Genomic DNA, 56,487 nt, shown 5'->3' with positions numbered 1-56,487 from the left:
CAGCTTCGGCGCCACCTTGGGTGTGTACCGTATCGAGCAGCCCAACAGCGTCACCTACCGCGTACCCGGGGCGCAGCAGGACACCTTCAGCATGGACGGCGAACAGGTCAACAAAGGGGTGGAGCTGAATGTGTTCGGTGAACCGGTGGACGGCCTGCGCCTGCTGACCGGCGCGGTGTTCATGCACACCGAACAGAAGAATACCGCTTATGGCAGCAACGACGGCAACCGCGCTGCCGGTGTACCGCGCTTCCAGTTCAACCTGGGTGCCGACTGGGACGTGCCTGGCCTGGAGGGGGCTGCGCTGAGCGCCCGGTTGCTGCGCACGGGGGGCCAGTATGTAAACGCGGCTAACAGCCTGAGCATTCCGGCCTGGACCCGGGTAGACCTGGGCGGGCGTTATCGCTTCAAGGTCGATGACAAGCAGGTGACATTGCGCGCCAATGTGGAGAATGTGGCGAACAAGGCGTACTGGGCTTCAGCGTCGACATCGAACAATTACCTGACCCAAGGCACACCGCGGGTATTGCGCTTGTCGGCCAGTGTTGATTTCTGAGTCTGGAGGCTAGCAGCTGTTATAGCCTGTGCCGGCCCTTTCGCGGGTAAACCCGCTCCTACAGGTACAGCGCCAGCCTCAAGGTTGGTGCAATCCCTGTAGGAGCGGGTTTACCCGCAAAGAGGCCGGCACAGGCACAATTGTTTTCTTTGCCACCGCCGCTCAAGTACAGTCTGCCCATGGACAAGTACGCCCCACGCCAGTGGCTCCCCCACGAAAAACCCAGCCTGCCAGGCTCCCCCTCCACGCCCTTGCATTCGCCAGCCAGGCGCCTGGCCTACGGCGTGGTCGGCCTGCTGGTCGCAATCACCGGTGGCCTTGGCAATGCGTTGGTCACCGCCAACCTGGTGTTCCTGCAAGGCGCCTTGGGCGCGACCACGGCAGAAATGGCCTGGCTGCCTGCCGCCTACGTCATGACCAACGTGTCCATCAACCTGCTGCTGGTGAAGTTTCGCCAACAATTCGGCCTGCGTGCCTTCACCGAGGTGTTCCTGGTGCTGTACGCCCTGGTCACCTTCGCCCACCTGCTGGTCAACGACCTCAACTCGGCCATCGCGGTACGCGCGGCCCACGGCATGGTCGGTGCCGCGCTCAGCTCGCTGGGGCTGTATTACATGATCCAGGCGTTCCCGGCGCAATGGCGGCTCAAGGCAATGGTGCTGGGCCTGGGCGCCTCGCAGCTGGCGCTGCCGCTGGCACGCATCTTTTCCGAAGACCTGCTGCAAATCGCCGAATGGCGTGGCCTGTACCTGTTCGAGCTGGGCCTGGCGCTGGCCGCGCTGGGTTGCGTGTTGATGCTCAAGTTGCCACCCGGTGACCGCTTCAAGACCTTCGAGCCCCTGGACTTCCTCACCTTCACCCTGATCGCCAGTGGCACAGCCCTGCTTTGCGCCGTGCTGTCGCTGGGGCGCATCGACTGGTGGCTGGAGGCGCCGTGGATCGGCGTGGCGCTGGCGGCCTCGATCGGCCTGCTCTTCAGCGGCCTGGCCATCGAGCACAACCGGCAGAACCCGTTGTTGATGACCCATTGGCTGGGCAGCGGTGCAGTCATTCGCCTGGCGCTGTGCGTGGTGTTGATCCGCATGGTCACGTCCGAACAGTCCACGGGCGCAGTCGGCTTTTTGCAGGCGCTGAACATGGGCAGCGAGCAAATGCGCACGCTGTACTGGATCATGCTGCTGGGTGCCGTGGCAGGCCTGGCCAGCAGCGCCCTCACCATCAACCCCAACCACCTGGTGATTCCGCTGTTCGTCTCGTTGCTGGCCATGGCTGCCGGCGCCTTCATGGACAGCAGCTCCAGCAACCTCACGCGCCCGGCACAAATGTACTTCAGCCAGTTTCTGCTGGCCTTTGGCAGCACGTTCTTTCTCGGCCCGTCGATGGCCTTGGGCATCAGCCATGTGCGCGCCAACCCACGCAACCTGGTGAGCTTTTCGGTACTGTTCGGCATCTGCAACAACCTCGGCGGCCTGATTGGCGCTGCGCTGCTGGGCACCTTCCAGACCTGGCGGGAAAAATTCCATTCCAGCCACCTCATGGACCGCCTCAGCTACCTCGAACCCTTGGTCAATGCGCGTGTGCAGAGTGGCGGCAGCGGTTACGGCGGCATCATCGCCGACCCGGCCCTGCGTAGCGAAGCCGGCATGCGCCTGCTGGCCAGCGCCGCCACCCGCGAGGCGAACATCATGGCCTACAACGACGTGTTCGTGCTGATTGGCAGTATCGCTATCCTGACAATGGTCTGGATCTGCATCCGTAGTACCTGGCTCTGGTACGCAAAACGCCAGGCCACCCTCACCGACTCCACCCCCGGCGCGCCCAACCGATGACCGACGACACCCGCACCACGACCACCACCGCCATCGCCGAAACCCCGGAAGGTGCCACACCACCCAGCGAGCCGACCAGCCCGGTACGTTCGCGGCGGGTACGCATCCTCTCGTCAATCAGTTTCGCCTGCGTGGCCCTGGCCGGCATCCTGCTGGTGCTGTATGCCTGGCGCCTGCCACCGTTCGGCAGCGCCATCGAAAGTACCGAAAATGCGCTGGTACGCGGCCAGGTGACCATCATCGGCCCACAACTGAGTGGCTACATTGTCGACGTGCCGGTGCACGACTTCCAGTTCGTCAAGGCCGGTGACCTCTTGGTGCAACTGGACGACCGCATCTACAAACAGCGCCTGGCCCAGGCCATCGCCCAACTCCAGCAACAACAGGCAGCCCTGGCCAACAACCTGCAGCAGCGCAACAGTGCCGAAGCCACCATCGCCCAGCGCCAGGCGGCCATCGGCGATGCGATGGCCCAGGCGATCAAGGCCAAAGCCGACCTGAGCCGCAACCAGGCGCTGGTCAACGACGGCTCGGTGTCGCGGCGCGACCTGGACCTGGCCCGTGCCAGCGAAGCGGCAGCGGTCGCCAGCCTGGCCCAGGCCAAGGCAGCGCTGGAAATCGCCCGCCAGGACCGTGAAACGGTGGTGGTCAACCGGGCCGCGCTGGAAGCATCGGTGGAGAATGCCAAGGCGGCCGTGGAACTGGCGCGCATCGACCTCGACAATACCCGCGTCACCGCCCCGCGCGACGGCCAGCTGGGGCAGATCGGCACACGCCTGGGGGCTTATGTGAATTCTGGCGCGCAGTTGATGGCGCTGGTACCCGACACCTTGTGGGTCATCGCCAACATGAAGGAAACCCAGATGGCCAATGTACGCATCGGCCAGCCGGTGACGTTCACCGTGGATGCCCTGAACCACCTGAAGTTGCAAGGGCATGTACAGCAGATATCGCCAGCCACCGGCTCGGAGTTCGCCCTGCTGCAGGCGGACAATGCCACCGGCAACTTCGTCAAGATTGCCCAGCGAATTCCGGTGCGCATTACTGTGGATGCCGGCCAGGACGACGCCAGGCGACTGCGCCCTGGCATGTCGGTGGTCGTCAGTATCGATACCCGAGGTGAGCCATAGCGATGCCGTCTTGCCACGATTGCGCCGCTCTAACCCGTGGGTTCTAATCTTCAGCCATCGGTTTTATCTTCGCCATTCAAGGAAGTTTCACCATGTACAGGAAGATCATGCCGCTGGCGCTGCTGGCAACCCTGACAGGTTGCTCCGACAGCAGTGACACCCCCGAGGCCGGTTTCAGGAAAGCCGCCCAGGCCTACCTCGACACCCAGTATCCACACTGCTTCGTCATCAGCTCATTCCCCACCAAGACCCAGGACTTCGACCTGCACGGCACCAACAAGGCGCTGCATGCCTTGGCCAAGGTGGGCGTGGTCAGTGAGAAGGAAATCTCGCGCACCGAAGTGCCTGCCCGTCTGTGGCAACCGGCACGTACGGACATCTACTATGCCTACGCGCTTACCGACGAAGGCCGCAAGTATTACAAGGCGGACCACGGCCTGTGCTTTGGCAAGGCGCAGGTAACAGCGATCGAACAGTTCAGCGCGCCAAGCGACGCGGGGGGACAGAAGACATCCAATGTGACCTATGCCTACACGATTACCGGGCTACCGGCATGGGCCAGTGATGAACAGGTCAAGGCCAGCATTGCCGAACTGGGCAAGGCAGTGGCCAGTCATGATGCGCCGCTCAAAGATACCCGGGCCATGGTGCTGACCCATCAAGGATGGCAACTGCGGGACAGGTAGTGGCTTACCGGGTTTGCCCTGCAGCACTGGCTTGTCTGCCACAGACACATTCATGTCGCCCACAGACTGCGGCGTCTCGTCGCATACCAATGCCCCTTGGGCAAAACTGCGCAAGCCCGTAGAATCGCGCCTCCTTTTCGCCCGTCGCCTTGAACGGTGGCAACCGGCAGCAATGACAGAGTCCGTGCCTGAACACATGAACGCACATGTGAAATAGGCTCAACCCTCCCCGCACGGCCCATTTCCCAAAGGGCCCAGCGGTTGAGTCTTGCCCAGGTCGCATCCGTGTAGCCACTCGCCCCTTGCCGGGTCGGGCCGGTGTGCGCGTCCGAGAAGGCGCTCATTCCGCTCATCCAACTAGAGGTACGTATGTCTCCGCGTTTGCTGGCCATGGCGCTGGCGCCCCTGCTCGGGTTGTTCATCATTGCCCTGGGCAACGGCTTCATGTCTTCCCTGACCACCCTGCGCCTGGGCGCTGCCGGTGAATCAGCCACCACCATCGGTATTGTCTCGTCGACCTACTTCATCGGCCTGACCCTGGGTGCAATCTTCAACGACCGGCTGATCTTGCGCATCGGCCATATCCGCGCCTACACCAGCTTCGCTTCGCTGATCGCCGCGACCATCCTGCTGCAAGGGTTGTTCTACGACGTCACCTGGTGGTCTGTGCTGCGCCTGATCAACGGCTGGGCAGCGGTCGGCGTGTTCCTGGTGATCGAAAGCTGGCTGCTGCTGGCCGGCGACGCCAAGATCCGCGGCCGCCTGCTTGCGCTGTACATGATCGCCTTCTACGGCGCCGGGGTAATCGCCCAGGCCGGCCTTGGCGAAATCACCCAGCTGGGTGACACCGCCCCCTTCATGCTGGCTGGCGTGCTGGCTTCACTGTCGGTGCTGCCCATCGTGATCTTGCCGCGGGTATCGCCCCTGCTGGACCAGGTCGAACCGCTCAAACCCCGCCAGCTGCTGGGTGTGGCACCGTCGGGCCTGGTGGGCTGCTTCGGTTCGGGCGTGGCCATTGCCGGGATCTATTCCCTGCTGCCGCTGTACCTGCAACGCATCGGCCTGGAGGTGGGCGAGGTCGGTAACATGATGGCTTGGGTGATCCTCGGCGCCATGCTGCTGCAATACCCGGTCGGGCGCTGGTCCGACCGCAAGGACCGCCAGGATGTGCTGATTGCCCTGGCCGCGCTGTGTGTGGTGCTGTCACTGGTCACGGTGTTCCTGCCGTCGGACTCGTTCCTGCTGCCAGCCATGCTGTTCCTGCTGGGGGGCGGCGTGTTCACGCTGTACCCGGTGGCGGTCAGCCATGCCGCCGACCGGGCACCGTCCGATGCGCTGGTACCGATGATTCAGGGCCTGCTGCTGATCAACTCACTGGGCTCTGCCATGGCGCCGGTCGCCATGTCGCCGATGATGACCGAATTTGGCGAGGCTGGCCTGTTCTGGGCCTTTGCCGTGGTCAACCTGGGCATGGTGTGCTTCTTCATGTGGCGCCGTGGCAAACGCCCGGCGGCGGAGCACCCGGCGCCGTTTACGGCTTCGACCACGTTCTCGCCAACCGGCGCCGAACTGCGCGTGACCGAAGACCTGATGCACGCCGCGCAGGAGCATCCGCCGCTGGAGCCGGTAGAAAACCCGGCGCCAGCACAGCGTTCAGAATCTCATTGATCCCAGGGGCCGCTTTGCGGCCCCATTTGTTTGGCCTGGGCTACACTGCGCCGCAAAGCCCGCCAAGGATTCGCCATGAACCTCAAACTCTGGCTGCTCGCCGCCCTGCTGCCCTGCACGGCCCTGGCCAACAGCAGCAATCAAGGCGCACTGTCGATCAGTTCCTCATCATTTACCGATGGCGGCGTGATCGCCCTGCAGCAGGTCGGCCCGGACCCGGCCTGCGGCGCCGGTGAAGAGCGCACTCCGCAACTGAGCTGGGACAACCTGCCCACCGGTACCCGGTCGCTGGCACTCATCATGTTCGACCCGGACGGCGGCAAGGGAATCGGTGTGGTGCACTGGGTGGCCTACAACATCGACCCGGAACAGGACGGGCTCAAGGAAGGCACGGCCGGTGTCAGCGGGCAGTACCTGACCGTAGGGCGCAACTCGCGGGGCACCCTGAGCTATCGTGGCCCTTGCCCACCCGCCGGTGACAACCCGCATCACTATGCATTGACCCTGATCGCCACCGACCTGCCCTTGGGTACCTTGCCTGAGGGCCTGGACCGCAGCGGCCTTTTGCAGTTGCTGCAAGGCCACGCGCTGGGCGCGCAGAGCCTGGTCGGGCGTTATGGCCATTGAACCAAACAGTACAAAAACAAATGATCAACCCAATAGCATTTATCCATTGAATGGCCCGGCCAAACTGAAGTAAGCTCGGGCTCATTCACTGGAGAGCAACATGCCGAAACACACCCGCAACCACGCCAACCACACCGGTCGCACCCTGCGCCCTGTGCTGGCCGTTGCCGGCTGCGTGGCACCTGCCAGCTATTACTTTGGGTATTGGTTTAGCCACTAGGCGCCGATACCCACACGGCGCCCACCTTCGAGGGGCCGCCGAACATGAGAATACTCAAACCCCCGGTCGGCTCCCCGACCGGGGGTTTTGCTTTTCAGGCCTTTGAACAACACCGATTCACATTGAGGACAGATTCATGAACTACGCCACTTATTACTACGCAAACACCTATGCCTGGCGATTTAGCCAATCCCGTTCGGGCCAGCCTGCCGCCTCCGACCGGTCTTCCACAGGTGGCAATGCAGCAGCCAATACGAATTCAACGATCTGTCGAACACCTCGATAGGGCCGACCACGCGGGCCAGAACCCGCCGTCCGCCCAGGGAAAAACGCCATGCAAGCTTCCAGCCTCGCCCTGCCCCTGACCCAGCCGCAAGCGGCCAACACCACCGTCAGCAAGCGCCTGCCCAGCCCGCACCTGCTCAAGCAGCAAATGCCGCTGTCCAGCGAACTCACTCAGCAAGTCCATGCCCACCGCCAGGCCATCCGCGACATCCTCGAAGGCCGCGATCCGCGCCTGTTGGTGATCGTCGGCCCCTGCTCGATCCACGACCCTCGCTCAGCCCTGGAATACGCCGACCGCCTGGCCGCTCTCAGCCGTGAAGTCAGCGACAAGCTGCTGCTGGTGATGCGCGCCTACGTCGAAAAACCGCGCACTACCGTGGGCTGGAAAGGCCTCGCCTACGACCCGCACCTTGATGGCAGTGACGACATGCACTCGGGCATCGCGTTGTCCCGTGGGTTGATGCTGAGCATGATCGAACGCGGCCTGCCGATCGCCACCGAGCTGCTGCAACCGATGGCCGCCGGCTACTTCGACGACCTGCTGGCCTGGGCCGCGATTGGCGCACGCACCACCGAATCGCAGATTCACCGGGAAATGGTCAGTGGCCTGGAGCTGCCAGTCGGCTTCAAGAACGGCACCGACGGCGGCATCGCCATCGCCAGCGACGCCATGCGCAGCGCCGCCCACCCGCACCGCCACTTCGGCATGGATGCGCAGGGCCACCCAGCCATCATCGAAACCCTGGGCAACCCGGACACGCACCTGGTACTGCGCGGTGGCCACAAGGGGCCGAACTACGATGCCAACAGCATCGCCATGGCCCGTCAGGCACTGGCCAAGGTTGGATTGCACGCAAGCATCATGGTCGATTGCAGCCACGCCAACAGCGGCAAGGACCCGGCGCGTCAGCCAGCGGTGTTCAACGATGTGCTGGCGCAGCGCCTGGCCGGCGATCGCTCGATCATCGGCGTGATGATCGAGGGGCACCTGTTCGATGGCTGTCAGGCGCTGGGCAAGGGCGCACTGAAATACGGCGTGTCGATCACCGACGGCTGCCTGGGCTGGGCCTCGACCGAAACCCTGTTGCGCGAAGCGGCACAAAAACTGTAAGGCGAAGCTTGCAAGCCTGGCGAGACATACCCCAAGCAAGTGCGCTAGGCTTGCCTTTTTACCCCAAGGAGCAGTACCCATGGCCCGTGCAACCGCCCGCCACATCTTGGTCGCCACCGAAGATAAGTGCAACGAACTCAAAGCCCAGATCGAAGTAGGCGCCGACTTCGCTGAAATCGCCAAAGCCAACTCCACCTGCCCGTCCAGCCGCCAGGGCGGTGACCTGGGCTCGTTCGGCCCAGGCCAGATGGTCAAGGAATTCGACACCGTGGTGTTCAGCGCCCCGGTCAACACCGTGCAAGGCCCGGTGAAAACCCAGTTCGGCTACCACCTGCTGGAAGTGACCAGCCGCCAGGACTAAGTCCTCGCAGCCGATGAAAGTCCGTGTGGGAGCGGGCTTGTCCGCGAATAGGCCAGACCAGACAACCTCGTTGCCTGGGCCGACGCATTCGCGGGCACGCCCGCTCCCACAGGGTTTGTGGGGCCTGTTCTTGCTTTGTCTGGCTTTCAATGCCCAAGCCGCGCCCGCCCACGCACTCACCGTCTACGGTGAAGCTCCCCGCTACAACGCCAGCTTCCAGCACTTCGACTACGTCAACCCCAACGCCCCCAAGGGCGGCATCCTGCGCCGCTCGGCCATCGAGATCGGCCAGTTCGACCACATCCTGCCGTACATCGACAAAGGCATTGGCGTCAGTGAAGTCGATGGCCTGTTGTATGCACCACTGGCCGTGCGTTCGTTCGATGAACCCTATACCGTCTATGGCCTGATCGCCCACAGCATGGAGCGCGGCCCCGACGATGCCTGGCTACGTTTCAATATCGACCCGCGTGCCACCTTCGCCGATGGCAAACCGGTGCGCGCCGAAGACGTACGTTTTACCTTCGAGCTGTTGATGAACAAAGGCAGCCTCAAGTACCGCACCCAGTTCGCCGACGTCACTGGCGTGACCGTGGAGAACCCGCACAGCGTGCGCTTCGACTTCAAGCCCGGGCACGGCCGCACCCTGGCCCTGGACCTCGCCAGCCTGCCGGTACTGCCCGAACACGACTGGCAGCAACGCGACTTCGCCAACGGTGCCGGCTTTGACAAGCCAGTCGGCAGCGGCCCGTACCGCATCGGGCGCATCGACAACGGCCGCAGCATCACCTTCGAACGCGACCCCACCTGGTGGGCGCGCGACCTGCCCGCCAGCCGTGGCCGCTACAATTTCGACAAGCTGCGCATCGAGTACTTCGGCGATACCGAGGTGGCCCGGCAGGTGCTCAAAGGCGGGGGTTACGACTACAACCGCGAGTTCTCCGCCACCGCTTACACCCTGGGCTACAACGGCGTGCAACTGGAGGATGGTCGCCTGCAACGCGCCCACCTAGGCCCGGCCAAGCCGCAAGTGGCCCAAGGCTTCGTGTTCAACCTCGACCAGCCGCAGTTCAAGGACCGCCGGGTGCGCCAGGCGCTCGGCATGTTGTGGGACTACGAGTGGAGCAACCGGCAGATGATGCGCAATATGTACATCCGCCAACAAAGCGTGTTCTCCAACACCCCGCTGGCGGCCCGCAAGCTGCCGGATGCCGGCGAGCTGAAGCTGCTTGAGCCGTTGCGTGGCAACGTACCGGAAGAAGTGTTCACCACGGTGTTCAGCGCCCCGGTCACCGACGGGTCCGGAATCATCCGCAAACAACAGTTGCAGGCCCTGGCCCTGCTTGAACAAGCCGGTTGGCACCCCGAAGGCGACCGCCTGGTGAACAGCGACGGCACACCGCTGGCCTTCACCTTCCTCAACGGCCAGTCGGGCATGGAGCGCCTGCTGCTGCCGTGGAAGCGCAACCTGGCCCAGATCGGCGTCACCCTGAACATCCGCAATGTCGACGCTGCCCAGTACGTCAACCGGCTGATGGCGCGCGACTACGACATGATCGTCACCGGCTACCCGGTTACCCTGTCGCCGGGTGCCGAGCTGTACAACTACTTTGGTTCGGCAGCCGCCCACGACCCCGGCTCGAACAACCTGATGGTGCTGCAAGACCCGGCCGTGGACCGCCTGATCGACGGCCTGGTGCGCGCCGACACCCAGGCCGACATGCTGCAGCACGCCCGCGCCCTGGACCGGGTGCTGCAATGGAACTACTACTGGATCCCCAACTACTACCCGCCAGGTAGCTCCACCGCCTGGTGGAACCGCTTTGGCCTGCCCAAGGTCCAGGCGGCCTATGACGAAGGCCTGGACACCTGGTGGGAAATCAGCCCCACCCCGCTGACCAACGCGCAAATGGCTGAACGCCAGAAGGCCTTGCCATGACCACCTACATCCTGCGCCGTTTGTTGTTGATCATCCCGACCCTGCTGGCGATCCTGCTGGTCAACTTCGCCATCGTCCAGGCTGCGCCGGGTGGCCCGGTAGAACAGGCCGTGGCGCGCCTGCAAGGGCTTGGCGGCGGCGCACCCGGCGCACGGGCCGAAGTGGTGCACGGTGAGTCCCGCGCCACACGAGGCCTGGACCCGAAACTGATCGAGGCGATCAAGCGCCAGTACGGTTTCGACAAGTCCGCCCCCGAGCGCCTGTGGCTGATGCTGGGCCAGTATGCCCGGCTGGACTTCGGCAACAGTTTCTTCCGCGGCGCCAAGGTCACGGACCTGATCCTGGACAAGTTACCGGTGACCCTGTCGCTGGGTTTCTGGGCCACGCTGATCACCTACCTGGTGTCGATCCCGCTGGGCATTCGCAAGGCGGTGCGCCACGGCAGCCGCTTCGATGCCTGGAGCAGCGCGCTGATCGTGGTCGGCTATGCCCTGCCCTCGTTCCTGTTCGCCCTGCTGCTGATCGTGCTGTTCGCCGGTGGTACCTCGCTCAACTGGTTTCCGGTGCGCGGCCTGGTTTCGGACAACTTCGACGAACTCAGCCTGCTGGGCAAGGTTGCCGACTACTTCTGGCACCTGGTGCTGCCAGTCGGCGCCTTGGTGATTGGCGGTTTCGCGACCCTCACGTTGCTGACCAAAAACGCCTTCCTCGACGAGATTTCCCGCCAATACGTGGTCACCGCCCGGGCCAAAGGCCTGAGTGAACGCCGGGTGCTGTATGGCCATGTACTGCGCAATGCCATGCTGCTGGTGGTAGCGGGCTTGCCGCAGGCACTGATAACGGTGTTCTTCGCCGGTTCCTTGCTGATCGAAGTGATCTTCTCGCTCGATGGCCTGGGCCGCATGAGCTATGACGCAGCGGTATCGCGGGATTACCCGGTCGTGTTTGGCACGCTGTTCATCTTCACCCTGGCGGGCCTGTTGATCCGCCTGATCGGGGACCTGTCGTACACGTTGCTCGACCCTCGCATCGACTTCGATACGAGGGCGCACTGATGCTTTCCCCCGTCTCGCGCCGTCGCCTGCAACGCTTTCGCCGCAACCGCCTGGGCTGGGTCTCGCTGTGGCTGTTCGCCGGCCTGTTGCTGTTGAGCATGGGCGCAGAGCTGGTGGCCAACGATAAACCACTGCTGCTGGGCTACAAGGGCGAGCTGTACATGCCGGCACTCAAACGCTACACCGAGCAGCAGTTTGGTGGCCAGTTGCCGTTCCAGCCCGATTACCGCAGTGCGTATGTGCGCCAACTGATCGCGGAACAAGGCGGCTGGATGCTGTTTGCGCCCATCCCGTTCAGCGCCGACACCCCCAACTACGACCTGCAAGTACCCACCCCCAGCCCGCCAAGTGCAAGCAACTGGCTGGGCACCGACGATCAAGGGCGCGATGTGCTGGCGCGGGTACTGTACGGCACGCGAGTATCGCTGCTGTTCGCTTTTGCCCTGACCGTCGTCAGCGTGCTCATTGGCGTGATAGCCGGCGCGTTGCAGGGCTACCACGGCGGTTGGGTCGACCTGCTCGGCCAGCGCCTGCTGGAAGTATGGTCAGGCTTGCCGGTGCTGTACCTGCTGATCATCCTCAGCGGCTTTGTCGAACCGGATTTCTGGTGGTTGCTGGGGATCATGGCGCTGTTTTCCTGGCTGACGCTGGTCGATGTGGTACGGGCCGAGTTTCTGCGTGGGCGAAACCTGGAGTATGTAAAGGCAGCCCGGGCGCTGGGCCTGCCGGACAGCCAGGTGATGCTGCGACATATTTTGCCCAATGCCATGAATGCCACGCTGACCTACGTGCCATTCATGCTGACCGGGGCGATCACTACCCTGACTGCACTGGATTTCCTCGGGTTTGGCATGCCGGCCGGGAGTGCTTCGCTGGGTGAGTTGGTGACCCAGGGCAAGCAACACCTGGAGGCGCCATGGCTGGGCTTTACCGCGTTTTTCGCGCTGGCGGTGATCTTGTCGTTGCTGGTGTTTATCGGGGACGCCTTGCGCGAAGCATTCGACCCCAGAGGTTAGGTTTACAGGCCCGGCCTTCACATGATTCGGAATTTGCCCCATGCACGACAATGACAGCCTCAAGAACTACCCCCAGGTACGGCAACTGGCAATTCACTCGCTGTTCGAGATCATCGAGCAGTCCAGCGAAGGCACGGTCATCGTTGACCGCAATGCACGTATCGTCTGGATGAACGAACGCTACGCCCGGCGCTTTGGCCTGGCCGATGCCGCCAGTGCCATCGGCCAGCCGTGCGAGGCGGTGATCCCGGGCAGCCTGATGCGCGACGTGGTGAGCAATGGCCGGCCAATCCTGCTGGACATGCTCGACACCCCGAACGAGCCCCTGGTGGTGATGCGCCTGCCGATCCACGACGACCAGGGCGCACTGATCGGTGCCATCGGCTTTGCCCTGTTCGACGAACTGCGCAGCCTGTCGCCACTGCTAAAACGCTACGCCAGCATGCAGCAGGAACTGGCCTCGACCCGCTCGCAACTGCGCGCCCGCCAAGCCAAGTACAGCTTCGCCCAGTTTGTGGGCAGCAGCGCTGCCACCCTGGAAGCCAAGCGCCGCGCCCGGCGCGGTGCGGGCAGCGATTCGCCGGTGTTGTTGCTGGGCGAAACCGGTACGGGCAAAGAGCTACTGGCCCATGCCATCCATGCGGCGTCGGCGCGGGCGCACAAAGCCTTCGTCAGCATCAACAGTGCAGCGATCCCTGAAACGCTGCTCGAAGCCGAATTTTTCGGCACCGCGCCGGGTGCGTTTACCGGCGCCGACCGCAAGGGCCGCAGTGGCAAGCTGCAGTTGGCCGAAGGCGGAACGCTGTTCCTCGACGAGATCGGCGACATGCCGCTAGCCCTGCAGAGCAAGCTGCTGCGCGTGCTGCAGGAAAAGGAATACGAGCCGGTTGGCTCGAACCAGATGCTGCGCAGCGACGTGCGCATCATTGCCGCCACCTCCATCGACCTGCAGGCAGCCATGGCCCGTGGGGCGTTTCGCGCCGACCTGTATTACCGGCTGAATGTGCTGCCAATCGACGTGCCGCCGCTGCGGGAGCGACTGGAGGATTTGCCAGCGCTGTGCGAGACCATACTGGGTGAACTGGGCAGCCAGTACGAACTGGAGGCTGATGCGCAACAACTGCTGGCGCGGCATGCATGGCCGGGGAACATTCGCGAGCTGCGCAATGTGCTGGAGCGCGCGACATTGCTGGCGGATCAGCCACGGTTGGGGGTGGCGGACTTGCGTGCGGCATTGGGGCCGTTGAGCCCGGTAGCGGCCGGGCCGCTGCGACAGACATACCGGGAGGCCTGCGAGGCATTCGAGCGCAAGCTGATTGGCGAGGCACTCGCAGAATGCGAGGGCAATGTGCCGCAGGCTGCTCAGGCGTTGGGGCTAGGACGGTCGACCCTGTACAAGAAGATGGTTGCACTCGGTCTCTGATTAGAGACTCTAGTTTCCATGTTGAGACTATCGCGAGGGCTTTGCCCTTGTGCCTCGACGGGACGCAACGGGAAACAAAAATCTCGAATTAGAGACAAATATTTCAGAAAAAACAAAAAACACTTATAAATCAATATTTTATATGTTGGCACGATTCCCGCTATCTCCTGCACACCGATAAAAACAAGACTCACCCAGGAGACCCACCCCGATGACCGTGCTCATCGCCCTCGCCGCTCTGGCCCTGCTGATGCTGGCTGCCTATCGCGGTTACAGCGTAATCCTCTTTGCCCCCATCGCCGCCCTCGGCGCCGTCCTGCTCACCGACCCCTCTGCCGTGGCCCCTGCGTTCACCGGGGTGTTCATGGAGAAAATGGTGGGCTTCATCAAACTCTACTTCCCGGTGTTCCTGCTGGGCGCTGTGTTTGGCAAGCTGATCGAACTGTCCGGCTTCTCCCGGTCGATCGTTGCCGCCGCCATCCGCCTGCTCGGCACCCGACAGGCGATGCTGGTCATCGTGCTGGTCTGTGCCCTGCTCACCTATGGCGGTGTTTCGCTGTTCGTGGTGGTGTTCGCGGTGTACCCGTTCGCCGCCGAAATGTTCCGCCAGAGCAACATCCCCAAGCGCCTGATCCCGGCCACCATCGCCTTGGGCGCATTCTCGTTCACCATGGACGCCCTGCCGGGCACCCCACAAATCCAGAACATCATCCCCAGCACCTTCTTCAACACCACCGCCTGGGCGGCGCCATGGCTGGGCCTGATCGGCACGTTGTTCGTGTTCTTTACCGGCATGGCCTACTTGCAGCGCCAACGCAACAAAGCCCAGCGTGCGGGTGAAGGCTATGGCACCGACCTGCGCAACGAGCCGGAAACCGCTGCCGACCTCGCCTTGCCCAACCCCTGGCTGGCCTTGGCACCACTGCTGCTGGTGGGGGTGATGAACCTGCTGTTCACCCACTGGATCCCGCAGTGGTACGGCCCCAGCCACAGCCTGCAACTGCCCGGCATGAGCGCGCCAGTGCAAAGCGACGTGGCCAAGCTCACGGCCATCTGGGCAGTGCAGGCAGCATTGCTGGTGGGCATCCTGATGGTGCTGGTGTGTGCCTTTGGCGCCATCCGCACGCGCCTGGCCGAGGGCACCAAAAGCGCGGTGGGGGGTGCCTTGCTGGCGGCCATGAACACCGCTTCCGAATATGGCTTTGGTGCAGTGATCGCCTCGCTGCCAGGCTTTCTGGTGCTGGCCGATGCCCTGCGTGGCATCCCCAACCCGCTGGTCAACGAAGCCATCACCGTGACCTTGCTGGCCGGCATCACAGGCTCCGCTTCGGGCGGCATGAGCATCGCCCTGGCGGCCATGGGCGACACGTTCATCGCCGCCGCCCATGCCGCCAACATCCCGCTCGAAGTACTGCACCGTGTGGCCGCCATGGCCAGCGGTGGCATGGACACCCTGCCACACAACGGCGCGGTGATCACCTTGCTGGCGGTGACCGGCCTGACCCACCGCGAGGCCTACAAGGACATTTTCGGTATTACCCTGATCAAGACCCTGGCGGTGTTCGTGGTCATCGCCACGTTCTACGCCACCGGCATCGTCTAAGGAGCTATGCATGACCCTCAAAGGCAAGACTGCACTCGTCACCGGTTCCACCAGCGGCATCGGCTTAGGGATTGCCCAGGTGCTGGCCCGCGCGGGCGCCAATATCGTGCTCAACGGCTTTGGCGACCCGGCACCGGCGCTGGCCGAGATCACCCGGCACGGGGTGAAGGCCGTTCACCACCCGGCCGACCTTTCAGACGTGGCCCAGATTGAAGCGTTGTTCGCCCTGGCCGCACGCGAATACGGTGGTGTCGACATCCTGGTCAACAATGCCGGCATCCAGCATGTAGCACCGGTGGAGCAGTTCCCGCAGGAAAGCTGGGACAAGATCATCGCCCTCAACCTGTCGGCCGTGTTCCATGGCACGCGGCTGGCGCTGCCGGGCATGCGCGCGCGCAACTGGGGGCGCATCATCAACATCGCGTCGGTACATGGCCTGGTCGGTTCGACTGGCAAGGCAGCCTATGTGGCGGCCAAACATGGTGTGGTCGGCCTGACCAAGGTGGTCGGGCTGGAAACGGCCACCAGCAATGTCACCTGCAATGCCATCTGCCCAGGCTGGGTGCTGACCCCGCTGGTGCAGAAGCAGATCGACGACCGTGCTGCCAACGGTGGCGATCCGCTGCAGGCACAGCATGATCTGCTGGCCGAGAAGCAACCATCGCTGGCGTTCGTCACCCCCGAACACCTGGGTGAGCTGGTACTATTCTTGTGCAGCGAGGCCGCAAGCCAGGTTCGCGGCGCCGCCTGGAACGTCGATGGTGGCTGGTTGGCCCAATGACGGGCGGCCTGGGCCTGGCAGTGGTCTCGCATTCGATTATTTGCAAGGAGGCCTTATGCGCCCTACCCCGATGACCGCGATTCTGGCCCTGACCCTGGCTGCCGCAGCCCCTGTGATGGCAGCCAGCCTGAAGGACGTCGCCCCCTACCCCGAGGCAGAAAAAGGCTTCACCCGGCAGGTGATTCACCTGCCGGCACAGGCTGATGAGTCGGCCTATAAACTGGAAATCCTCGCCGGCAAGACGCTGCAGGTGGACTGCAATCGCCAACGCCTGGGCGGCAGCCTGGAAGAACGCACCCTGGAAGGCTGGGGCTACAACTACTACCGCCTGGACAAGGTCAGCGGCCCTGCCAGCACGCTGATGGCCTGCCCGGATGGCAAGAAGACCGAGGCCTTCGTGCCGGTGGTCGGTGACGGCTTCCTGCTGCGTTACAACAGCAAGCTGCCGGTGGTGGTGTATGTGCCCAAGGATGTCGAAGTGCGCTACCGCGTGTGGTCGGCATCGCAGGACGTGCAAAAGGCTAAAGTAGAGTAAATCTGAAAGCTTGCGCGGTCACTGTGGGAGCGGGCTTGCCCGCGAACACGGGCGAAGCCCGTGCCATCCACCGCGCAGCCTGCTTCGCGGGCACGCCCGCTCCCACAGGGAATAGCGGATACCTGTCCCACAAAGAACAAGCCCGCAGTTGGCAGTAACGGGAGGAACCGCATGAACGATGTGCTCTGGCGCCCCTCCACGGCGCAGGTCGAGGCCAGCCGGATGGATGCCTTCCGCCGACGGGTCAACCTGCGCTACAACCTGCAACTTACCGACTACCAGGCGCTGCACCGCTGGAGCATCGAACAGCGGCCCGCCTTCTGGCAGACCCTTGCCGACTATTTCCACGTGCGCTGGCACACCCCGGCGAGCCAGGTGCTGAGTGAAGGGCCACAAATGCCCGAAGCGCAGTGGTTCGCCAACGCCACCCTGAACTTCGCCGAACACCTGCTGCGCCGTCGCGACGACCGCCCGGCCGTCGTTTCCATACGCGAGGATGGCCACCGCCAGGCGCTCACCCACGCCCAGCTGGCCGCCCATGTAGCGGGGTTGCAAGCGGCGTTCAAGGCCGCAGGCATCGTCGCAGGCGACCGTGTGGCTGCCGTGATGCCCAATACCTGGCAAACACTGGTGGCCATGCTTGCCTGCACCAGCCTCGGCGCGATCTGGTCGACCTCTTCGCCCGAGTTCGGCGTGCATGGCATCATCGACCGTTTCGGCCAGATTACGCCCAAACTGCTGATCGTCTGTGCCGGCTATCAATACGCTGGAAAAGACATCGATCAGGTGGCCAAGGTCAACCAGGTGTGCGAGCAGCTGCCGGGCCTGGAGCAGCTGATCGTAGTACCTCATACCCGTAGCGGCACTCGCCCCGACGAGTTCCACGCGGCCCGGGTGAGCCTGTGGGATGACGTCTACCAGCCCGGTGGCGAGCCGCGTTTCACCCCGCTGCCGTTTGACCACCCGCTGTGCATCCTCTACTCCAGCGGCACCACCGGCGTGCCCAAGTGCATCGTCCACCGCGCTGGTGGCGTGTTGCTGCAGCACCTCAAGGAACACGGCCTGCACAACGACCTGAAAGCCGATGACGTGTTGTTCTACTACACCACCTGCGGCTGGATGATGTGGAACTGGCTGGCCAGCGGCCTGGCAATAGGCGCCACGCTGGTGCTGTACGACGGCTCGCCGTTCCACCCCGGCCCCGAACGGCTGCTGGACCTGATCGACGCCGAGGGCATCCACGCCTTCGGGACCAGCGCCAAGTACCTGGCAGCGCTGGAGCAGGCGGGCCTTAAGCCTGCAGCCAGCCACAACCTGGCCAGCCTGCGGTTGCTGCTGTCCACCGGCTCGCCGCTGTCACCCCACAGCTATGACTACGTGTACAGCAAGATCAAGGCTGACCTGTGCCTGGCGTCCATGTCCGGCGGTACCGACATTGTCTCGTGCTTCGTGCTGGGCAACCCGACCCTGCCAGTGCGCCGTGGCGAAATCCAGTGCAAGGGCCTGGGCATGGCGGTGGAAGTGTGGAATGAGCACGGCCAGCCGGTGCAGGACGAAAAAGGCGAGCTGGTGTGTACCCGCAACTTTCCCAGCATGCCGTTGGGGTTTTGGCACGACCCGGACGGCAGCCGCTATCACGACGCCTATTTCAGCCAGTACCCGGGGGTTTGGGCCCAAGGCGACTATGCCGAACAGCGCACCCATGGCGGCCTGGTGATTCACGGCCGCTCGGATGCCGTGCTCAACCCGGGCGGCGTGCGCATTGGCACGGCGGAGATCTACCGGCAGGTGGAGAAAGTCGAGCAGGTGCTGGAAAGCGTGGCCATCGGCCAGGACTGGAAAGGCGATGTGCGTGTGGTGCTGTTCGTACGCCTGCAAGACGGCCTGCAGCTCGATGAAACCCTACGCCAGCGCATTCGCCAGGTGATACGCCAATTCACCACCCCCCGCCATGTGCCGGCAGTGATTGCCCAGGTCAGTGACATACCACGTACCATCAGCGGCAAGCTTGTGGAGTTGGCGGTTCGCAATGTGGTGCATGGGTTACCGGTGAAGAACACCGACGCGCTTGCCAACCCGCAAGCGCTGGAGCAGTTTCGAGATCGCGTGGAGTTGCGCGAGCAGGCATAATGCCGCCCTTTTTCCCCGAAGCACAGGTACCCCATGAAAGCCCAAGCCCGCCACATCCTGGTCAAGACCGCTGACGAAGCCGAAAAGCTCAAGCAGCGCATCGCCAACGGCGAGGCTTTCGACGTGCTTGCCAAAAAGTTCTCCATTTGCCCGTCAGGCAAACGCGGTGGCGACCTGGGCGAAATCCGCCCGGGCCAGATGGTCGGCGCCATCGACCAGGTAATCTTCAAAAAGCCGCTGCGCGTGGTGCACGGGCCGATCAAGAGCAAGTTCGGCTACCACCTGGTGCAAACCTTCTACCGCGATTGATGGCAGCGGGCCACCTGATATTTCTGCCAGTTGTCCCGTCACCTTACATTACATACAACACAGGCAGGGCCGAAGCGACGCTTCAGGTAGTGGACCCTTCAATGGACACGGAGACCTGCCTATGCGCTGCCCTCGCCTGCTGCTGCCTGCCGCATTCCCCCTGCTTACCCTGCCTTTGCTGGCTCACGCTGAATCCCTGACCGTTTCACCCGGTGACAATCTGGGTGCCCTCGTGCAGACGAATGCTGCCGACACGTTCACTATCGGTGGCGGCACGGTTCTGTCATTGCAGCAAGGCAATGGCCAAGACACGTACACCATGTCTGGCGGTACGTTGGGCTCGCTGAACCAGGGCGGTGACATGGACACGTTCACCATGACCGGCGGAACTATTACGGGCGCGTTTGAAGATGGTGACATCGCCGACTTCCAGGGCGGCAGCATTGGCCGGATAGATCTCAAGCTTGCTGACAACATTCTCAATATTTCCCAGAATCTCGGGATTGAAACCCTCGTTGTCGGCAATGTCGTCAGTGGGCTTGGCAATGACACGATCACCATGACCGGTGGCACCATCGGCGGTGATATCAGCACCAGTAGTGGCGTAGACAAGGTCACCCTCAGTGGCGGCACGCTCAAAGGCGAAATACGCACTGGCAACGACAATGATGTGTTCACCTGGACTGGCGGTCAGATCGGCAAACGAGTCATCCTGGAGAATGGGAATGACACGGCTACTGTCCGTACCCTCGACCTCGGCAACTCGGCCGTTATCCTGGACGGCGGCACCGGCACGGACACGCTTTCGTTCGAGCAGAGTCAGGTCGGCAAAGGTGCCTTGTACGCCAACTGGGAAAGCATCAACCTCAAACAAGGCAGCCAGCTGACCCTCGACGATACCCTCACCCTGGGAGATCTGGGCGCCGACCAACCACGCGTGATCCCTGCCACGGGCACCGGCACCTTGCAAATTGATGCAAGCAGCTCGCTGATCAGCCGCCAGGGCAGCATCGTCAGTATCCAGAGTGACAGCAAGGCATCGGTGGTTAACGCCGGTACCATCGACCTGAGCAGTGGCAGCGACGCAAAGGGCCGTTTGACCATCCAGGGCGATTACACTGGCAACAACGGCACCTTGCGCCTGAACAGCGTGCTGGCAGGCGACGGTGCCGACTCCGACCGCCTGGTGGTCAGCCGTGGTGCCATCAGCGGTTCTACCCAATTGTTCATCAACAACCTCAATGGCGCGGGTGCAGCGACGGCTCAGAATGGTATTCAGGTCGTCGAAGCCCGTGACGGCGCCACCAGCACCGCCACTGCCTTCGTGCAGACACAGACGCTGTCGGTTGGCGCCTACGACTATCGCCTGTTCAAAGGTGGCGTAACCGCTGGCAGCGAAAACAGCTGGTTCCTGCGTTCAACCGTGGTCGCGCCACCCGCTCCGGCCCCTGTCCCGCAACCAGGCGAGCCGACGCAGCCAACCAAACCTGGCCCTGTCATTGCCCCGGCTGCAACCCCACCTGTTGCGGCACCGGCACCCGGTCAGGTGGATCTGCCGGCCCCGGTGCAAGGTGAAAGCCTGCCGCTGTATCGCCCGGAAGTTCCCGTCTATGCCGCAGCTCCACGTGGCGCTGCGATCATCGCCCGCCAGGCACTGGGCACATTCCACCAGCGCCAGGGCGACCAACTGCTACTCAAAGGTGAAGGCGCCCTGCCCGCCAGCTGGGGCCAGGCCTACGGCGGGGCGCTACGCCAGCAGTGGAGCGGCACGGTCAGCCCGAGCCTGGATGGCGATCTGTACGGTTTCAAGGTTGGGCAGGACTTGTACGCCAAGGTTGGCGACAACGGTTATCGGCAGCATGTTGGCCTCTACGTCAGTCACAGCCGCCTGGAGGCCGACGTCAAGGGTTTCGCCTTGGCCGAGGAGAACCGAAGCGTCGGCGACCTGAGGCTTGATGGCGACAGCGTGGGCACCTACTGGACGCTGGTCGGGCCACAAGGTGCTTATCTGGATACCGTGTTGCAGTACACCCACCTCGATGGCCGCGCCCGTTCGGACCGTGGCGACAAGCTGAACATCGACGGCCATGCCTGGACGGCTTCGCTGGAGTCCGGCTACCCCATCGCCCTGTCCGAGCGCTGGACCCTGGAGCCACAAGCCCAGCTGATTGCACAGAAGGTCTCGCTCGACAGCGCAAGCGACAGTGTTTCGCGCATCAGCCATGACGCACAAGTAGAACTGACCGGCCGGCTGGGCGTACGCCTGGAAGGTGCGTTCACGGGCAGCAGCGGGCGCCTGTTGCGGCCCTACGTACAAGTGAACCTGTGGCACGGTGATGCTGGCCGCGATACCTTGACCTTCGATGATGTCGACAAGATCAAGACCGACTACCGCTATACCTCAGTACAACTGGAGAGCGGCGTGGTGGCGCAGGTCAACCAAGCGTTAAGCCTGCATGGCGGCGTGCAGTACACCGACAACCTGGACAGCCGTCAGCAGGAAGCCAGCGGCGTCAACCTGAGCATGCGCTGGAATTACTGACCTTGCCATAAGACTGATGATTATTCGAATCAACACCTAAGACCCACAACTTAATCCAGGAATAACCAATGAGCTCCAGCCTTTTATACTTCACAGACCAAGCAGGGACGCTGCTTGGAACTGCACATCACTCACATACAATCAACAATGTGTTTTCAGCCTATGGACACAATGCCAATGAAATACTTAACGCGACCGGCTTCAAGGCGGAGCACTATGACCCCTTGGCACGCGGATACTTTCTAGGCAACGGGCATCGACTTTACATGACTGGCGTCATGAAATTCTGCAGGCCCGATATCTCCAGCCCTTTCGGTCTCGGTGGGATTAATTCATATGCATACTGCGCCGGAGACCCTATAAATTACGTTGACCCGACAGGCAAATCGCGAACTCCGCTTTGGCAGCTCAAGAAGAAAACGACCAAATATATCAAATCTAAAAATAGAACCCATATCCCTCCAGAAGCAAACTCTTCAATAACTCAAGAACCAGCCGCCGGGCCAATCGAATTAGCCAACCTGCCAAATGAAATGATTAACAACCTCATAGAGCACCTATCTCAAAAGGACCAACTTTCATTCTCCCAAACATCAAGAAGACACCGTGATTTAGTCCGGGATAAAAATAAAGAATCCATTTCAGAGTTTCAAGCCATGGGCCAGTATAAAAAGTCTAGAGAACTACTCAAACTTAGATCTGCTGATGACAGCGCTCCTTATACAAATTTAATCGACATCGGCATCTCAAAAGCAGAAGCGATTCGAAAAACCACACCCCAGTACCCCGTTCCAGCAACGCGTTTCCAACCTTCCTACGGTAGATAAACGCGTTACTCGCCACTAGCGGCGTGCCGCCAACAAGCCGAGGCCGGCGCAGCCCAGCAGGGAGGCGCTGACCCGGTTGAACAGGCGGCGCGGGCCAGGCTGGCTGAACCAACGCTGCATGTAGGCGCCCAGGCCTGAGTAAATGGCAATGGCCGCCCACTCCAGCAGCAGGAACAACACACCCAGCCACAGGAACTGCTCGCTCACCGGGGTGGCGCTACCGACCGAGACGAACTGTGGCAGGAAGGCGGTGAAGATCAGAATGGCCTTGGGGTTGCCGGCCGCCACCCAGAACTCCTGGCGTGCCAGGCGCCACGTGCCACTTGGGTGGTCACTTGCCACCACGGCTTCGCCCACCGGTGCGCGCCACAGCTGCCAGGCGATGTAGAACAGGTAGGCCGCGCCCACCACCTTGATGGCCAGGAACAGGTATTCGCTGGTGTGCAGCACCACCGCCAGGCCCATGGCCGCCAGGGCAATCATGCCGCTGAAGGCCAGGATACGCCCGCCACCCGCCACGCAGGCGGTGCGCAGGCCGTAGCGGCTGGCGTTATGAAGCGACAGCAGGTTGTTTGGCCCGGGCGCCATGTTCAGGGCGAAGCAGGCGGGGATGAAAAGCAGCAGGCTAGAAAGGTCCATTCTTGTTTTCCTTTGGCAACAGGCGTCTATTTCGGCGGGTGCCGGGCCTTGCGGTCAAGTTACAGCCAGCGTTAAAAACTGTACGGGTGAACGGCAACTGTTACCCTGCTGGCAAAACCGAGGACCTTGTGATGCCCCGCCCCCACACCGCGCTATGGCGCGACCCGGCACTTGCGCATGTGGAAAGTCGCCGCGCCTGCCATAGCCGGGCTTGCTACAAGGCCCACAGCCACCCCACGTTTTCCATCGGCGCGGTGGATGCTGGCCACAGCCATTTCACCGGGGCTGCCGACGGGCAGGAACGCCTGACGCCCGGCACGCTGGTGTTTGTCCCGGCCCACCGCGTACATGCCTGCAACCCCGCACCCGGGCAAGCCTGGAGCTACCAGATGCTGCATGTGGACGCCGACTGGCTGACGCAGTTGCGCCTGGAGTCGGGGCTGAGCGGTGCCGGGGCAGGCGAACCGGCGCGTATCTGCCGGGCACCACAGGTGTATCGGCAATTCTGCGAGTTGAACAGCCTGTTGTTCTCCTGCGCCAGCAACGGTGAGAAGGATGCAGCGCTGATTGCCTTTCTGGGGGACCTGGACTACTCGGCACAGCCGCCGCTATCTGCAGCCCCCGCCCTGGAGGCAAGCGCGCTGAGCGGGTTGGTCGTGCGCATCGAAGGCCAGGACCCGGCGCACTTGAGCCTGGAAGCACTGGCCCATCAGGCCGGGCTTGGGCGCTATCAGCTGATCCGTGCGTTTCGTGCGGCTACCGGGTTTACACCGCATGCCTACCTGCTCAATGCCCGGGTCAATCGCGGGCGCCAGCTGTTGGGTGAAGGGGCGGCGTTGGCGGAGGTGGCCTACCAGCTCGGGTTTGCCGATCAGAGCCACTTCCAGCGGGTGTTCAAGGCCCATGTGGGGGTGACGCCGGGGCAGTACCGAGGGCGCTGAAGGCCCGCCGCCTGGGCTTGCAATATTGTTCAATACGCCTGACAGGCCGGGCAGCAGACTGCGGTTTTCCGCAGAGCAGCCCCACCCATGCAACAGTTCCTGATCATCGCCCTCGCCCACTTCCTCGCGCTGCTATCACCTGGGCCGGACTTCTTCCTGGTGGCACGCACTTCGATCAACAGCGGTTGGCGCATCGCCAGTGGTGCCTGCCTGGGCATCGCCCTGGCCAATGGCGCGTTCATCGCCATGGCGTTCACCGGCCTGTCGGTGCTGCAGGAAGGCAGCCTGCTGTTCACCGCCCTGCAACTGGCGGGGGCCAGCTACCTGCTGTACATCGGCGTGCTGTTTTTACGCCATGCCGGGCAAACCCGCCTGGGCGCAGTCGCGGGCGAGTCGGCGGTACCGGGTTGGTGGCGGGGCTTGGGCATGGGTTTCTTGTCCGGCATCCTCAACCCCAAGAACGCGCTGTTCTATGCCAGCCTGGCCAGCATGGTAGCCAGTGCCAGCGACAGTTGGAAAACAGCGTACGCCTTGTGGATGTTCAGCATCGTGCTGCTCTGGGACTTGCTGGTTGCCGTGGCCATCGGTAACCGGCGGGTTCTGCGGCGTTTCGCCCGCAGCCTGCCGTGGCTGGAGCGAGCCTCGGGCGTCATGCTGGTGGCATTGGCGTTGGCGTTACTGCTGCATCTGGCGCGGGGTTGAGCAGTTTCAGCGTGCGCATGTCCATCAAACTGAAATGGCCGCTGGCCCAACCGCCGGTGTCCAGGTGCCAGACATTGCCCAGCAGCTTGGGCTCCAGCACCGGCGTGTGCCCCACCAACAAGGCGCGCAGGCCTTGCACCGGCTGGGTATTGCCTTCCTTCAGCCGCCGCCGCGACCACTGGCACACTTCCCGCACTTTGGGATCGTCATCCAGTTCCAGCTCCAGCCAACTCCTCAAGGCTGCCCAATCGGCAAACGGGCTGTCGGCATGCAGCAGGCCTACCAGGCCATCTGCGCTTTCCACTTCTATCGCAATCGGCAACTGCTCGAAGCGCTCCACATAGCGAAGTTGCTCGGCCCGCGGCAGGTCGAGGAACCAGCTTCCACCCGCTGCACGGTACATCTCCAGGTCAAGCCGCCCCCCTCGCACGCGGGTGATTGCCAGCGCCTCATGGTTGCCTTGCACCGCGTGAAACCATGGCTGCGCAAGCCATTCCAGAGCGGCCTCGCTGTGCGGCCCACGGTCGACCAGGTCACCCACGCTGAACAGGCGGTCCACGGCCGGGTCGAACCCAACCGCTTCCAGGCACTTCTCCAGCCGCTGGAAGTGGCCATGGATATCGCCCACTGCCAGGTCCCGCCCCCGGATGTTGGCGAGCAACCGCCGAAACCGTCCCATTACAATCTTCCTCTGCTGGTGGCGCCATGGCAGGCGTAAAATGGAAGCACTCCCACTCTACCCCGGAGGTGCATCATGCGTACCGCCCTCGTGTGTGCCGTGCTCATGGCGCTGTCACTGGACAGCATGGCACAAGGTGCCCCGCCCGCGCAGGTCGAGGTGCGTTTCGACCACCCGGAAAAATTCCGCGATGCCAGCCTGGACAGCCACGGTTATGAGCGTGGCGCCGATGACTATGTGATGAAAACCCTCACCCAGTACTTGCAGAAGCTCGGCCAACGCTACCTGCAACCCGGCCAGCAACTGGTCATCGACATCCGCGACATCGACCTGGCCGGGCGCTTCGAGCCTTGGCACAGCCAGGCCTACGATGTGCGCTTCATGCGCGAGATCACCTGGCCGACGATTGACCTGACCTACACCCTCAGCCAGCCGGGCAAACCCGCCCGGCAAGTGGAGGAGCGGGTCAGCGACAAGATGTACCTCAGCCGCCCGGGCCGGGTCGCCAGCAGCAGCGACCGCCTGTATGCCGAGAAGGCCATGCTCAACGACTGGTTCCGCCAACGCTTCGCCGCGCACCCGGCAACCTGAAAAACCCTTCACTGGTACAGGCGTTGGTGCCGGTAGTATGCTCGGCCCTTCAACCTGTACCAGGGAAGGGTTTAGATGAAACTGTGTGCCGTACAACTGGCGTCGCTCAAGGGCGATGTGCCAGGCAACCTCCAACGTCACCTGGCCTGTATCGAGCAAGCAGCTGAGCTGGGTGCCGAGCTGGTGGTTTTCCCCGAACTCTCGCTGACGGGCTATGAGCCTACCCTGGCGCGCCAGGCCGCCCTGCCGGTCAGCTCCGCACGGCTGGACCCGCTGCAAGCCGCCTGTGACCGCTTGGGCATCACCGTTGCGGCTGGCTTGCCACTGCCGACACCCGAAGGTATCCGCATCGGCATGCCGATTCTCAGCCCCATGGCTGCGCGCCAGGCCTATGCCAAACGGCGCCTGCATGAAGACGAGTTGCCTTACTTCACCCCGGGCGATCAGGCATTGCTGCTGCAGGTCGGTGAGCACCGAGTGGCACCGGCGATCTGCTACGAGTCGATGTTCATGGCGCACGCTGCCGCCGCCCGTGAGCACGGCGCCGACCTGTATCTGGTCAGTGTGGCGAAAACCGCCAAGGGCATCCGCGAAGGCTACCTGCATTACCCGGCAGTGGCGCGTGAACTGAGCATGCCGGTGCTGATGGCCAACTGTGTGGGGCCGGCGGACACGTTCATCGGCGCCGGCGGCTCGGCGGCGTGGGACAGCCAGGGCCGCTTGCTGGCGAGCCTGGATGACCACAGTGAAGGGCTGATCCTGCTGGACACTGGCAACACCAGCGCCGTGGCCCTGCCCTTGGACCTACGCCCGGCATGATCTACCTGTTACTGGCGCTGCTGAGCTACGCCTGCACCTACTACCTGGTCGGCCTGCTCATCCAGGGCCAGCTTGCCGATGTGGCCGAAGGCTTACGCCATAGGCCGGACGCGCCTACACCCGGCGAGTACCTGCGCGAGGTCAAGCCCCATGCACGGCGGGCCCACCGGCATTACACCCTGATGGCCGGGTCGGTGTTGGCCATACTGGCCTGCGTGGTCGCCAGCTGGTTCAGCTGACGCGTTACAGGTCCAGTGCCAGGCTTTGCCGGCCCTCCAGCGCCAGCAGGTACTGCTTGGCCGCCAGGCCGCCGGCAAAGCCGGTGAGGCTGCCTGATGCACCGATCACGCGGTGGCACGGTGCAATGATCGAAATCGGGTTGCGGCCGTTGGCGGCGCCTACTGCGCGCACGGCGTTGGGGTTGCCGATCTGCCGGGCGATGTCACTGTAGCTGCGGGTTTCACCGAAGGGTATCGCCAACAACGCGGCCCATACCTGGCGCTGGAACTCGGTGCCGGCAAAATCCAGCGCCAGCTCGAAACGCTGCCGCTTACCCGCAAAGTACTCACCCAGCTGTCGTGCAGTTTCCCGCAGTACCGGGCACTCGTCGTCACGGTACAGGTCGCCGAGGCGAACGCGGTTTTCCCGCTCTTCTTCCCACAATACGGCTGCCAGGCACTCGCCGCGCGCCACCAGGGTCAAGGTGCCGACGGGCGACTGCATGAGGGTGAATGCGCTGGACATAAGCGTTTACCTGCCTGTTTGCGATGGGCGTACTGTACGCATCCACAGCCCCGTGCGCATCCGCTTTCTTGCTCAGGTAATGGCACAACCGGCAATCCGCCGCGCTTCGTTGAGGTTGACCTTGGGGATCAGTTCGGCGGGGATGCGTGAGGTGGCCGACAGGTTGTAGACGTGAAAATGCGCGTTCACCACCTCCCGCGCCATCAGCGTCAGCGACGGCAGGATGCGGCTGTCCCAGTGCTGATCCAGCCCGCATGGCGAACACTGGCCCTGCCCGTTTTCATAGAAGCGCCCCACGGTCTGATCCAGGTCCACCCCTACCAGCAGCACTTCTTCAAAGCCCAGGTGATACGCCAGCTGCAAGGCCACATAGGCCACTGTGCGGGCATCGAAAAAACCATGGGCCAGGTCTTTGCTGAAGGCAATCGAGCGGCTGCGCTTGCTCCACAGCGCGCGGTTGCACACGCAACTGTCACCATGGCCGCGCAAACCGTCCAGCAGGCCCGGTGTGTCGGCTTTGTGCAGGGCATAACACTCGGTACTCGCCGGCACATCGGCACCTTCGTACTGCTCGGGCCAGAGTGCCAGGCGTTCGCTGTCGCGCAAGGCAGTGGCAAACAAGGCCGGCTGCTGCTGGCTGAAGCTTTTGTCGGTGCACACGTAGAAGAAGGGATGGATACCGTGTTTGGCGGTCATGGCGACCGAGCCGTTCATGGCAATGATGGGCAAATGTGCGAACTCGCCCAACGGAAAATGCCTGGCAGAAGCGCCGGAGGCAAGGATCACCACGGGGCCCTGCTGGGTGTTGCGACACGCCTCGAAACTGGAGAACGCCCCGCGTTCAGCGCCTGGCTGCGACGGAAGTGTGTTCATCTTTGGCATCTTTGACCGGACAGTACAAACCACAATACTGATCCGTGTATATGCCGTGGCCGCTTTTACCTAACTTTACCTGGCTGAACATGAGCAAACCGCCGTTCCCTTGCCTGGCGGGGATTTGGGGCGCTTTGCGCCCCTGGAAGTCGCAAGCCAAACCTAGATTTCAGCCTGGCGAATGCGCTTCTTGTCGATCTTGCCGACACTGGTCCTGGGGATCTCGTCCACACAGCGTAGCTGCCGTGGTATCGCCCATTTGTTCAGGTGCCCACTGTCGACATACGGCTGCAGGTGCCTGGCCAATGCTGGCTGGTCCAGTTGCACACCGTCACAACAGACCACCAGGGCCAACGGTTGTTCCCCCCACTGTGGGTCAGGAATACCGATGACCGCCACCGAGGCGACGGACGGGTGCTGGCTGATGAGGTTTTCCAGCGCCACCGAGCTCACCCACTCGCCACCGGTCTTGATGACATCCTTGATCCGGTCACGGATGCGCACCACGCCGGCTGCGTCGATGCAGGCCAGGTCACCGGTGTGCATCCAGCCCCCCAGCCACAGCGCCGCGCCTTGCTCCGGTTCGTGCAGGTAGCCCTGGGTGAGCCACGGCGCGCGCACCACCACTTCGCCCAGGCTTTCGCCATCGTGCGGCACCGCCCTGCCCTCACTGTCGACGATACGCAGGTCCACCAAAGCAATCGGCACGCCGGCATCGATGCGCAGTGGCAGTTGTTGCGCCATGGGTTGTGCCAGCAGGTCAGCACTCAGGTGGCTGATGCTCAGCAGCGGGCAGCTTTCCGACATGCCGTAGCCACAATGCACGCTGATGCCCCGCTCGCTGGCCCGCTGGGCCAGGCCCAAGGTCAGCGCGCTCCCGCCCAGCAGCATCTTCCAGCCGGTCAGGTCGGTGCAGCGCCCTTGCTCGCTGTCGAGCATCATCTGCAGCACCGTGGGCACACAATGGGAGAAGGTCACACCCTCGTCGCGATAAAGGCGCACCAGACGATTGGGCTCGTAGCGCCCGGGGTAGACCTGCTTGATACCCAGCGCGGTGGCCACATAGGGCACGCCCCAGGCATGTACGTGGAACATGGGTGTGATCGGCATGTACACATCGCCCGGTCGCAGCAGCGGTACGTCGCCGCACGCGGCCAAGGTGCCCTGTTCGACCAAGGTGTGCAGCACCAGTTGCCGGTGGCTGAAATAAACGCCCTTGGGGTTGCCGGTGGTACCGCTGGTATAGAACAGCGTGGCCAGCGAATTCTCGTCGAAGTCCGGGAATTCGAACCGGGGCTCGGCAGCCGCCAGCAAGGCTTCATACTCGCCCAGCACAGGCACCACCTGCGCGGCGGGGGCGCCATCGCTGAGGCGGATGAAGCCTTCGACTGCGGGCAGGTCGGCCTGCAGCTGCTGCATCAGCGGCAGGAAGTCGTCATGCACCAGCACCCACCGGTCCTCGGCATGGTTCATGGTGTAGCGCACCTGCTCGGTGGACAGCCGCACATTGACCGTATGCAGCACCGCCCCCAGCATCGGTACGGCAAAGAAACACTCCAGTGCCCGATGGCTGTCCCAGTCGAGCAAGGCCACAGTATCGCCGGGTTTGACCCCGGCAGTGGTGAGCGCATTGGCCAGCCGCTGAATGCGCGCCAGCAACGTCGTGTAGGTGTAGCGCAGCCGGTCGGCGTAGACGATTTCCTGGTTGGGCTGGTAACGCACACCCGACAGCAGCAGGCGCTTGATCAGCAGCGGGTAGGCATACGCCTGCTCGGCCGCAGGCATGATGCGGGTCGAGGTCATGTTCGCGGCCATCACAGTTGCCCGGCCTCGAGCAGGTACAGGCTGTCGCTGCCGGCCCTGACACTGGCACTGAGCGAATGGATGCGCGGCAGCAGGCGTGCAAAGTAGAAGCGCGCGGTACCGAGCTTGCTCACGTGGAACGGCTCCGGTGCCGCTTGGCGCTGGCACACCACGGCCATGCGTGCCCACAGGTAGGCGTAGAAGGTGTAGCCAAACACCTGCAGGTACTCGACCGCCGCCGCGCCAAGCTCGCGCGGGTTGCCTTGGGCACGGTCGAGCAGCCAGGCACTGAGCTCGTCAAGGTTGCGCACGGCAGCGAGCAACGGTGCGCTGAACTCGGCACATGCAGCGGGCAGCGCCTCGGCAAAGGTGGTGAGTTCATCGGACACAGCGAGGTACGCCTCGCCACCATCGGCAAACAGCTTGCGCCCCACCAGGTCCAGGGCCTGGATGCCATTGGTGCCTTCGTAGATCTGGGTAATGCGGCAGTCGCGAATCAACTGCTCCTGGCCCCATTCACGGATATAGCCGTGGCCACCCAGCACCTGCTGGCCGTGCACGGTGGTCTCCAGCCCCATGTCGGTGAGGAAGGCCTTGGCCACCGGCGTGAGCAACGCCACCTTGGCGTCGGCCTGCGCGCGCGCAACCGGGTCGTCGCTGTATTTGGCCAGGTCCAGCTGCAATGCCACGTAGGTGGAAAATGCCCGGCCACCTTCGTTCAGCGCTTTCATGGTCATCAGCATGCGGCGTACGTCCGGGTGGACAATGATCGGGTCGGCATGCTGCGCCGGCACTTCGGCCCCCGTCGGTGCGCGGCCTTGCTGGCGATCGCGGGCATAGGCGATGGCCCCCTGATACGAACGCTCACCCAAGGCCAGGCCCTGGATACCCACGCCGAGGCGCTCGTAGTTCATCATGGTGAACATCGCATTGAGCCCCTTGTTCGGCTCACCGACCAGGTAGCCGATGGCACCGTCAAAGTTCATCACGCAGGTGGCCGAAGCCTTGATGCCCATCTTGTGCTCGATCGAGCCGCAGCTCACCGCATTGGCCTGGCCCAACGTGCCGTCGGCGCCAACCAGCACCTTGGGTACCAGGAACAGCGAGATACCCTTGGGGCCGGCAGGGGCATCCGGCAGCCTCGCCAACACCAGGTGGATGATGTTCTCGGTCAGGTCCTGCTCGCCGCCGGTGATGAAAATCTTCGTGCCGCTGATGCGGTAGCCGCCATCCGCAACGGGCTCGGCGCGGGAGCGGATCAGGCCCAGGTCGGTGCCGGCGTGGGGCTCGGTCAGGCACATCGACCCGGTCCAGCGCCCCTGGTACATCGGCGGCAGGTACAGCGCCTTCAACGCCTCGCTGGCATGGTTCAGCAGTGCCAGGCAGGCGCCGGCCGTCAACATCGGGTACAGGCCGAATGACAGGTTGGCGGCATTGAGCATTTCTTCGAGCTGGGCACCGATCACTTTCGGCATGCCCATGCCGCCGTATTCCGGCGCACCGGCCACCCCGACCCAGCCGTCAGCGGCAAATGCCCGGTAGGCATCGGCGAAACCGTCGGGTGTCCGAACCTGGCCAGCCTCCCAACGGCATCCCTGCTCGTCGCCACTGCGGTTGAGCGGCGCCACCTGCTCGGCAATCAGTTTGCCGGCTTGCTCGAGTATGGCCCGGGCAGTGTCGCCATCGACCACGTCGGCCAGTGCGGGCGTTTGCGCCCACCAGGCGGGGATGTCGAACACGTCGTTGAACAGAAAATCCATGTCGCGCAGTGGCGGAAGGTAATCAGACATGAGGCGAACACTCGGCTTCTTGGGTTTGCGAAAGTGCTACGGCCCGGGTTTCGGCAGCCGCCGGGGCGCCCTGGCCACGCAGGAGGAAGTGCGACAGCGCGGGTATCAGCACCAGCGCGCCGAGCATGTTCCACAGGAACATGAAGGTCAGCAGCAGGCCCATGTCGGCCTGGAACTTGATGGGCGACCAGGCCCAGCCAACCACACCGGCGGCCAGGGTAATGCCGACCAGCCCCACCACCCGGCCGGTGAAGGCCACGGCGTTCTGGTAGGCCTGAGCCAGGCTCAGCCCGGCGCGCTGGTAGTGCAGCTGCACGCTAAGCAGGTACAGCGCATAGTCCACGCCAATGCCCACGCCAAGGGCGATCACCGGCAAAGTGGCAACCTTGACGCCAATACCCATGGCCACCATCAGCGCCTCGCACAGCACCGAGGTGAGCATCAGCGGCAGGATCGCCACCAGCGTTGCGCGCCAGCTGCGGAAGGTGACCAGGCAGAACAACGTGACCGCCAGGTACACCAGCAACAACATGCGGTGGTTGGCCTCGCGTACCACCACGTTGGTGGCGGCCTCGATACCGGCGCTGCCGGCGGCCAGCAGGAACTGGTGCTCGGCACTGCTGTTGGCCTGGGCAAAGCGTTCGGCCACGGCAGCCACCTCGGCCAGCGTGTCGGCGCGATGGTCTTTGAGGTAGGCGATCACCGGCATCAGCGAGCAGTCGTTGTTGAACAGCTCCGGGGCGTTGACCGAAGCCTGCTGGGCGGCGTAATTGAGCACGTCCTGGTTGCGCTGCAGGCTGTTCAGCCGTGGGTTGCCTTCGTAGGTACCGGCGGTGATCTGGCGCACAGCGTTGGCCAGCGACACAGTGGTCTGCACACCCGGCAGTTGCTGCAGCTCCCAGGCGAGGCGGTCGGCCAGGATCAAGGTCGGGTATTGCAGGCAGCCTTCGGGAGCGGTCTTGACCATGACCGCGAAGGTGTCGCTGGACAGTGCGTAATGCTGGGTGATGTAGGCATTGTCGAGGTTGTAGCGCGAATCAGCGCGAAGCTCGGGGGCGCCACTGTCGAGGTCACCGACTTTCAGCTGCAAGCTGCCCCAGATGCCCAGGGCGGCCAGGGCAAGGGCCGCCAGCACAGCGGCGCTGGCCCATTTGCGTTCAGTGAAACGGTCGAGCAGGTCCCACAGCCGACCGAAGCCACGGTGCCGAGCCGCGCGGGCATCGATACGCAGCGCCCGGTCGGCGGCCTTGCAGCCTACCCCGACATAGGACAGTGCCACCGGCATCAGCAGCAATGAGGTAAAGATCAGCACTGCCACACCAATGCTGGCGGTAATCGCCAGGTCCTGAATCACCGGAATATCGATGATCATCAGCACGGCAAAGCCCACGGCATCGGCCAGCAAGGCGGTCACCCCGGCCACGAACAAGCGGCGGAAGGTATAGCGAGCGGCGATCTGCCGATGGGTACCGCGACCGATGTCCTGAAGGATGCCGTTCATCTTCTGCGCCGCATGCGACACGCCGATGGCAAAGATCAGGAAGGGCACCAGGATCGAATACGGGTCGATGGCATAGCCCAGCCAGGCGACGATACCCAGTTGCCATACCACCGCCGTCAGCGAACACAGCACCACCAGCAAGGTGCTGCGTATACAGCGGGTATAGCAGTAGATGATCACCAGGCTGGTCAACACCGCCAGGGCAAAGAACGCCATCACCTCGATCAAGCCGTCGATCAGGTCGCCCATCAGCTTGGCGAAGCCAATCACATGAATACGGTACTGGCCGCTGGCCTGGTACTGGCTGCGCAGCTGTTCGAGCTTTTGCGAAAAGGCATGGTAGTCCAGGCCTTTGCCGGTGGCCGAATCCTGGTCGAGCAGCGGTACCACCAGCATGCTCGACTTGAAGTCGCGCGCCACCAGGCTGCCGACGATGTTGGCACGTTCGATGTTCTGCCGTAGCTGTTCAATGTCACCGGCCGCACCCTGATAGCCGTCAGGCATGACCGGGCCACCCTGGAAGCCTTCTTCGGTGACCTCGGTCCAGCGCACCGCCGGGCTCCACAACGACTTCACCCAGGCCCGGTCCACCCCCTGGCTGAGGAACAGCTCGTCGTTGATGTGACGCAGGGTCTGCAGGTAGCCCGGGTCGAAAATGTCGCCCTGAGTGTGCTCTACCACTACCCGCACCGCATTGCCCAGGCCGCGCAACGAGGCGCGGTTTTCCAGGTAATTCTGGATGTAGGGGTGGCTCTGCGGCAGCATCTTGTCGAAGCTGGGGCGCAGTTCCAGGCGGGTCAGCGCCATGAAGCCCAGCACCAGCGTCGCCACCAGCATGCACAGCAGAAATGGCAGGCGGTGGTTGAACACAAGGCGTTCCAGGCCGTTGCCCGAATGTGGATCGAAGTCGGCAAGGTTGCGGATTACCGGAAGGGTATCTTGGCGGGTAGCGGCCATCAGGGTCTTCTCTTGTTATGGGTGTTGCGTGGGGTTACCGGCCTGGTTGCGCACGCCCCGCTCGCCCACCAGCACCAGGCCGTTGCCGGTGTCGCTGACGAGCGCGGTCACCGGGCCACGGGCGCTTTGCGGCACCTGGCTGAAGCTGGCACCGTCATCCCGACTGAGCAGCAGGTCGCCGGCCTGGCTGGCCAGCCACAGCTGGCCATCACGGTCGATGCCCGCGGCGGTGAGGCTGGTGTTGATGCCCGTGTTGACCGGCCGCCACTGCTGGCCGCCATCGGTGCTGCGGTAGACGTGGCCGCGCAGGCCGTAGACCAGCAGCACACCGGGTTTGCCGACGGCGCCGAACAGGGTGCCTGCATAGGGCGTGTCGACGCGGCTGAAGCGTGCGCCGCTCCACTTCAGCAGCAGGCCCTGCTCGCCGGTGATGTACAGGTCGTCACCCACCGCCGCCAGGCTGGTCAGGTGCAGGCCTTGTGGGTTGTCGCTGTGGTCGAGCCAGGGTTGCCAGTGCTCGCCGCCGTCTGTCGTGCGCAACAACAGGTTGAACACGCCCACCGCATAGCCGTTGCGGGCATCGCTGAACCACACGTCGAGCAAGGCATTGTCGGTGGCCGCCGCAGGCAACTGCTCTGCCAGCGCGCGACCATCCAGCTGTTTGTGCCAGTGCACGCCACCATCGCGGCTGTGCAGCACCACACCGTCGTGGCCGACCGCCCAGCCCAGTGCGGGCGTGGCAAAGCTCACCGCATTCAGGTCGGCGCTGACGGGCACCTGGGCTTGCTGCCAGTGCGCGCCGTGGTCATCGGAATACAGAATGTGCCCGCGCGGGCCGACCGCGACCAGGCGCGGCCCGGCCAAGGTCACGTCACGCAGGGCGCTGCTGCTGGCCAGGGCACTGGGCATGGCGGGCACATCCAGCACGTCGGTGAAGGGCGCGGCCTGCGCCGTGCCCTGCAGCGCCGCCAGGGCCAGCATCACCACGCTGCATCGTTTGAAGACAGACATTGGCAACCTCTGCTCCGTGCGCTCAGCGAATGCCATTGCCGGCCAGCGACTCGGGCGACCACTGGGCTTTCGACAATGGGTCGATGTAGCGGATGCCACCGTAGGCACCGACCACGCCGTTGAGGTTGTAGGTGCCGCCGATCAGGTCGTAGATCATGAAAGGCGTGGCGTCCGGGGTCTGCTTGTCGTAGCTCTGGGTGAGGAAAGCGAACGAGCCACGATAAAGCTGGCCACGGGCGTCGTACTGGTCCGAGGCCAGGGCGATCCAGCTGTCTTCGTCAAGGTAGAAGCGGCGCTTGTGGTAGATGTGGCGTGCGCCGTCCTTGAGCTTGCCTTCCACCACCCACACGCGGTGCTTTTCCCAGCGCACGAACTGCGGGGCCAGGTGGTTGGGGGTGATCAGTTGCTTGACGTCGGTGTTGTAGGTGAGCGGGTAGGTGTTGTACGGCACGTACATCTCCTGCTTGCCGACCAAGGTCCAGTCGTAGCGGTCCAGCGCGCCATTGAAGACAAACACGTCATCGTAGGTGCCCGAGCCCGAGGTGCCCGGGTTGGGCGTGTCGTAGGCCAGGTTTGGTGCCAGCTTGACCCGGCGCTGGCCCGGCAGGTACTGCCAGGCGCTGCGTGGCTGCACCAGCGGGTTGGCGGCGTCGCGCAGCATCATGGCTTCGCCGGCACGGCGCGCGGGCCCGGTGTACACCAGCTTCATCTGGTAATAGGTGTCCTTGGCACCGATCGGCTTGGCCATGTCTTCGTAGATCGGGTAGCTGATATTGGCCTGGCCGGTGGTCGACAGTGACGCTTTGCCGGCGGCATCGACGTTCCATGAGTCGTACTTGGCGGTCATACTCACGCCCTGGTAGCGCAGCAGGAAGTTCCACATGGCCTCGGCGCCGTTTTGCGGAATGGGGAACGGGATGCCCGGCAGCACGTTGTCCACCGCCGTGCCACCCTCCTGGCTTTTGGCAGCGGTGGCGTTCTTGCGGGTGTTGTCCAGCACCGCTTGCGGCAGCGCTACGCTGCGATGAGTCGGGTACACGTCGACACGGTAGCTGGGGTAGCGCTTGAGCAGTTCCAGGGTGGTGGCAGTCAGCTGGCCCTTGTACTGGTCGGCGTTCTTGCCATCGATGACCAGCAGCGGCTTGTCGCTGGCAAACGGGTCGGGGCGCATGCTGGCACCGCTCTGGAAGTTGGCAGGCGGCGTCTGCAGGCCACCCTGGTAAGCCGGGATCGAACCGTCGGCATTGCCGGCCTTTTCGGCACCGATGGCGGTCAGGTTGGTGCCCAAGCGGGCAGCCTGGTCAGGGGAAACGGCGGCCTGGGCAGCGTTGAGCGCGGCCAGCGACAGGCACGAGGCCAGCAGGGTACGTACGAAATTCATGATGGTTGTCTTCCTGTGTAGGCGGTAGGAAACATGACTCAGAAGGTCGTCTTGACGGTCAGGTACAGGGCGCCACGGTCCTCGGTGGTGGCACCACCACCGGAGAAGGAGGCGTAGCCGCCGCCGTAGCAGGTGTAATCCTGTTCGCCGTCCAGGGCATTGGGGGTGCTGCCGTCGGTCTGGCCATCCTTGCAGGCCTTGGCCTCACCGAAGCTGTCGACGTACTTGAGGTCGACGAAGTACTGGTTGTAGATCGCGGCGCTCACGCCCACCGCGTAGTTGCCGGTGTTTTCGGCACCGCCGCCCTGCACCGGCGACACACCGTCGATGCCGACGTTGACCGACAGCGGCATGCTCAGGTCCATGCCCGGCACCACCTGGTACCAGGTGGGGGTGAAGTTGACGGCGACGCCCCAGTTATCGCGGGTGGCCTTGTCGATACCGCGGTAGCTGCTCTTGCCCTTGTACAAGGCCTCGTTGTGGCCATCGAGCTTGAGCAGGTTGCTGTAGAACAGCTCGCCGAGCAGGGTTGCGGAGTCGAACAGCGGCGTGTCGCCGATGGTCATCAGGCCGTTGAGGGTGAAGTGCAGGGTGTCACCGGTGGCGCTCAGGCTGTCGCCGTCCTTGGGCACGTCGTAGATCACCCCGCTGCTGGGCAGGCGCGCCGGCAGCAGGCCGAAGCCGCCCCCCAGGCCTGCCTGGCCGGGGGCGCTGACGATTGCCGGGATGCTCGCCAGCGGCATGTTGTGGCGGATGTTCAAGTCGCTGCCGACGCTGATGCCCGCCACATCCTTGGACAGGCTCAGCCCATAGATGTCGATGTTGTCGGCATAGGCGAACTGGTAGGTGGTGCTTTGCAGTGAGTTGTAGAGGTTGCCGACCGCGCCTTGGCGGCTGCCCGGCGGGTTGCCGAACGGACCGTTGGCCACGGTCATGCCACGCGCATCGAGCCAGGCCTGGGGCAGGATCTCGGAGGTCTTGCGGTAGTAGAAACCCAGGGTGCCGCCCAGCCATTCCGGCGACCACTTGGCCATGACGCCCCAGTCGCCGCTTTTGCCAGGGGTAAGGTCATGACCACGGCGAATGCTGGTCAGCGCGCCACGTACCGGGATCAGCCCCGGGGTGCCGGTATGGCCCAGCAGAAAACTCTGCGCGCCCTCGCCTACCACGTCGGAGCCGCCATAGTAGGTACCCGCCTCGGGCAGTCGGGCCGCGTCCCAGTCGAAGAAGTACTGAGCACCCAGGGTGAACTCGGAATTGACCAGAAACGAAGTGGACAACTGATTACGGGGCACGAACAGCTCCTTGGCCTCGGTGCCCGGCGATGCCGCCAGCTTGGCCAGGTCCAGGCCGGACTGGCCGTAGCTCAACGAATGCACCGGATTGAGCAGGGTTTCACCCCAGAACAGGTTGTGCTGGCCCAGCTTGGCGCTGACCTGTGATGCTTCGCCCACGTCACGGCTCATGAACACGAAGGCATCCAGCACTTCGCCCGAGGGGCCGCTGTAGTAACGCTGGGCGTAGTTGCTCAGGTGCGGGCTGCCCAGCGGTATGCCGGTGCCCGGCAGGCCATTGAGGCTGGGGTTGATGCCTGACTGGTCACCGTTGCCGTTGACGAACGGGTTGCTGTTGGAGCCGGTGTTGTCGTAGGCCTTGTCGTACCAGCTGGCAGTGCTGACGCGAAAACCGGTGTTGCCCTGGTACACCACGTCCAGCTCGGTCAGCAGGTCGACCCGGTTGGTGACGTTGGTGCCCGCCTTGCGGAAGTTGTAGTCGCCGTCGTTGCTGTTGGGCGTTCCCAGCAGGCGCTTGTCGGCACTTTCGGTGCGCACGCCGTAGTTGTACTTGACGGTATTGTCGAAGCGCACGGCCCAGTCTTCGTTGCCGGTATCGACTTCGAAGGCCTGGGCGGCAGGCAGCGTGAGCAGGCCGATGGCGCAGGCAAGCAGGCAGCGCTGTGGCTTCACAGCACGGTGAATGCGGTGTTCTGGCATTACGATGGCTCCACGTATTGTTATTGTTTTTTGCGCCGCCCGTCTGCTGCGGGCGTGGCTGGGGCGTCCATGCGTTACTGCAGGTTTGCGGCGTCCAGTCGGCGGATCAGGGCCTCGGCCAGCGGCCAAGGGCCGAAACCGGAAGCCGGGTTAAGGTGGCCAACAGCGCCCAGGCCAACCAGCTCGCTGCCCCAACGCCGGGCTAGTTCACCGGCAGCGGCGTAGCTGGCGAGGTGGTCGTTGCTGCTGGCCGCGACAATGCTTGGGAATGGCAGCGACGTCGGCGGAAGCGGTGACCAGCCCTTCTCGGCCAGGCTGGCCGGGCTTGGGTAATGCGCCGGCCAGCGGGCGTTGAGGTCTGGCGGGGCCGCCAGCAAAGCACCCTTGATCGGCCGCCGGTAGCGTGCCGCCCAATGGGCGACCATCAGTACGCCAGCGCTGTGCGCGACCAGGATTACCTCTCCTTCGATCTGATCGAGCTCGCGCTGGATCGCCTCGACCCGGGCATTGCAGCACAGCCCGTCAACCTGCAGCGGCGGTACGCTGCGCACCTTGGCCAGGCGGCCGGCAAGCAGGGTTTGCCAATGCTCCGCGACGTGGTCGCGCAGGCCGGGGACAATCAGCACGGTGGCGGTGGTTTGCAGTTTTTCCACGGTGAACCTCATGTGCGATGTAGCGCTTGAAGGTCACAGTAAACAGGCCTCCCCCCGGGTGCTTTACATTGGGCGTCAGGCGCTTTTCATTTGATGACAACGGTCAAAACAGGGCTTTGCTTTTCAATTGATGACACGCAGGCTATAAAACCAGTGGACCTGCAACCCCCGTGCTTTAGGGACAACAATAAAAAATGCCTGCTCTAGTCCGTGCCGCCAGCTTGACCAACTACCTGGAAGTGTCCCGTCACCTGGGCCTCAACCCCCATGCACTGCTGGCACAGGTTGGCCTGAGCGCCGCGCTGCTCGACGACCCCAACCGGCGTATCCCGGTGGCCAGCGTCATCAGCTTGCTGGAGGCTTCTGCCAGCGCCACGAAGTGCGAAAGTTTCGGTTTGCGCATGGCCGAATTGCGCCAGTTGTCGGACTTCGGCGAAATCAGCCTGCTGCTCAGCCACCAACGCAACCTGCGCGATGCGCTGCAAGTGATCGTGCAGTACCGCCACCTGCTCAACGACGCGCTGGCCATCCATATCGAGGAAGCCGGCAAGACCGTGGTTATTCGTGAAGAGGTGATCAACGAGCGAGCGCCGTGCAGCCGCCAGGCCACCGAGTTGGCCATCGGCGTGATGATGCGCCTGTGCGCGGCGCTGCTGGGCGCCCATTGGCACCCGATCAGTGCCAACTTCACCCACGCAGCCCCTGCCGACCTGGCCATTCACCGGCGCATTTTCGGTTGCACACTGGTGTTCGGCAGCGAATTCAACGGCATCGTCTGCCCCGCTGCCGACCTCGACAGCGCCAGCCCGCAGGCCAACGAGGCCATGGCCCGGCTGGCGCGGCGCTACCTGGACACGCTGCCGGCCAGCGGCGTGCCGTCGCTGGAACTTGAGCTGCGCAAGACCATCTACCTGCTGCTACCCATGGGCCGTGCCACCATCGAGCAAGTGGCGCAGACCCAAGGCATGAACGTGCGCACCCTGCAGCGGCGGCTGGAAGAGAACGCGCTGACCTTCAAGGACCTGATCAACAGCGTGCGCCGTGACCTGGTGATGCGCTACCTGGAAAACCCCAGCTATTCGCTGGGGCGCATTGCCGACATGCTCGGTTATTCGATGCCCAGCTCATTCACTCGCTGGTTCATTGCCCAGTACGGCATGCCGCCGGCGAACTGGCGCGCACAGCACAATGGGCAGTTGCATTAACCGCCCGTTGCAGGCTCATCGAGGAGGATAAACACCGCACCCTTCTCGTGCTCGACAGGGTACGTGTTCAGCTTGAGCGCGGTGGAGTTCTGCAGATAACCGCTGGCCAGGTCGAAACGCAACCCGTGGGCACAGCACTGGATGACGCGGCCTTCCAGGCGACCGCCGCACAGCGATGCCCCCTGGTGCGGGCAACTGTCATCGACGGCATAGAACGAATCGGCAATGTTGAACAAGGCCACGCTGTGGCCTTCAAGGTCCAACAGCACCCGCCCGTTGCGTTGCGGTACTTGATCGGGGGCCAGTGCCATACGTCGCTTCATGCCTGCGCCACCTCCAGCAAGGCGTCGTTCATGGCCGCGAACAGCGCCTCGGCCGGCCGCACGCCTGCAATCAACGGCCCCTGATTGAAGCGGTAGCGCGGCACGGCACTGCCTGCGCGCCCTGCCCCCTCGAGAAACGGGCTACCGTCGTCACGCAGGCAGTCGACCACTTGTGCGGCCTGCAGCCCGCAGCTCTGGGCAATACCGAGCAAGGTGCCGCTGTCCCCCAGGTCACGGCCCTGATGGAAATAGGCAATGAATAACCGCGCCAGCAACGCCTCCTGTTGCGGTGCACCGAGCAGGCTGCCGGCCCGTTGCATCAACCGGTGAGCATTGCCGGTATTGGGCATGCGGCGGATGCGCGAAAAATCGATATCCTCGCCCACCACGCTGGCAGCGGCGCGCACCTGGGCCTGGCGCTCGCGCACGGCTTGTTCACTGCCCAGGCGTTGCAGGTAAAACGTACTGAACGGCACGCCATTGGCAGGCAGCCCAGGCAACAACTGCACGCCCTGCCAGTGCACCTGCACCTCTACCTCGGGTTGCTCACGTTGCAACCACAACAGGGCCGCTTGCAGGTGCCGCAGCCCAATCAGGCACCAAGGGCAGACAAAATCGAAGAACACCTCGACGGACAACAGCTGTTTCACGGTTTCAACTCCTGGTGCGCAGACAATCCATGTCGCGGTGGTAATGGCGTTTAGCGAACAAGAACACCGCCGCCGCCGCGAGGCTTGTCAGCGGTACCAACTGCAGTGCCGCTTGCAGCCCGATCAGGTCAGACACCCGGCCGGTGATCAGCGGCCCGGTGGCCAGGCCCAGCAGGTTGTTGGCCAGGGTCAGGGTGGCGAAAGCGGTGCCATGTACCGAGGCGTGGGTCAGGTTGGCAACCATGGCACTGGACGGGCCGTTGGTGCCGGCGGCAATCATCATGCCCAGGCAGATCAGCACCAGTTGTGCGGTGCCAGCGGGCAACGCGAAGGCCATGCTCAGCAGCACGCAGCTGCCCAGGCAGTAGCCGATGGCCAGGCTGATCTTGCGGTCCGGGCGCTGCCGGCCCAGGCGGTCGCAGAGCATGGCGCAGAGGATCATGCCGACGCCGCTGCACAACACGATGACAGCGGCGACCGCACCGGCGCGATCAGTGCCCATGGCGTAATACCGGTTCAGGTAGCTGGGCATCCACACAATCAAGGTGCCGCCAACAAACAACTGCAGGCCGCTGCCGACATAGGCGGCGATGACCGAGCGGCTGCTGTACAGGCTGCGCAGCGGGCGGCTGACCTTGCCCAGCGCCTGCTGCGCGCACTTGGGCGCAATGCGTGCCTCCTTGACGATCATGGGGTACAGCATCGCCAGCACCAGGCCGAACAGTGCCATACCGGCGAATGCCCAGCGCCAGCCCAGGTGCTGAGCCAAAACGCCGCCAAGGGCCATGCCCAGCACCGAGCCGAACATGCCACCGGCCATGAACGCCCCGGCCAGGGTCGAGCGCATGTCGCGGGGGAACACGGCGACCACCACGGCAATGCCGACACTGCCGTAAGCGGCCTCTCCGACCCCGACCAGAAAACGCGCAATGAACATTTGCGGGTAATTTTCTGCCAAGGCGCAACCGAGCGTCGCCAGGCTCCACAGTACTGCCATCAACACCAGGCTGCGTACCCGGCCGAAACGGTCGGCCAACAGTGACAGCGGGAACGTCAGCAGGCCGACCATCAGCGCGACGATCCCGCTGAGCAGGCCCAACTGGCTGTCACTGAGCGCCCATTCGCCCTTGAGCAGCGGGAACACCGCGTTGAGTACCTGGCGCGACATGTAGTCGGAGATCAGCAAGCCGAACGTCAGGGCAAAGACCACCCAGGCATAACGCCGGGGCACGCTGTGGACGGATTCGCTGCCGGCGTCTTCGGCGCTGGCGAGGTAGGTGGCCATGTTGCCTCCTTGGGTGTGGTGTGGGTTTTTCTTGTTGTTATGCACTGCTGCTGAAGCTTGCTCAGCCCTTGTGGGAGCGGCCTTGTGTCGCGATAGGGGCGCACAGCGCCCCCCAAATCCCCGCGTTAGCATTCAAATTGCCGGGGCCGCTTTGCGGCCCTATCGCGACACAAGGCCGCTCCCACAAAAAGCATCCTGGCCATACCGATCATCGGCTCAGGTACGTTGCGGTACACCTTTGATCCCCGGCTGGCGATTCGGCGCCATGCCGTTGGCCTTCAGGGTCTGCTCGATGCTGTCGTACTGCTGGCCAATGCGGTAAATGGCGCGGGCCTCTTTGCCAGTGGCAATCTCGCGACCCAGTTCATGCGCCACGCGCACGGTCTGCCGGATCTGCTGCACCGAGGTGAAGCGTTTGCCGTGCTGGTCGATGATGGTGTCTTCGTTGCCACAGCGCGGGTGCAGGCCCATGGCCAAAGCCATGGTGTTGAACGGCAGCACGTTCTTCAGCAACGACTCGGCGGTCAGCGTGCAGCCGTCCGGTGCGCGGTGGATGAAATTGAAGAAGTTGAACGGATTGGGGCCGTCGAAACCGCCGCCAATGCCAATCCAGGTCAGGTTCAGCGGGCCCATGTAGTCACCCCGGCGCACAATGCGTTCAAGGGTTTCCAGGGCATGCATGCCGGTCAGCTGGAAATGCGGCTGGATATTGCTGGCCTGCAGGCGGCGCAGGTGTTCGCGGACCCAGGCCGGGCCGGCCGGTACGGTCATCTCGCTGTAAGCTGCATGGATTGCGGGGCTGGCCAGCGAGGTGCCTTCGAGGTACTCGGGGTACAACAGCTCCATGATGTTCATCTGCGTGGTGTTGATCGCCACCGTCACCTGGTCGGGGCGCGGCGTCAGTTCGGCGAGCATGTGCCGGGTGTCGTCCGACAGCCATTTGGCCGCCTCGCCTTCGCCTTCCGGAGCGAAGGAAATCGAACCACCCACCTGGATGATCATGTCCGGAACCGCCTCACGCACACCGGCGATCAGCTCGTTGAATTTGGACAAGCGCTTGGAGCCTTTGCCGTCCAGTTCACGCACATGCAAGTGCAGCACGGTGGCGCCTGCCTCGTAACAGTCGACGGCTTTCTGCACCTGCTCGTCCATGGTCAGCGGAATGTCTTCAGGGAAGTCTTCGGGCATCCACTCCGGGCCATAGGGGGCCACGGTGATCACCACCTTTTCCATGTTTTCCGGGTGCAACGAATCGTCGAAGAATTGCATGCTGTAGTCCTCGCTATTGTTATTGTGCGGTTGCCGCCAGTGACGGCGACAGGCTTAGAACGTGCGGCTGCCCTTGATCCCGGCGCGCTCCATCTTGCGGTGGCACGGCGGGTAGTCCATGACGGCGTAATGCTGAGTGCTGCGGTTATCCCAGATCGCCACGCTGTTGGGCTTCCAGCGCCAGCGCACCTGGTACTCGGGCAGGTACGCCTGGCTGATCAGGTAACGCAGCAGGTCGCTGGCACCTGGGTTGGCGTCCTGGCCGAACCGCACCCGCTGTGGGGTGTGGTAATTGCTGAAATGGGTGGTGAAGGCGTTGACGAACAACACCTGCTCACCCGTTTCCGGGTGGGTGCGCACCACCGGGTGCTCGGCATCGGGAAACTGCGCCTTCAGCGCCAGGCGTTTGTCCAGCGGCATGGCGGCGCCGAAGCTGGCCTCGATGCTGTGGCGGGCGCGCAGGCCTTCGATTTTGGCTTTTACGTCGCTTGGCAGGTTTTCATAGGCCAGCACCATGTTCGCCCACATCGTATCGCCGCCCACCGGGGGGCATTCGACGCAGCGCAGTACGCAGCCCATGGGGGGCGCCTCGCGCCAGGTGGCGTCGGTGTGCCAGGCATTTTCATAACGGTCGTTGGGCTGGTCCGGGCGCTTGTAGATCTGCACCAGCCCTGGGTGCTCTGGATCGCTACCGGCCACCGGGTGGTCCTCCAGCTCGCCGAAGCGACGGGCGAAGGCCACATGCTCGGCACGGCTGAAGTGCTGGTCGCGCAGGAACAGCACACGGTGCTGGAGCAACTGCTGGCGCAGTTGGGCGAACAGGTCATCATCGTGAATCGCGTCGGCCAGGTTGACGCCACTTACCTCGGCACCGATCGCGCAGGTCAGTTGTTCGATGTGCATGCTGTTGCCCTCTTCAGATGACGAAGATCGACGAGCCGGTGGTTTTGCGGGCTTCCAGGTCACGGTGGGCCTGAACGGCATCCTGCAAGGCGTAGTGCTGGTTGATTTCGATCCGGATGCGCCCGCTGCTGACGTGGTCGAACAGTTCGCCGGCCAGGTCGGCCTTTTCTGCCGGGTCGGCAATGAAGTCGGCCAGCGCCGGGCGGGTGAGCTGCAGCGAACCCTTGATCGCCAGCAATTGCGGGTCGAACGGCGGGATGGTGCCCGAAGCCGTGCCGACGCATACCATCAGGCCACGGCGTTTGAGCGAATCGAGCGACCCCATGAAGGTGTTCTTGCCAACGCTGTCGAACACCACGCTCACCCCTACCCCGTCGGTCAGCTCACGCACGCGGCTGGCCACGTCCTCGACGCTGTAGTTGATGATGTGGTTACAGCCATGGGCGCGGGCCACTTCAGCCTTGGCCTCGGTGGATACGGTGCCGATCACGTTCAACCCCAACAGCCTCGCCCACTGCGCGACAATCAGGCCCACCCCACCAGCAGCGGCATGCAGCAACACGCTGTCACCGGGCTTGAAGTCATAGAGCCGGCGTAGCAAGTAGGCCGAGGTCAGGCCGCGCATGGTCATGGCGGCAGCGGTCTCGAAGGCAATGGTCTCCGGCAGTTTTATCAGTGCCGCGGCGGGGATAAGGCGCTCGGTGCAATAAGCACCCAGGGTATTGAGGAAGCCGGTATAGGTGACACGGTCACCGACCCTCACCTGAGTCACGCCCTCGCCCACGGCCTCTACCACCCCGGCAGCTTCCACGCCGATGCCATTGGGCAACGGGATCGGGTAGGTGCCATTGCGAAAGTAGGTGTCGGCGTAGTTCAGGCCCACCGCCACCTGGCGCAAACGCACCTGGCCCGGGCCGGGCTCGCCCACCTCGGCATCCTCGTAGCGCAGCACTTCGGGGCCACCGGTCTGATGGAAACGTACGACTTTGGACATGCTTGTCTCTCCACTCATCGATCTGGACGCCTGGCGTCAGTTCTGGATGACTGGACTGTATGCCCTTGGCTTGCAGGGTGCTTCGCATCGGACGACAGCAGGTTTTCATTTGATGACAGCGCGATCGTCGCCCTGCCCTGCATGAACGCCGTTTTATTGATGAGCCTCCTTGATGCTTATCTATGGCGAGACTAATACTTAAGTCTCTGCCTGGGGAGGCACGAAACATGCAACCAAGATTCGTTATCGTTCCCGCTGTGCCGATCGAAAAGGAGTCGTTCCGCATGGGCAGCCGCTATTACGCCGCTACCGTTTGTGGAGGGTTCGACATTTACGATAACCAGGTGAAGGAGCGGCTCAAGCCGAGCTACCCGAGCAGGACGGATGCGCAGGTGCAGTGCGAGCAGATGAACAAGCGCGGTGAGGCGGGATGAACCATGCCAAGGCCGCCCCACCCGGGGTCAAGCGCCTGTGGCCTCAACCTCTTGCCAACCGGCAAGCAAACGCTGGGCGTTCTGTTCGCAGTCCATCCCCTGTGGCTTGCCTTCGATACCGGCAATTACCGCCAGCAACTGAGCACGGTTCTGCGCCAACCGCTGCTGCATCGCCTCGATCTCCGCCACCTTGCGCTTGAGGCTGGCCAGCAACAAACCATGATCGCCCGGTGCTGCCCCGGACGCGTCGGTAAGCTTGCGCATTTCATCCAGGCTGAACCCCGCCTGCTGGCCACAGGTAATGATTTCCAGTGCCCGCACGACCTGCTCCGGGTAATCCCGGTAGCCGTTGCCCAGGCGCCGGGCGGCAATTAGCCCGCTGGCTTCGTAAAAACGGATACGCGATGCACTGAGGCCCGTGCGTCGTGCCAACTCACCAATTTTCATTTCACTGTCATTCCCCTATTGACCTTAAAGTTGACTTTAACCTTAGCCTTCTCTGCAACCTAGCCCACGCGGTCAGTAACCGATGCGTGGTAACCCTGTCCGGAGATCGCCATGACACCCTTCCAGCCGCTGCAACTGCCCAATGGCAGTGTCATTCCCAACCGCATCGCCAAGGCGGCGATGGAAGAAAACCTGGCCAACCCCGACCAGACCCCTTCCGACTCATTGCTGCGCCTGTACCAGGCCTGGGCCGAAGGTGGTGCCGGGTTGTTGCTGACCGGCAATGTGATGGTCGACCCCAGCGCGATGACCGGCCCGGGCGGGGTAATGCTCGATGCCAGCCAGCCGCTGCAACGCTTTCGCGACTGGGCCCGTGTCGGCCGCGCCCATGGCGCGCAATTCTGGATGCAGATCAACCACCCGGGAAGGCAGATGCAGGCCAACCTTGGCCAACCCACCGTGGCGCCGTCGGCCGTGGCCTTGAACATGGGTGGCCTGTCCAGGCTGTTCCCCCTGCCCAAGGCGCTGGACGAAGCCGAGATCGTGGCCCTGATCCAGCGCTTCGCCCGTACCGCAGCGCTGGCCGAAGAGGCCGGCTTCAGTGGCGTGCAGATACATGCCGCTCATGGTTACCTGCTAAGCCAGTTTCTGTCGCCGTTGAGCAACCAGCGTCAAGACCGTTGGGGCGGTAGCCTGGAGAACCGCGCACGGCTGTTGCTGGAAGTCGTCAAGGCCGTGCGCGAGGTCGTTTCGCCCGGTTTCGGCGTGGCAGTGAAGCTGAATTCGGCCGACTTCCAGCGCGGTGGCTTCGAACCTGCGGATGCCCGCCAAGTGGTGCTGTGGCTGAACACGTTGCCAGTGGACCTGGTGGAGCTGTCTGGCGGCAGCTATGAGGCACCGGCCATGCAAGGTGACGCACGCGACGGCCGCACCCTGGCCCGCGAGGCCTACTTTCTGGAGTTTGCCCGGGATATCGCCGCTATCGCGAAGATGCCGGTGATGGTCACGGGGGGTATTCGCCGGCTGCCGGTGGTCGAGCAGGTGCTCGCCAGTGGCGTGGCCATGGCCGGCATCGCCACGGCGCTGGCTGTCGAACCTGGCTTGCCCCGGCGCTGGCACAAGGGCGAGGCGACAGCCAGTGCCGAGCTGAAGCCGATTCGCTGGAAGCGCAAGGCGTTGGCCGCACTGGCGTACATGGCCCTGGTGAAGCTGCAGATGCGCCGGCTGGCAGCAGGCAGCCAGCCCAAGGCCCATGCGTCACCGTTGCGCGCCTTGTTGCTGGAGCAAGGCTGCACCTTACTGCGGGTAAGGCAGTACAGGCGTATGATGAAAAGCCGAGTGGATTGATATGTGGTGCACTGCCCTTTACTGGAGCACTGCCATGAACAAACCCCTTTACGCGCTGCTTTTCACCCTGGCAGCACTTGCTGCCTGTTCATCCAGCTCTGCGCTGTACCACGACCAGCCACTGGTGGCCAAGGTCGATACCGGCATGAGCAAAGACCAGGTCGTGCAAATAGGCGGCAAACCTGATGCCGAGTCCGAACGCACCGTCGTACCCGGCACGTGCTTCGACTACATGCTGTCCAAGGCCGGAAACCGGCAACCCTACAGCGTCAGCTTCGACGCCAACGGCAAGGTGGACAAGACCGCCTTCATGACCTGCGCCGAATGGAGCAATGCCCAGCACAAGGCCCGCCTGCCCAGCATGGGCGGTTCGAGCGGCTCGGGCTACTGACTCAGTCCAGGCACTCTCGGGCAGCCTGGCGCAATTTGTCGCCCGACAGGAAGCTGCCCTTGTAGAACGTCGCGCGGCTGCCATCGCGAGAATCGACCACGTCCAGCACATCGTCGCTCGCTACGGCACTGGGCGCCGTCAGCCGATAACCGTGAGCTATCGACTTCTGCGTAGCCTGGGGCGCCAGTGCCTGCCACTTAGGCAGGACACAGGCGGCGTACTGCTGCGGCGATTTCTTGGTCAGTTTGCTGGCCGTGGGTTTGCCGGGGGTTGCGCAGCCGGCAAGGCTGGCAACTAACGCAGAAGTGATAAAGATACGAAAGGTAGGCATTTGCAATTGGCCATTAGGGATACGCTGCATTCTAACGGGGGTTGCGCCGAGTTACTAATCAACCAAGGTCTGGCTGCAGGTTTTCGCGCAATTGACACAGCAATAGCGCGCTGCTGGATGAGCGCCAGACAGGGATCGACGGTAAGTACCTGACAATTCTGCCAGTAGCGTGAGCAGGTGGAGGCTGCGACAGTAACGGGGTCAACCCACACGTCGGCAAGGAGTTACGCAATGCAAAATAACGCCAACAAAACACTTCTTTTCTATCAGAATGGCAAACTCATCACCCTTAAAACCGGTGAACAGAACCGTAGCATTTTTCGCCACTCGGACGTGCCACTTGCCGAGCAACAATCAGACGGTATCCAGTCCGTCGGATTGTTGGTAACGGACGATAAAGGTTCGGTACTGCAGGTGGAAACAGACAGCTGAAAAAAACCAGGGGCTCTCCGACGCCCCAGCAAGCATCGCGTAAGCTCTTCCGGGTTTGGGCGAGAAAGCGCCTTCTATAAATCGGTTGCGTTTCACCCTGCCCTGCGGCGATGCTCACAGGCTCGTTGAAGCAACTGACAAGGAAGGCCTTTAACACCATGGAAACGCTTCATAGCATCAAGTCAGACCTGGTCAGAACAGCCGATCACCTGGACCAACTCAGTCAGGCCATGAGTGGTCACGCCAGGTTCATGGCGGCGCGTGGTAGCTCGCAAAACGAGGTGGATGTTGCTGCGCACATCAAGTCCATCGATGTGGTTGCGGACGAGTTGCGCTCTGTCGCCGCAAGAATCGACGACATTGAAGGCGCTTGTTGACTGAATTCAAAGCCCGGAAAACGCCTTGGCTTGCCTGCTAATCCATGCCTGACCTTGACTACATACCCGGTTCAGGGTGCCAGCCCCCCAAACGCGGGTCAGGGTTTGGCTCCCCGGTACAGCACGATGGCCGCTACATCGAGGGCCAGCACGCTGGCGACAAACAGAAACATGACATACAGGTCTTCAGGAAGCATTGCCGTATCCCCCAAATGCGCCGGTTTGAAAGGGTACGAGCAATATCCGTTCCAGTCGGCGCATCAGGTACCCGGGCAGCGACTCAGCTGAACTTGAGCTTCACCACTTTGCTCAGCGCCCAACCACCGAAGACGTAGAATGCATCCAGGTAGAGGCGCCCTGCATAGTTGGGCAACGGCGCGTTATTCAACAACACATCCGGGTCGGGCGCAGGGGGAAACAGCGCATAAAAACCGTTGGGCAGCACCGCCAGCGCCAGCAGCAACAAATAAGTCGAGGCTTGCAGCAGGGTCGCACGACTGCTGGATCTGGCGGACCACTTCAAGCCGTAGTACGCAACCAGGCCTGCAACGGGCAACACCCAGAAATGCGTCGGGATCCCAATGAACATTTCGGCGACAACGCTTCTTGCTTGCACCCGCGATTCTCCTTCCAAATAGGCGGATTATTGCGGCCGTGGCCCGCAAATGCAAAAAGCCCGCTCTCAACAGCGGGCTTTTTGTGTTTTCCAGCGCTAACAATCACGCCTTGGAACACATCAGTGCGGCATCCAGCAACCTGCCATGGTCGTACCAGGCATCACGTTGATAAGCCGTGAACTGGCGCTGAGTTCCCGTGCCCCGCAACTCTACAAGCCCCTGCGCCTTGTCGGGGTCGGTGCTTTCGATGAACAGCCTGACCGCATTATCGCCCTGGACTTCGTAGGTTTTCACATTGCCTTGAAGTTCGTCTTTGACGCACCCCAGATACACGGGTGGGCTTTTCGCGGTACTGCCAACGGTATAATCGTGGCTGTCACGTACATCAGGGTTTTGTGCGCAGCCTGCCATGAACACCGTAGCGAACCCGGACACAAATATTGCGATTGCGCCTGCTAGCGATCTTGAGCTCTTCACGCAACACGCTCCTGTTGCCCCATGAGAAACAGGTAAAGTCATTACCAGCCAGCCGCCCTGTTTTGGTTATCGTGTGCCCATGTTACTGCTGGAAGGCAACCCGGTATCAGGCTTATTGGCTATATGGACCTCGGGGCGCCCCTCGCGCCCGCCATCAGTAGCGACGATACTCCTGCCCGCCATGATCACCGTCGTAATAATGGCGATGATGCCGCCCGTCATGCCAGTATGGCCAGCAGCCACTGAGCAGCAGCAAACCGGACAACACCACAACCCATGCAGTCTTGCGTTTCATGTGCGTACCTCCGACAAGCGAAGCCAAGGCTTGCTTACGTTGGACCGCACTCAATCGGGATGTTCTGGCAGGCGCAAGCCGCTGGTCATCTTCCCCGACAGGTTTCATGTAGCGGCTGGCCCCGATTACGCGTATGGCGTGCCCCACAACCGGGGTCAGGATATGACATTGAGAAACACATAAGTCGCCGCCAGGTCCAGTACCAGCACAGCCACCACGCTGAAAATCATGTAATAGCGGTCATCCTGAGTCATTTCTGCGTACCCCGCATGATCAATGTCTCAGGGTCTCAGCAATTCCTGTTCCAGCGCTGTATTAAAGCAATGCAGCGTTAGCTGTCCGCACCTTACTGCCTGGATTCTGGCACGAACTGCCAACCTCCTATCAGGATGATTACTCCGGTTATTGCTACGTAGAGCAGGTATTGGCCTGGATGCACCCTGAAGGTATCTCCTGATAGCTGTCGCTGACGGTCCGAAATCGACCCAAAGCTGCCCTTCGGAAGGCAGCTTACAATTCGAAGCTGGCGGCGACTGAGTGCGTAAAAACTAGCGACTGGCAGTCGACCTTTCTAGCCAGTCAGCACGCGTCATCTCCCATATTTCGACCTCCATCGGTCCAGATACAAATTCTCCTGCCCGCACGTCTACCAAGCGCATACCCTCATGTTTGGAGACCCTGCGAGATGCGTCGTTGGCAACCGCTTTGGGAACCTGCATGACCGGACGCGACAGCGTCTCGAACCAATAAGCATTGATAATCCGGCATGCCTCACGCATGTAGCCCTTTCCCCACCATTGTGGTGCGAGCCAGAAACCTCTGTTGTTTCCAGGCTGATCATACAAACTGATGCTACCCAGGGTGCAGCCAGCATCGTTGCGCATGCGGATCATCCAGTGCCTTTCACGACCTGCTGCCATGGCAGGCAGGGCGATATCTCGGACATAGACCAGCGCCCCGTCTTCTGGATACGGCCATGGGACACGACGATCCAGGTAGCGAACCACCTCCCAGCAGGGGAACAGCTCCTGAATGATGGGTGAATCCTCCAGCTGGAGGGGCGTGAGAACCAGCCGATCGGTGATCAGCGTCGGAAGACAGTCCATGACATTCGTTCCCGGGCATCCCTGTGAGACGGTGATTATCAGTACAGGGCTTGTTTGTGTCGACCGCTCCCTGATTTGTGAAACGTCACTACCGGAGGCATTGGGTCGATGACGCCAGTCGCGAAGGGCAGCAACCGGCCAGGAGCGGTCATTCAAATCGGATTTTTATTTGCCTGACTTATTAAGTTGGCGAGGCATTCCGCCTCCAGAAGATCCTTTGGTGGAAAACAGAGACACCTCCCTCACAGCCCTCAGGCCCAATGATAGAATCCTGTTTTGAAAAAGGAGTTTCATCGGTGGAGACTGGAAAAAAGAGCTGCCCCTATTGCGCGGAAGCCATCATGGCTGAAGCCATTTTATGCAAGCACTGCCAATCTGACCTCAGGCAACCAATACGGAATCCACCTTGGGGCCCACTACCGTCAGTAAGGAGAATGGGCTCTGTCAACAAGGCTATCGTCGGAATCATCATTGCCATCACCTTGTACTGGGCTTTCGGCTTTTATACCGAAGACACGCCAGAAGACAAGGAAACAATACAGGCCCAAGATGCCGTCGAACTATGCCGTGAGAAACTGGACAGCTACTCCGGCCCAGCAGTAGGGAAAAGCATATTCTCTGATGCTTGTCGAAAGCTGGAAGTCGAAACCCGCAAGAGTTTAGGCAACGCGCCTTAGGAGACGTTGATTACAAAAGTGGCTTATCACTTGGCGCGTAAAGGCGCGAAGGTCACCGTGTCGATTTCCCTCAGGAGCGCGCTCCCTCCGGCGCGGCCCGCCAGTGCCTATCGCCTTTTACTCGGCGCCCCCATGAAACTACCGGTGATGAGTACGGCAGCAGGACCGATAAGCCAAGTCAGGTGCGACTCGGGGTACTTTGCCGTCACCACAATGACAAAAACAAAAAGGCCCATCCCGGACCACAGCCGCTTCCGTGGCGTCAACCACTCCCGAAATTCTTCCAGCCGTCTACCCATCACCGCGCTCCCTGCTTCAGCCTTTGTTTCGGGCCTTATTGCACCTGTATCACTTTGACAAAACCTAGCGCTTGCGACGAAGACCGGGCGACCAGGCAGTAAAGAACCAGTAGATCCCCGTCCCGAAGACCAGGCTCCACCGACTTTGCGGGTTGATAACCATCCCAACCAGGCCAAGGACGATCAACGCTACGCCTGCGCGCCTCCTGCGCTTCGGATTGAACCACGCCTGGAACGCCCGAAGTCTCTCGCTAACCCGCATCACCGCTCTCCCTGCCTGGTAAGCGGCGAAGCATATCACCCCTGTTCAACAATAAAGCCACCCCGTGAAGGCGGCGCAGAACCGCAAGCGTCCAGCCAAGTGCCTGAAGGCCTGTTGTGCGGCTGAGCGATGGTGCCGAGACTGAATGAATTGGGGATCAAGCGTCGCTCCCCATACAACTGCCGTCACACCTATGCGACAATGCGCGCAATGTCCGGCCTCAACCCCGCATTTATCGCCCAACAGCTGGGTCACAGCGTTCAGATGCTGCTGTCGACGTATGCCCGTTGGCTTAACTCAAGCTCCGACTGGAGCGAGCTGGAAAAGCTCAAGATTGGTATCAAATCGGTATCAGCTGAAAGCCCAGCGTCGTAAGTTACTGATAGGTAAGCCCTTTGATCTCCACCGCTAACATCACCATGCAGTTCGGCTCCAAGCCGCTGTTCGAAAACGTTTCCGTCAAATTCAACAACGGCAACCGCTACGGCCTGATCGGCGCCAACGGTTGCGGCAAGTCGACCTTCATGAAGATCCTCGGCGGTGACCTGGAGCCATCCGGGGGCCAGGTCATGCTCGAGCCGAACACCCGTCTGGGCAAACTGCGCCAGGACCAGTTCGCCTACGAGGAATTCACCGTGATCGATACGGTGATCATGGGCCACGGTCAACTGTGGAAGGTCAAGGCCGAGCGCGACCGCATCTACTCGCTGCCGGAAATGACCGAGGAAGACGGTATGGCCGTCGCCGAACTGGAAACCGAATTCGCCGAAATGGACGGCTACACCGCCGAATCCCGCGCCGGTGAACTGCTGCTGGGCCTGGGTATTCCACTGGAGCAACACTTCGGCCCGATGAGCGAAGTGGCACCGGGCTGGAAGCTGCGTGTACTGCTGGCCCAGGCGCTGTTCTCGGACCCGGACGTGCTGCTGCTCGACGAACCGACCAACCACCTGGACATCAACACCATCCGCTGGCTGGAAACGATCCTCACGGCGCGTAACAGCACCATGATCATCATTTCCCACGACCGACACTTCCTCAACAGCGTCTGCACCCACATGGCTGACCTGGATTACGGCGAACTGCGCCTGTTCCCGGGCAACTATGACGAGTACATGACCGCAGCCACCCAGTCGCGTGAGCAACTGCTGTCGGACAACGCCAAGAAGAAAGCCCAGATCGCCGAGCTGCAGACCTTCGTCAGCCGCTTCTCGGCCAACGCCTCGAAGGCCAAGCAGGCGACTTCGCGCGCCAAGCAGATCGACAAGATCCAGCTGGCCGAGGTCAAGCCGTCCAGCCGTGTCAGCCCGTTCATTCGTTTCGAACAGACCAAGAAACTGCACCGCCAGGCCGTGGTCGTCGAAAAAATGGCCAAAGCCTTCGACGACAAGGTGTTGTTCAAGAACTTCGACATCACCGTCGAAGCGGGCGAGCGCGTTGCCATCATCGGCCCCAACGGTATTGGCAAGACCACGCTGCTGCGCACCCTGGTCGGCGAGATGACCCCGGATGCTGGTTCGGTCAAGTGGACCGACAGCGCTGAAGTGGGCTACTACGCCCAGGACCACGCCCACGACTTCGAAGACGACATGACCCTTTTCGACTGGATGGGCCAGTGGACCTCTGGCGAGCAGGTGATCCGCGGCACCCTGGGGCGCATGCTGTTCTCCAACGACGAGATTCTCAAGTCGGTGAAGGTGATTTCCGGTGGTGAGCAAGGCCGTATGCTGTTCGGCAAGCTGATCCTGCAGAAGCCGAACGTACTGGTGATGGACGAGCCGACCAACCACCTGGACATGGAATCGATCGAAGCGCTGAACCTGGCGCTGGAAAACTACCCAGGCACCCTGCTGTTCGTCAGCCACGACCGCGAGTTCGTATCGTCGCTGGCCACGCGCATCATCGAGCTGTCGGCCGATGGCGTAGTGGACTTCAGCGGTACCTATGACGACTACCTGCGTAGCCAGGGTGTGCTGGTCTGATTGATGGGGCGGCATGGCCATCTATATGGCTGAGCCGGCCTCTTCGCGGGCATGCCCGCTCTCATCAAACAAAATGCAACCCACTGTTTTTTAAGCACTCAGGCAGCCACCAGTTGGTACCCCAGTTTCCGGGCTTTGCGAAGCAAAGCCCGGACCTGTCGGTCTTGGCTCCTGGCTTCGAATTCCTCAAGACCTTTTTCGACATAAGCCTGTTTCTTGGTTAGCAGGTTGTACACCAGTCGTGCCAACTGGTGGGCAGTGGCTTTGATGGCGCAGCTGGTATCCATTCGAGTCAGCCTGGCTCGGTGCGATGCACCAATGAAACCCTTGTCATTACGAGCATTGGATGCAGCCTGCTTGAGTGCTTGAGCTGCTCGATTGACTATTTTGGGCCCGCCTCCTGCCAGTCGATGACCGCCGGAGATTCGGGTAGGAGGAGCCAGTCCCAACCAAGAGCAGAAGTGCTGTGAGGACGGGAAACGTGATAGATCTGTACCGATCTCGCCTGCCAGCACCAATGCGGTGTCCACCCCAATGGTCGGAATTGCGGTCAGGTCCACGCCAAGAACTTTCCACAATGTCTGATGCAATTCGGTCTGTTGGGCGCCGCTTCGGTGTGGGCTGCGCAAAGGCTTGTTGGATGGCTCAGGCTTGTTTTGCAGCACCGGCAGTT

General features: G+C 62.6%; 56 protein-coding genes and 1 pseudogene (1 of these 57 only partly in view). 33 read left to right on the top strand and 24 right to left on the bottom strand.

All coding sequences use genetic code 11. The features are described 5' to 3' along the window. The 19 genes from A0O30_RS22480 to A0O30_RS22390 form a co-directional block, all read left to right on the top strand. Positions 1-556 carry the 3' end of a TonB-dependent receptor gene (locus A0O30_RS22480; protein WP_105948078.1) on the top strand. 1,862 nt of this gene lie to the left of the window's left edge, so the window shows 556 of its 2,418 coding nt (coding positions 1,863-2,418); its start codon lies off the left edge, out of view; the stop codon is at positions 554-556. Positions 557-735: 179 nt separating this feature from the next. Beyond that, the gene (locus A0O30_RS22475) at positions 736-2,385 is read left to right on the top strand and encodes an MFS transporter (protein WP_105948077.1); all 1,650 of its coding nucleotides are present in this window, start codon (positions 736-738) and stop codon (positions 2,383-2,385) included. Next, complete coding sequence (locus A0O30_RS22470; protein WP_019098699.1) at positions 2,382-3,515, top strand: HlyD family secretion protein; 1,134 nt, start codon at positions 2,382-2,384, stop codon at positions 3,513-3,515. The genes A0O30_RS22475 and A0O30_RS22470 overlap by 4 nt, the downstream gene beginning before the upstream one ends. A 92-nt stretch (positions 3,516-3,607) precedes the next feature. Continuing rightward, positions 3,608-4,201 carry a hypothetical protein gene (locus A0O30_RS22465; protein WP_105948076.1) on the top strand — a complete coding sequence of 198 codons (594 nt, stop codon included), beginning with the start codon at positions 3,608-3,610 and terminating at the stop codon, positions 4,199-4,201. A 369-nt stretch (positions 4,202-4,570) separates the two neighbouring features. Continuing rightward, positions 4,571-5,869: an MFS transporter gene (locus tag A0O30_RS22460; protein ID WP_105948075.1), complete on the top strand. Its 1,299-nt coding sequence runs from the start codon at positions 4,571-4,573 to the stop codon at positions 5,867-5,869. A gap of 75 nt (positions 5,870-5,944) precedes the next feature. Beyond that, positions 5,945-6,496 carry a YbhB/YbcL family Raf kinase inhibitor-like protein gene (locus A0O30_RS22455; RefSeq protein ID WP_105948074.1) on the top strand — a complete coding sequence of 184 codons (552 nt, stop codon included), beginning with the start codon at positions 5,945-5,947 and terminating at the stop codon, positions 6,494-6,496. A gap of 554 nt (positions 6,497-7,050) precedes the next feature. Next, positions 7,051-8,112, top strand: coding sequence for a 3-deoxy-7-phosphoheptulonate synthase (locus tag A0O30_RS22450; RefSeq protein ID WP_105948073.1), 1,062 nt, complete (start codon positions 7,051-7,053; stop codon positions 8,110-8,112). A 79-nt stretch (positions 8,113-8,191) separates the two neighbouring features. Next, a complete protein-coding gene (locus A0O30_RS22445; protein WP_105948072.1) occupies positions 8,192-8,473 on the top strand; it encodes a peptidylprolyl isomerase in 282 nt (93 codons plus the stop codon). 139 nt (positions 8,474-8,612) lie between these two features. Then, positions 8,613-10,412: an extracellular solute-binding protein gene (locus tag A0O30_RS22440; protein WP_105948206.1), complete on the top strand. Its 1,800-nt coding sequence runs from the start codon at positions 8,613-8,615 to the stop codon at positions 10,410-10,412. Next, positions 10,409-11,467 carry a microcin C ABC transporter permease YejB gene (locus A0O30_RS22435; protein WP_105948071.1) on the top strand — a complete coding sequence of 353 codons (1,059 nt, stop codon included), beginning with the start codon at positions 10,409-10,411 and terminating at the stop codon, positions 11,465-11,467. Before A0O30_RS22440 ends, A0O30_RS22435 begins: the two co-directional genes overlap by 4 nt. Then, complete coding sequence (locus A0O30_RS22430) at positions 11,467-12,483, top strand: ABC transporter permease (RefSeq protein ID WP_016715595.1); 1,017 nt, start codon at positions 11,467-11,469, stop codon at positions 12,481-12,483. Before A0O30_RS22435 ends, A0O30_RS22430 begins: the two co-directional genes overlap by 1 nt. A 40-nt stretch (positions 12,484-12,523) precedes the next feature. Then, a complete protein-coding gene (locus tag A0O30_RS22425; RefSeq protein ID WP_105948070.1) occupies positions 12,524-13,906 on the top strand; it encodes a sigma-54-dependent Fis family transcriptional regulator in 1,383 nt (460 codons plus the stop codon). Between the two features lie 211 nt (positions 13,907-14,117). Then, positions 14,118-15,509, top strand: coding sequence for a GntP family permease (locus A0O30_RS22420; protein ID WP_105948069.1), 1,392 nt, complete (start codon positions 14,118-14,120; stop codon positions 15,507-15,509). A gap of 10 nt (positions 15,510-15,519) precedes the next feature. Continuing rightward, on the top strand, positions 15,520-16,290 hold the full coding sequence (gene hbdH / locus A0O30_RS22415; RefSeq protein ID WP_105948068.1) for a 3-hydroxybutyrate dehydrogenase: 771 nt from the start codon (positions 15,520-15,522) through the stop codon (positions 16,288-16,290). 55 nt (positions 16,291-16,345) lie between these two features. Further along, the gene (eco, locus tag A0O30_RS22410; RefSeq protein ID WP_105948067.1) at positions 16,346-16,825 is read left to right on the top strand and encodes a serine protease inhibitor ecotin; all 480 of its coding nucleotides are present in this window, start codon (positions 16,346-16,348) and stop codon (positions 16,823-16,825) included. 171 nt (positions 16,826-16,996) lie between these two features. Beyond that, positions 16,997-18,955, top strand: a complete 1,959-nt coding sequence (locus A0O30_RS22405; protein WP_105948066.1) for an acetoacetate--CoA ligase — start codon at positions 16,997-16,999, stop codon at positions 18,953-18,955. 33 nt (positions 18,956-18,988) lie between these two features. Further along, positions 18,989-19,264: a peptidylprolyl isomerase gene (locus tag A0O30_RS22400; RefSeq protein WP_016715601.1), complete on the top strand. Its 276-nt coding sequence runs from the start codon at positions 18,989-18,991 to the stop codon at positions 19,262-19,264. A 121-nt stretch (positions 19,265-19,385) separates the two neighbouring features. Next, a complete protein-coding gene (locus tag A0O30_RS22395; RefSeq protein WP_105948065.1) occupies positions 19,386-21,806 on the top strand; it encodes an autotransporter outer membrane beta-barrel domain-containing protein in 2,421 nt (806 codons plus the stop codon). A gap of 68 nt (positions 21,807-21,874) precedes the next feature. After that, the gene (locus A0O30_RS22390; protein ID WP_105948064.1) at positions 21,875-22,633 is read left to right on the top strand and encodes an RHS repeat-associated core domain-containing protein; all 759 of its coding nucleotides are present in this window, start codon (positions 21,875-21,877) and stop codon (positions 22,631-22,633) included. Positions 22,634-22,648: 15 nt separating this feature from the next. Here the strand turns inward: A0O30_RS22390 and A0O30_RS22385 are convergent, their stop codons facing one another. Then, entirely contained in the window at positions 22,649-23,272 is a 624-nt protein-coding gene (locus A0O30_RS22385) for a LysE family translocator (RefSeq protein WP_104834775.1), read from the bottom strand. A gap of 131 nt (positions 23,273-23,403) precedes the next feature. Between A0O30_RS22385 and A0O30_RS22380 the strand changes: the two genes are divergently transcribed. Together A0O30_RS22380 and A0O30_RS22375 are read left to right on the top strand one after the other, a co-directional pair. Further along, positions 23,404-24,213, top strand: coding sequence for an AraC family transcriptional regulator (locus A0O30_RS22380; protein ID WP_105948205.1), 810 nt, complete (start codon positions 23,404-23,406; stop codon positions 24,211-24,213). Positions 24,214-24,300: 87 nt separating this feature from the next. Next, complete coding sequence (locus A0O30_RS22375) at positions 24,301-24,915, top strand: LysE family translocator (protein WP_105948063.1); 615 nt, start codon at positions 24,301-24,303, stop codon at positions 24,913-24,915. Here A0O30_RS22375 and A0O30_RS22370 read toward each other — a convergent pair. Next, positions 24,863-25,594: a metallophosphoesterase gene (locus A0O30_RS22370; RefSeq protein WP_105948062.1), complete on the bottom strand. Its 732-nt coding sequence runs from the start codon at positions 25,592-25,594 to the stop codon at positions 24,863-24,865. The genes A0O30_RS22375 and A0O30_RS22370 overlap by 53 nt on opposite strands. Positions 25,595-25,669: 75 nt before the next feature. Between A0O30_RS22370 and A0O30_RS22365 the strand changes: the two genes are divergently transcribed. The 3 genes from A0O30_RS22365 (at position 25,670) to A0O30_RS22355 (ending at position 27,243) form a co-directional block, all read left to right on the top strand. Next, positions 25,670-26,185: a DUF3016 domain-containing protein gene (locus A0O30_RS22365; protein WP_105948061.1), complete on the top strand. Its 516-nt coding sequence runs from the start codon at positions 25,670-25,672 to the stop codon at positions 26,183-26,185. Positions 26,186-26,260: 75 nt separating this feature from the next. Next, positions 26,261-27,004 (top strand): carbon-nitrogen hydrolase family protein, encoded by a 744-nt coding sequence (locus tag A0O30_RS22360; RefSeq protein WP_105948060.1) that lies wholly within the window; start codon positions 26,261-26,263, stop codon positions 27,002-27,004. Then, on the top strand, positions 27,001-27,243 hold the full coding sequence (locus A0O30_RS22355) for a hypothetical protein (RefSeq protein ID WP_019097539.1): 243 nt from the start codon (positions 27,001-27,003) through the stop codon (positions 27,241-27,243). Before A0O30_RS22360 ends, A0O30_RS22355 begins: the two co-directional genes overlap by 4 nt. A 4-nt stretch (positions 27,244-27,247) precedes the next feature. Here the strand turns inward: A0O30_RS22355 and A0O30_RS22350 are convergent, their stop codons facing one another. The 9 genes from A0O30_RS22350 to A0O30_RS22310 all read right to left on the bottom strand — a co-directional run bounded on the left by A0O30_RS22350 (position 27,248) and on the right by A0O30_RS22310 (position 39,711). Next, entirely contained in the window at positions 27,248-27,748 is a 501-nt protein-coding gene (locus A0O30_RS22350) for a methylated-DNA--[protein]-cysteine S-methyltransferase (protein WP_105948059.1), read from the bottom strand. A gap of 72 nt (positions 27,749-27,820) precedes the next feature. Further along, positions 27,821-28,621 carry a lipopolysaccharide biosynthesis protein gene (locus tag A0O30_RS22345; protein ID WP_105948058.1) on the bottom strand — a complete coding sequence of 267 codons (801 nt, stop codon included), beginning with the start codon at positions 28,619-28,621 and terminating at the stop codon, positions 27,821-27,823. Between the two features lie 162 nt (positions 28,622-28,783). After that, positions 28,784-30,424, bottom strand: a complete 1,641-nt coding sequence (locus A0O30_RS22340; RefSeq protein WP_371921634.1) for a fatty acid--CoA ligase — start codon at positions 30,422-30,424, stop codon at positions 28,784-28,786. An 11-nt stretch (positions 30,425-30,435) separates the two neighbouring features. Next, the gene (locus A0O30_RS22335) at positions 30,436-32,214 is read right to left on the bottom strand and encodes an acyl-CoA dehydrogenase C-terminal domain-containing protein (protein ID WP_105948056.1); all 1,779 of its coding nucleotides are present in this window, start codon (positions 32,212-32,214) and stop codon (positions 30,436-30,438) included. Beyond that, the gene (locus tag A0O30_RS22330; RefSeq protein ID WP_105948055.1) at positions 32,207-34,672 is read right to left on the bottom strand and encodes an RND family transporter; all 2,466 of its coding nucleotides are present in this window, start codon (positions 34,670-34,672) and stop codon (positions 32,207-32,209) included. Before A0O30_RS22330 ends, A0O30_RS22335 begins: the two co-directional genes overlap by 8 nt. Before the next feature lie 15 nt (positions 34,673-34,687). Continuing rightward, positions 34,688-35,683: a YCF48-related protein gene (locus tag A0O30_RS22325; protein WP_105948054.1), complete on the bottom strand. Its 996-nt coding sequence runs from the start codon at positions 35,681-35,683 to the stop codon at positions 34,688-34,690. A gap of 22 nt (positions 35,684-35,705) precedes the next feature. Next, positions 35,706-37,064 (bottom strand): DUF1329 domain-containing protein, encoded by a 1,359-nt coding sequence (locus A0O30_RS22320; RefSeq protein WP_105948053.1) that lies wholly within the window; start codon positions 37,062-37,064, stop codon positions 35,706-35,708. A gap of 38 nt (positions 37,065-37,102) precedes the next feature. Then, complete coding sequence (locus tag A0O30_RS22315; RefSeq protein WP_105948052.1) at positions 37,103-39,058, bottom strand: DUF1302 domain-containing protein; 1,956 nt, start codon at positions 39,056-39,058, stop codon at positions 37,103-37,105. A 74-nt stretch (positions 39,059-39,132) separates the two neighbouring features. Continuing rightward, positions 39,133-39,711 (bottom strand): alpha/beta hydrolase, encoded by a 579-nt coding sequence (locus A0O30_RS22310; protein WP_105948051.1) that lies wholly within the window; start codon positions 39,709-39,711, stop codon positions 39,133-39,135. 194 nt (positions 39,712-39,905) lie between these two features. On the opposite strand from A0O30_RS22310, the gene A0O30_RS22305 reads away from it, so the two are divergent. Continuing rightward, positions 39,906-40,916, top strand: a complete 1,011-nt coding sequence (locus tag A0O30_RS22305; RefSeq protein WP_105948050.1) for an AraC family transcriptional regulator — start codon at positions 39,906-39,908, stop codon at positions 40,914-40,916. On the opposite strand, the gene A0O30_RS22300 is transcribed toward A0O30_RS22305, so the two are convergent. The 6 genes from A0O30_RS22300 to A0O30_RS22275 form a co-directional block, all read right to left on the bottom strand. Continuing rightward, a complete protein-coding gene (locus A0O30_RS22300; protein ID WP_105948049.1) occupies positions 40,913-41,239 on the bottom strand; it encodes a Rieske 2Fe-2S domain-containing protein in 327 nt (108 codons plus the stop codon). The genes A0O30_RS22305 and A0O30_RS22300 overlap by 4 nt on opposite strands. Next, positions 41,236-41,889: a DsbA family oxidoreductase gene (locus tag A0O30_RS22295; protein ID WP_105948048.1), complete on the bottom strand. Its 654-nt coding sequence runs from the start codon at positions 41,887-41,889 to the stop codon at positions 41,236-41,238. The genes A0O30_RS22300 and A0O30_RS22295 overlap by 4 nt, the downstream gene beginning before the upstream one ends. Before the next feature lie 4 nt (positions 41,890-41,893). After that, positions 41,894-43,174, bottom strand: coding sequence for an MFS transporter (locus A0O30_RS22290; protein ID WP_105948047.1), 1,281 nt, complete (start codon positions 43,172-43,174; stop codon positions 41,894-41,896). 216 nt (positions 43,175-43,390) lie between these two features. Then, positions 43,391-44,443 (bottom strand): 3-keto-5-aminohexanoate cleavage protein, encoded by a 1,053-nt coding sequence (locus tag A0O30_RS22285; protein WP_105948046.1) that lies wholly within the window; start codon positions 44,441-44,443, stop codon positions 43,391-43,393. 54 nt (positions 44,444-44,497) lie between these two features. Continuing rightward, positions 44,498-45,346, bottom strand: a complete 849-nt coding sequence (locus A0O30_RS22280; protein WP_019097549.1) for a TauD/TfdA family dioxygenase — start codon at positions 45,344-45,346, stop codon at positions 44,498-44,500. A 13-nt stretch (positions 45,347-45,359) separates the two neighbouring features. Further along, a complete protein-coding gene (locus A0O30_RS22275) occupies positions 45,360-46,340 on the bottom strand; it encodes a quinone oxidoreductase (RefSeq protein WP_105948045.1) in 981 nt (326 codons plus the stop codon). Between the two features lie 227 nt (positions 46,341-46,567). Here A0O30_RS22275 and A0O30_RS22270 point away from each other — a divergent pair, with 227 nt between their 5' ends. After that, positions 46,568-46,774: a hypothetical protein gene (locus tag A0O30_RS22270; protein ID WP_105948204.1), complete on the top strand. Its 207-nt coding sequence runs from the start codon at positions 46,568-46,570 to the stop codon at positions 46,772-46,774. A 27-nt stretch (positions 46,775-46,801) separates the two neighbouring features. Here A0O30_RS22270 and A0O30_RS22265 read toward each other — a convergent pair whose 3' ends face one another. Continuing rightward, on the bottom strand, positions 46,802-47,221 hold the full coding sequence (locus A0O30_RS22265; protein ID WP_105948044.1) for a MerR family transcriptional regulator: 420 nt from the start codon (positions 47,219-47,221) through the stop codon (positions 46,802-46,804). 111 nt (positions 47,222-47,332) lie between these two features. Here A0O30_RS22265 and A0O30_RS22260 point away from each other — a divergent pair, with 111 nt between their 5' ends. Continuing rightward, positions 47,333-48,568: an NADH:flavin oxidoreductase/NADH oxidase family protein gene (locus A0O30_RS22260; protein ID WP_105948043.1), complete on the top strand. Its 1,236-nt coding sequence runs from the start codon at positions 47,333-47,335 to the stop codon at positions 48,566-48,568. Positions 48,569-48,602: 34 nt separating this feature from the next. Beyond that, positions 48,603-48,959 (top strand): osmotically-inducible lipoprotein OsmE, encoded by a 357-nt coding sequence (gene osmE / locus A0O30_RS22255; protein ID WP_105948042.1) that lies wholly within the window; start codon positions 48,603-48,605, stop codon positions 48,957-48,959. A gap of 1 nt (position 48,960) precedes the next feature. On the opposite strand, the gene A0O30_RS22250 is transcribed toward osmE, so the two are convergent. Beyond that, the gene (locus A0O30_RS22250) at positions 48,961-49,320 is read right to left on the bottom strand and encodes a hypothetical protein (protein WP_016715626.1); all 360 of its coding nucleotides are present in this window, start codon (positions 49,318-49,320) and stop codon (positions 48,961-48,963) included. A gap of 201 nt (positions 49,321-49,521) precedes the next feature. Between A0O30_RS22250 and A0O30_RS22245 the strand changes: the two genes are divergently transcribed. Beyond that, the gene (locus A0O30_RS22245; RefSeq protein ID WP_105948041.1) at positions 49,522-49,722 is read left to right on the top strand and encodes a hypothetical protein; all 201 of its coding nucleotides are present in this window, start codon (positions 49,522-49,524) and stop codon (positions 49,720-49,722) included. Between the two features lie 158 nt (positions 49,723-49,880). After that, positions 49,881-50,099, top strand: coding sequence for a hypothetical protein (locus tag A0O30_RS22240; RefSeq protein ID WP_105948040.1), 219 nt, complete (start codon positions 49,881-49,883; stop codon positions 50,097-50,099). Positions 50,100-50,379: 280 nt separating this feature from the next. Here A0O30_RS22240 and A0O30_RS22235 read toward each other — a convergent pair whose 3' ends face one another. The 4 genes from A0O30_RS22235 to A0O30_RS22225 all read right to left on the bottom strand — a co-directional run bounded on the left by A0O30_RS22235 (position 50,380) and on the right by A0O30_RS22225 (position 52,594). After that, positions 50,380-50,688 carry a hypothetical protein gene (locus A0O30_RS22235; RefSeq protein WP_105948039.1) on the bottom strand — a complete coding sequence of 103 codons (309 nt, stop codon included), beginning with the start codon at positions 50,686-50,688 and terminating at the stop codon, positions 50,380-50,382. A gap of 130 nt (positions 50,689-50,818) precedes the next feature. Beyond that, positions 50,819-51,193 (bottom strand): hypothetical protein, encoded by a 375-nt coding sequence (locus A0O30_RS22230; RefSeq protein WP_105948038.1) that lies wholly within the window; start codon positions 51,191-51,193, stop codon positions 50,819-50,821. 154 nt (positions 51,194-51,347) lie between these two features. Then, complete coding sequence (locus A0O30_RS27895) at positions 51,348-51,488, bottom strand: hypothetical protein (RefSeq protein ID WP_177410303.1); 141 nt, start codon at positions 51,486-51,488, stop codon at positions 51,348-51,350. Between the two features lie 548 nt (positions 51,489-52,036). Next, a complete protein-coding gene (locus tag A0O30_RS22225; protein WP_105948037.1) occupies positions 52,037-52,594 on the bottom strand; it encodes a GNAT family N-acetyltransferase in 558 nt (185 codons plus the stop codon). Between the two features lie 341 nt (positions 52,595-52,935). On the opposite strand from A0O30_RS22225, the gene A0O30_RS22220 reads away from it, so the two are divergent. From A0O30_RS22220 to A0O30_RS22200, 3 genes and pseudogenes are all read left to right on the top strand, one after another. After that, complete coding sequence (locus A0O30_RS22220) at positions 52,936-53,271, top strand: hypothetical protein (protein WP_256589750.1); 336 nt, start codon at positions 52,936-52,938, stop codon at positions 53,269-53,271. A gap of 693 nt (positions 53,272-53,964) precedes the next feature. Further along, positions 53,965-54,207: pseudogene (locus A0O30_RS28050) on the top strand (site-specific integrase); the annotation flags it as partial. 20 nt (positions 54,208-54,227) lie between these two features. Then, entirely contained in the window at positions 54,228-55,814 is a 1,587-nt protein-coding gene (locus A0O30_RS22200; RefSeq protein WP_016715632.1) for an ABC-F family ATPase, read from the top strand. Between the two features lie 98 nt (positions 55,815-55,912). Here A0O30_RS22200 and A0O30_RS22195 read toward each other — a convergent pair. Beyond that, positions 55,913-56,487: transposase (locus A0O30_RS22195; RefSeq protein WP_146256324.1), on the bottom strand; the 575-nt coding region annotated here is incomplete at its 5' end.

Source organism: Pseudomonas sp. LLC-1, from assembly GCF_002992185.1.
Classification (GTDB): Bacteria; Pseudomonadota; Gammaproteobacteria; order Pseudomonadales; family Pseudomonadaceae; genus Aquipseudomonas; species Aquipseudomonas monteilii.
This window is presented reverse-complemented; position numbering and strand designations above follow the sequence as displayed.

Bases quoted from the DNA above. Each gene is read 5' to 3' on its own strand.
- A0O30_RS22300 (WP_105948049.1), bottom strand. From the start codon at position 41,239: ATGAAGCGACGTATGGCACTGGCCCCCGATCAAGTACCGCAACGCAAC.
- A0O30_RS22365 (WP_105948061.1), top strand. From the start codon at position 25,670: ATGCGTACCGCCCTCGTGTGTGCCGTGCTCATGGCGCTGTCACTGGAC.
- A0O30_RS22280 (WP_019097549.1), bottom strand. From the start codon at position 45,346: ATGCACATCGAACAACTGACCTGCGCGATCGGTGCCGAGGTAAGTGGC.
- A0O30_RS22470 (WP_019098699.1), top strand. From the start codon at position 2,382: ATGACCGACGACACCCGCACCACGACCACCACCGCCATCGCCGAAACC.
- A0O30_RS22400 (WP_016715601.1), top strand. From the start codon at position 18,989: ATGAAAGCCCAAGCCCGCCACATCCTGGTCAAGACCGCTGACGAAGCC.
- A0O30_RS22220 (WP_256589750.1), top strand. From the start codon at position 52,936: ATGGCTGAAGCCATTTTATGCAAGCACTGCCAATCTGACCTCAGGCAA.
- A0O30_RS22425 (WP_105948070.1), top strand. From the start codon at position 12,524: ATGCACGACAATGACAGCCTCAAGAACTACCCCCAGGTACGGCAACTG.
- A0O30_RS22340 (WP_371921634.1), bottom strand. From the start codon at position 30,424: ATGACCTCGACCCGCATCATGCCTGCGGCCGAGCAGGCGTATGCCTAC.
- A0O30_RS22330 (WP_105948055.1), bottom strand. From the start codon at position 34,672: ATGGCCGCTACCCGCCAAGATACCCTTCCGGTAATCCGCAACCTTGCC.
- A0O30_RS22460 (WP_105948075.1), top strand. From the start codon at position 4,571: ATGTCTCCGCGTTTGCTGGCCATGGCGCTGGCGCCCCTGCTCGGGTTG.
- A0O30_RS22240 (WP_105948040.1), top strand. From the start codon at position 49,881: ATGGAAACGCTTCATAGCATCAAGTCAGACCTGGTCAGAACAGCCGAT.
- A0O30_RS22420 (WP_105948069.1), top strand. From the start codon at position 14,118: ATGACCGTGCTCATCGCCCTCGCCGCTCTGGCCCTGCTGATGCTGGCT.
- hbdH (WP_105948068.1), top strand. From the start codon at position 15,520: ATGACCCTCAAAGGCAAGACTGCACTCGTCACCGGTTCCACCAGCGGC.
- A0O30_RS22445 (WP_105948072.1), top strand. From the start codon at position 8,192: ATGGCCCGTGCAACCGCCCGCCACATCTTGGTCGCCACCGAAGATAAG.
- A0O30_RS22430 (WP_016715595.1), top strand. From the start codon at position 11,467: ATGCTTTCCCCCGTCTCGCGCCGTCGCCTGCAACGCTTTCGCCGCAAC.
- A0O30_RS22450 (WP_105948073.1), top strand. From the start codon at position 7,051: ATGCAAGCTTCCAGCCTCGCCCTGCCCCTGACCCAGCCGCAAGCGGCC.
- A0O30_RS22380 (WP_105948205.1), top strand. From the start codon at position 23,404: ATGCCCCGCCCCCACACCGCGCTATGGCGCGACCCGGCACTTGCGCAT.
- A0O30_RS22375 (WP_105948063.1), top strand. From the start codon at position 24,301: ATGCAACAGTTCCTGATCATCGCCCTCGCCCACTTCCTCGCGCTGCTA.
- A0O30_RS22335 (WP_105948056.1), bottom strand. From the start codon at position 32,214: ATGTCTGATTACCTTCCGCCACTGCGCGACATGGATTTTCTGTTCAAC.
- A0O30_RS22345 (WP_105948058.1), bottom strand. From the start codon at position 28,621: ATGAACACACTTCCGTCGCAGCCAGGCGCTGAACGCGGGGCGTTCTCC.
- A0O30_RS22355 (WP_019097539.1), top strand. From the start codon at position 27,001: ATGATCTACCTGTTACTGGCGCTGCTGAGCTACGCCTGCACCTACTAC.
- A0O30_RS27895 (WP_177410303.1), bottom strand. From the start codon at position 51,488: ATGAAACGCAAGACTGCATGGGTTGTGGTGTTGTCCGGTTTGCTGCTG.
- A0O30_RS22315 (WP_105948052.1), bottom strand. From the start codon at position 39,058: ATGCCAGAACACCGCATTCACCGTGCTGTGAAGCCACAGCGCTGCCTG.
- A0O30_RS22435 (WP_105948071.1), top strand. From the start codon at position 10,409: ATGACCACCTACATCCTGCGCCGTTTGTTGTTGATCATCCCGACCCTG.
- A0O30_RS22225 (WP_105948037.1), bottom strand. From the start codon at position 52,594: ATGGACTGTCTTCCGACGCTGATCACCGATCGGCTGGTTCTCACGCCC.
- A0O30_RS22370 (WP_105948062.1), bottom strand. From the start codon at position 25,594: ATGGGACGGTTTCGGCGGTTGCTCGCCAACATCCGGGGGCGGGACCTG.
- A0O30_RS22395 (WP_105948065.1), top strand. From the start codon at position 19,386: ATGCGCTGCCCTCGCCTGCTGCTGCCTGCCGCATTCCCCCTGCTTACC.
- A0O30_RS22405 (WP_105948066.1), top strand. From the start codon at position 16,997: ATGAACGATGTGCTCTGGCGCCCCTCCACGGCGCAGGTCGAGGCCAGC.
- A0O30_RS22320 (WP_105948053.1), bottom strand. From the start codon at position 37,064: ATGAATTTCGTACGTACCCTGCTGGCCTCGTGCCTGTCGCTGGCCGCG.
- A0O30_RS22285 (WP_105948046.1), bottom strand. From the start codon at position 44,443: ATGCAATTCTTCGACGATTCGTTGCACCCGGAAAACATGGAAAAGGTG.
- A0O30_RS22245 (WP_105948041.1), top strand. From the start codon at position 49,522: ATGCAAAATAACGCCAACAAAACACTTCTTTTCTATCAGAATGGCAAA.
- A0O30_RS22275 (WP_105948045.1), bottom strand. From the start codon at position 46,340: ATGTCCAAAGTCGTACGTTTCCATCAGACCGGTGGCCCCGAAGTGCTG.
- A0O30_RS22235 (WP_105948039.1), bottom strand. From the start codon at position 50,688: ATGTTCATTGGGATCCCGACGCATTTCTGGGTGTTGCCCGTTGCAGGC.
- A0O30_RS22250 (WP_016715626.1), bottom strand. From the start codon at position 49,320: ATGCAGCGTATCCCTAATGGCCAATTGCAAATGCCTACCTTTCGTATC.
- A0O30_RS22305 (WP_105948050.1), top strand. From the start codon at position 39,906: ATGCCTGCTCTAGTCCGTGCCGCCAGCTTGACCAACTACCTGGAAGTG.
- A0O30_RS22270 (WP_105948204.1), top strand. From the start codon at position 46,568: ATGCAACCAAGATTCGTTATCGTTCCCGCTGTGCCGATCGAAAAGGAG.
- A0O30_RS22385 (WP_104834775.1), bottom strand. From the start codon at position 23,272: ATGGACCTTTCTAGCCTGCTGCTTTTCATCCCCGCCTGCTTCGCCCTG.
- A0O30_RS22455 (WP_105948074.1), top strand. From the start codon at position 5,945: ATGAACCTCAAACTCTGGCTGCTCGCCGCCCTGCTGCCCTGCACGGCC.
- A0O30_RS22465 (WP_105948076.1), top strand. From the start codon at position 3,608: ATGTACAGGAAGATCATGCCGCTGGCGCTGCTGGCAACCCTGACAGGT.
- A0O30_RS22325 (WP_105948054.1), bottom strand. From the start codon at position 35,683: ATGTCTGTCTTCAAACGATGCAGCGTGGTGATGCTGGCCCTGGCGGCG.
- A0O30_RS22350 (WP_105948059.1), bottom strand. From the start codon at position 27,748: ATGTCCAGCGCATTCACCCTCATGCAGTCGCCCGTCGGCACCTTGACC.
- A0O30_RS22360 (WP_105948060.1), top strand. From the start codon at position 26,261: ATGAAACTGTGTGCCGTACAACTGGCGTCGCTCAAGGGCGATGTGCCA.
- A0O30_RS22265 (WP_105948044.1), bottom strand. From the start codon at position 47,221: ATGAAAATTGGTGAGTTGGCACGACGCACGGGCCTCAGTGCATCGCGT.
- A0O30_RS22290 (WP_105948047.1), bottom strand. From the start codon at position 43,174: ATGGCCACCTACCTCGCCAGCGCCGAAGACGCCGGCAGCGAATCCGTC.
- osmE (WP_105948042.1), top strand. From the start codon at position 48,603: ATGAACAAACCCCTTTACGCGCTGCTTTTCACCCTGGCAGCACTTGCT.
- A0O30_RS22260 (WP_105948043.1), top strand. From the start codon at position 47,333: ATGACACCCTTCCAGCCGCTGCAACTGCCCAATGGCAGTGTCATTCCC.
- A0O30_RS22475 (WP_105948077.1), top strand. From the start codon at position 736: ATGGACAAGTACGCCCCACGCCAGTGGCTCCCCCACGAAAAACCCAGC.
- eco (WP_105948067.1), top strand. From the start codon at position 16,346: ATGCGCCCTACCCCGATGACCGCGATTCTGGCCCTGACCCTGGCTGCC.
- A0O30_RS22390 (WP_105948064.1), top strand. From the start codon at position 21,875: ATGAGCTCCAGCCTTTTATACTTCACAGACCAAGCAGGGACGCTGCTT.